The 57,671-nt window shown below is 34.9% G+C and carries 41 protein-coding genes (2 of these 41 running past the window's edge); 34 read left to right on the plus strand and 7 right to left on the minus strand.

What is annotated here, in order from left to right; genetic code table 11:
• Nucleotides 1-186: the 5' end (the start) of a LemA family protein gene (locus ABWH96_RS00530; protein ID WP_375579595.1), read on the minus strand. Its footprint begins 411 nt before the window's first position; the window shows 186 of its 597 coding nt (coding positions 1-186); it begins with the start codon at nt 184-186; its stop codon lies beyond the left edge, outside the window.
• Nucleotides 187-341: 155 nt separating this feature from the next.
• Here ABWH96_RS00530 and ABWH96_RS00535 point away from each other — a divergent pair, with 155 nt between their 5' ends.
• The 28 genes from ABWH96_RS00535 (at nt 342) to ABWH96_RS00670 (ending at nt 41,313) form a co-directional block, all read left to right on the plus strand.
• Complete coding sequence (locus ABWH96_RS00535; protein ID WP_375579596.1) at nt 342-1,472, plus strand: serine hydrolase domain-containing protein; 1,131 nt, start codon at nt 342-344, stop codon at nt 1,470-1,472.
• A 6-nt stretch (nt 1,473-1,478) separates the two neighbouring features.
• Complete coding sequence (locus ABWH96_RS00540) at nt 1,479-1,679, plus strand: hypothetical protein (RefSeq protein WP_375579597.1); 201 nt, start codon at nt 1,479-1,481, stop codon at nt 1,677-1,679.
• A 244-nt stretch (nt 1,680-1,923) separates the two neighbouring features.
• Nucleotides 1,924-5,064 carry a hypothetical protein gene (locus ABWH96_RS00545; RefSeq protein WP_375579598.1) on the plus strand — a complete coding sequence of 1,047 codons (3,141 nt, stop codon included), beginning with the start codon at nt 1,924-1,926 and terminating at the stop codon, nt 5,062-5,064.
• Nucleotides 5,061-6,518: a DUF4062 domain-containing protein gene (locus tag ABWH96_RS00550; RefSeq protein ID WP_375579599.1), complete on the plus strand. Its 1,458-nt coding sequence runs from the start codon at nt 5,061-5,063 to the stop codon at nt 6,516-6,518. Before ABWH96_RS00545 ends, ABWH96_RS00550 begins: the two co-directional genes overlap by 4 nt.
• The gene (locus ABWH96_RS00555; RefSeq protein ID WP_375579600.1) at nt 6,481-9,651 is read left to right on the plus strand and encodes a High-affnity carbon uptake protein Hat/HatR; all 3,171 of its coding nucleotides are present in this window, start codon (nt 6,481-6,483) and stop codon (nt 9,649-9,651) included. The genes ABWH96_RS00550 and ABWH96_RS00555 overlap by 38 nt, the downstream gene beginning before the upstream one ends.
• A complete protein-coding gene (locus ABWH96_RS00560) occupies nt 9,638-10,666 on the plus strand; it encodes a porin family protein (protein WP_375579601.1) in 1,029 nt (342 codons plus the stop codon). Before ABWH96_RS00555 ends, ABWH96_RS00560 begins: the two co-directional genes overlap by 14 nt.
• Nucleotides 10,663-11,826: a hypothetical protein gene (locus tag ABWH96_RS00565; RefSeq protein ID WP_375579602.1), complete on the plus strand. Its 1,164-nt coding sequence runs from the start codon at nt 10,663-10,665 to the stop codon at nt 11,824-11,826. The genes ABWH96_RS00560 and ABWH96_RS00565 overlap by 4 nt, the downstream gene beginning before the upstream one ends.
• A gap of 18 nt (nt 11,827-11,844) precedes the next feature.
• Complete coding sequence (locus ABWH96_RS00570; protein ID WP_375579603.1) at nt 11,845-19,770, plus strand: T9SS type A sorting domain-containing protein; 7,926 nt, start codon at nt 11,845-11,847, stop codon at nt 19,768-19,770.
• Between the two features lie 591 nt (nt 19,771-20,361).
• A complete protein-coding gene (locus tag ABWH96_RS00575) occupies nt 20,362-20,502 on the plus strand; it encodes a hypothetical protein (RefSeq protein ID WP_375579604.1) in 141 nt (46 codons plus the stop codon).
• 358 nt (nt 20,503-20,860) lie between these two features.
• The gene (locus tag ABWH96_RS00580) at nt 20,861-21,688 is read left to right on the plus strand and encodes an ABC transporter permease (protein WP_375579605.1); all 828 of its coding nucleotides are present in this window, start codon (nt 20,861-20,863) and stop codon (nt 21,686-21,688) included.
• A 616-nt stretch (nt 21,689-22,304) separates the two neighbouring features.
• Nucleotides 22,305-22,850 (plus strand): UpxY family transcription antiterminator, encoded by a 546-nt coding sequence (locus ABWH96_RS00585; protein ID WP_375579606.1) that lies wholly within the window; start codon nt 22,305-22,307, stop codon nt 22,848-22,850.
• A gap of 1,063 nt (nt 22,851-23,913) precedes the next feature.
• A complete protein-coding gene (locus ABWH96_RS00590) occupies nt 23,914-24,123 on the plus strand; it encodes a hypothetical protein (RefSeq protein WP_375579607.1) in 210 nt (69 codons plus the stop codon).
• A gap of 38 nt (nt 24,124-24,161) precedes the next feature.
• Nucleotides 24,162-24,659 (plus strand): hypothetical protein, encoded by a 498-nt coding sequence (locus ABWH96_RS00595; protein WP_375579608.1) that lies wholly within the window; start codon nt 24,162-24,164, stop codon nt 24,657-24,659.
• A 6-nt stretch (nt 24,660-24,665) separates the two neighbouring features.
• Entirely contained in the window at nt 24,666-25,025 is a 360-nt protein-coding gene (locus ABWH96_RS00600) for a HEPN domain-containing protein (RefSeq protein WP_375579609.1), read from the plus strand.
• Nucleotides 25,026-25,147: 122 nt separating this feature from the next.
• On the plus strand, nt 25,148-25,312 hold the full coding sequence (locus tag ABWH96_RS00605) for a nucleotidyltransferase family protein (protein ID WP_375579610.1): 165 nt from the start codon (nt 25,148-25,150) through the stop codon (nt 25,310-25,312).
• Nucleotides 25,313-25,399: 87 nt separating this feature from the next.
• Entirely contained in the window at nt 25,400-25,555 is a 156-nt protein-coding gene (locus ABWH96_RS00610) for a nucleotidyltransferase family protein (protein WP_375579611.1), read from the plus strand.
• Between the two features lie 290 nt (nt 25,556-25,845).
• Nucleotides 25,846-26,712: a sulfotransferase gene (locus ABWH96_RS00615; RefSeq protein WP_375579612.1), complete on the plus strand. Its 867-nt coding sequence runs from the start codon at nt 25,846-25,848 to the stop codon at nt 26,710-26,712.
• Nucleotides 26,713-26,771: 59 nt separating this feature from the next.
• Nucleotides 26,772-28,163, plus strand: a complete 1,392-nt coding sequence (locus ABWH96_RS00620; protein ID WP_375579613.1) for an oligosaccharide flippase family protein — start codon at nt 26,772-26,774, stop codon at nt 28,161-28,163.
• Entirely contained in the window at nt 28,160-29,059 is a 900-nt protein-coding gene (locus ABWH96_RS00625) for a sulfotransferase (protein WP_375579614.1), read from the plus strand. Before ABWH96_RS00620 ends, ABWH96_RS00625 begins: the two co-directional genes overlap by 4 nt.
• Complete coding sequence (locus ABWH96_RS00630) at nt 29,056-30,000, plus strand: hypothetical protein (protein ID WP_375579615.1); 945 nt, start codon at nt 29,056-29,058, stop codon at nt 29,998-30,000. Before ABWH96_RS00625 ends, ABWH96_RS00630 begins: the two co-directional genes overlap by 4 nt.
• Nucleotides 30,001-30,355: 355 nt before the next feature.
• On the plus strand, nt 30,356-31,066 hold the full coding sequence (locus ABWH96_RS00635) for a hypothetical protein (RefSeq protein ID WP_375579616.1): 711 nt from the start codon (nt 30,356-30,358) through the stop codon (nt 31,064-31,066).
• Nucleotides 31,056-31,724 carry a class I SAM-dependent methyltransferase gene (locus tag ABWH96_RS00640; protein WP_375579617.1) on the plus strand — a complete coding sequence of 223 codons (669 nt, stop codon included), beginning with the start codon at nt 31,056-31,058 and terminating at the stop codon, nt 31,722-31,724. The genes ABWH96_RS00635 and ABWH96_RS00640 overlap by 11 nt, the downstream gene beginning before the upstream one ends.
• Nucleotides 31,725-32,984: a hypothetical protein gene (locus ABWH96_RS00645; RefSeq protein WP_375579618.1), complete on the plus strand. Its 1,260-nt coding sequence runs from the start codon at nt 31,725-31,727 to the stop codon at nt 32,982-32,984.
• Nucleotides 32,981-33,775 carry a glycosyltransferase family A protein gene (locus ABWH96_RS00650; RefSeq protein ID WP_375579619.1) on the plus strand — a complete coding sequence of 265 codons (795 nt, stop codon included), beginning with the start codon at nt 32,981-32,983 and terminating at the stop codon, nt 33,773-33,775. The genes ABWH96_RS00645 and ABWH96_RS00650 overlap by 4 nt, the downstream gene beginning before the upstream one ends.
• Nucleotides 33,776-33,778: 3 nt before the next feature.
• Entirely contained in the window at nt 33,779-34,969 is a 1,191-nt protein-coding gene (locus ABWH96_RS00655; RefSeq protein WP_375579620.1) for a hypothetical protein, read from the plus strand.
• Nucleotides 34,970-38,581: a PKD domain-containing protein gene (locus tag ABWH96_RS00660; RefSeq protein WP_375579621.1), complete on the plus strand. Its 3,612-nt coding sequence runs from the start codon at nt 34,970-34,972 to the stop codon at nt 38,579-38,581. It abuts the gene before it with no gap.
• A gap of 473 nt (nt 38,582-39,054) precedes the next feature.
• On the plus strand, nt 39,055-39,438 hold the full coding sequence (locus ABWH96_RS00665; RefSeq protein WP_375579622.1) for a GxxExxY protein: 384 nt from the start codon (nt 39,055-39,057) through the stop codon (nt 39,436-39,438).
• 657 nt (nt 39,439-40,095) lie between these two features.
• On the plus strand, nt 40,096-41,313 hold the full coding sequence (locus ABWH96_RS00670; RefSeq protein ID WP_375579623.1) for a pyridoxal phosphate-dependent decarboxylase family protein: 1,218 nt from the start codon (nt 40,096-40,098) through the stop codon (nt 41,311-41,313).
• Nucleotides 41,314-42,397: 1,084 nt separating this feature from the next.
• On the opposite strand, the gene ABWH96_RS00675 is transcribed toward ABWH96_RS00670, so the two are convergent.
• Nucleotides 42,398-42,763: a DUF1987 domain-containing protein gene (locus ABWH96_RS00675; RefSeq protein ID WP_375579624.1), complete on the minus strand. Its 366-nt coding sequence runs from the start codon at nt 42,761-42,763 to the stop codon at nt 42,398-42,400.
• A 235-nt stretch (nt 42,764-42,998) separates the two neighbouring features.
• Here ABWH96_RS00675 and ABWH96_RS00680 point away from each other — a divergent pair, with 235 nt between their 5' ends.
• Nucleotides 42,999-44,882 carry a M1 family metallopeptidase gene (locus ABWH96_RS00680; RefSeq protein ID WP_375579625.1) on the plus strand — a complete coding sequence of 628 codons (1,884 nt, stop codon included), beginning with the start codon at nt 42,999-43,001 and terminating at the stop codon, nt 44,880-44,882.
• A gap of 25 nt (nt 44,883-44,907) precedes the next feature.
• Nucleotides 44,908-45,822: a universal stress protein gene (locus ABWH96_RS00685; RefSeq protein WP_375579626.1), complete on the plus strand. Its 915-nt coding sequence runs from the start codon at nt 44,908-44,910 to the stop codon at nt 45,820-45,822.
• 617 nt (nt 45,823-46,439) lie between these two features.
• Here the strand turns inward: ABWH96_RS00685 and recO are convergent.
• The 5 genes from recO to ABWH96_RS00710 form a co-directional block, all read right to left on the minus strand.
• Entirely contained in the window at nt 46,440-47,129 is a 690-nt protein-coding gene (recO, locus tag ABWH96_RS00690; RefSeq protein ID WP_375579627.1) for a DNA repair protein RecO, read from the minus strand.
• A 317-nt stretch (nt 47,130-47,446) separates the two neighbouring features.
• On the minus strand, nt 47,447-49,609 hold the full coding sequence (locus ABWH96_RS00695) for a hypothetical protein (RefSeq protein WP_375579628.1): 2,163 nt from the start codon (nt 49,607-49,609) through the stop codon (nt 47,447-47,449).
• A gap of 385 nt (nt 49,610-49,994) precedes the next feature.
• Nucleotides 49,995-51,839, minus strand: coding sequence for a cystathionine beta-synthase (locus ABWH96_RS00700; RefSeq protein WP_375579629.1), 1,845 nt, complete (start codon nt 51,837-51,839; stop codon nt 49,995-49,997).
• Between the two features lie 155 nt (nt 51,840-51,994).
• Complete coding sequence (locus tag ABWH96_RS00705) at nt 51,995-52,609, minus strand: transposase (protein ID WP_375579630.1); 615 nt, start codon at nt 52,607-52,609, stop codon at nt 51,995-51,997.
• Between the two features lie 222 nt (nt 52,610-52,831).
• Nucleotides 52,832-54,688, minus strand: coding sequence for a von Willebrand factor type A domain-containing protein (locus ABWH96_RS00710; protein WP_375579631.1), 1,857 nt, complete (start codon nt 54,686-54,688; stop codon nt 52,832-52,834).
• Between the two features lie 262 nt (nt 54,689-54,950).
• Here ABWH96_RS00710 and ABWH96_RS00715 point away from each other — a divergent pair, with 262 nt between their 5' ends.
• The 4 genes from ABWH96_RS00715 to ABWH96_RS00730 form a co-directional block, all read left to right on the plus strand.
• Complete coding sequence (locus tag ABWH96_RS00715) at nt 54,951-55,526, plus strand: RNA polymerase sigma factor (RefSeq protein WP_375579632.1); 576 nt, start codon at nt 54,951-54,953, stop codon at nt 55,524-55,526.
• Nucleotides 55,513-56,877 (plus strand): TonB family protein, encoded by a 1,365-nt coding sequence (locus ABWH96_RS00720; protein ID WP_375579633.1) that lies wholly within the window; start codon nt 55,513-55,515, stop codon nt 56,875-56,877. Before ABWH96_RS00715 ends, ABWH96_RS00720 begins: the two co-directional genes overlap by 14 nt.
• Before the next feature lie 122 nt (nt 56,878-56,999).
• A complete protein-coding gene (locus ABWH96_RS00725) occupies nt 57,000-57,446 on the plus strand; it encodes a hypothetical protein (RefSeq protein WP_375579634.1) in 447 nt (148 codons plus the stop codon).
• Between the two features lie 35 nt (nt 57,447-57,481).
• Nucleotides 57,482-57,671, plus strand: partial view of an ATP-binding cassette domain-containing protein gene (locus ABWH96_RS00730; RefSeq protein ID WP_375581502.1) — the start only. The gene runs 3,818 nt beyond the window's last position; only the first 190 of its 4,008 coding nucleotides appear in the window; the start codon lies at nt 57,482-57,484; the stop codon falls past the right edge of the window.

Below are 57,671 nucleotides of genomic sequence, written 5' to 3' on the forward strand. Positions count from 1 at the left end.
CACTGTATTCACCAAATTAGGAATCAAATCTGCCCTTCTTTGGTACACATTTTCCACTTGAGCCCATGCGCCCGTCACCTGTTCTTCCTTATTGACCATATTGTTGTAGGAACCTGCAAAAAGACGATAAAGTATAAAAACAATAACGACTATTACGCCTATAGTAATTAAAAGTCCTTTTTTCATATTAGTTAAATTAGATTTTTATTTAAATCCTTAGCATATTGATTACGAAGGTAACAGAGAAATGTTGATTTATAAATTCATTTTACTTTAATGCTGATAAATGATTTTTGAAGCCTTATTTTTGTATCTATTCTATTTAACAAATCAAGAATATCATGTTGAAAAAAATTGGTGGCTACAGCATTTTGATAATTATCCTTATAGGAATCATTTATTTCTTTTTACCTAATTATGCACAAAAGGCTTTTCTTCATTTAACCGCTGATATTGACGATTATGAAATATTTGAAAATAGAACAGTTGCAGCCAGCAACCCACAGCCATGGAAAAAGTCCCCACAATACAATCAATACGAAATGGGGCAAACTTATCAAGAAGAGTTAGAAGCCTATGAAACCACTGCCTTTTTGGTAGTGAAAGATACAGCACTATTTTATGAAAAATATTATTTAGGATATGATGAAAATGAAATATCAAATTCATTTTCAGCTGCAAAAAGTATAGTGAGCTTATTAATTGGTATTGCTATTGAAAAGGGAAAAATAGAGAGTGTATTTCAGCCAGTATCAGATTTTTTAGAATCTTTTCAGGAAGGTGATAAATCAAAAATTGTTATTCAAGATATCTTAACTATGAGCTCTGGTATCGATTGGAATGAGGCTTATATGAGTCCTTTTTCTAAAACAACAGACGCATATTATGGGAATAATTTAAAGAAATTAGTTGCTGAATTAGAGGCCTCAGAGGAGCCATCTCAAGGATTTGCCTATAAAAGTATCAATACTCAAATATTAGCGGAAGTACTGGAAACAGCCACTGGGCAATCCATTAGCGACTATGCTACTAACCGCTTGTGGAGAAAAATAGGTGCTGAAAATGATGCATTGTGGAGCTTAGACAGAGAAGGAGGAATGGAAAAAGCTTTCTGCTGTTTTAATAGTACAGCTAGAGATTTTGCGAGAATAGGACAACTGGTTCTAAATAAAGGAAAATGGAATGGAGAACAAGTCATTCCTGCTGATTACATAGAAGTAGCTACTCAGCCTGCCCGATTGATGGGGTCAGAAGAAATTATACCGCATTATGGTTATCAGTGGTGGGTACTAAATTATAATGGAAAGCAAATTCCTTATGCAAGAGGTATATTAGGACAGTATATTTTTGTGTTAAAAGATAAAAATGCTGTAGTAGTAAGATTAGGAAAAAGTAGAAGCAAACTTTATACTGATGAACATCCAAATGATGTTTACATCTATATAGAAGCAGCTTATGAATTATTGAAATAAAAGAAAATGGAGCTCACGAAAATATTAAGGATTATCTATTGGATCTTAGTTGCCATCATGATCATGGTATTTTATTACAGTTTACGTTATGCTGGAGAGCAAGCAATGGAATATACATTTGTTGCACTGGCTTTTTGGACAGCTGCTTTTGTTTTAAATAGATATATCCGAAAGATAAAATCTAAAGAGGATGATGAAATCAATTGAGCTAATCAATTAATTTTATGTAGGGTTTCTATATTTCAACAACTTTAATTTAATTATTATGGATTAAGGCACTAAATCTTACCCAATAAGAGGACAAAAGCTTTAAATGTTGCAACATCTATTCAAAATCGTCTTAGCTATTTTACCGCTCATCGAAATTAAAAGTCCTTTTTTACAGAATAAATATTACAATCCGAATATTTACTTTAATTTCGTCAGTTAACTAAGAAAACTTTATTTCCCCTTGAAAAAGCTGATCCTCAACGTCTTAAATGCTGAAGAGTCGGAATCCAAAAGAGTATTTTTACTACTCCTCATGGGATTCTTTATGGGCTTTTTCGTATCAGGATTATCTGTAGGTGCAGAAGCTTTATTTTTGAATAACTTTAGCGAGCAAACTGATTTGCCTTTGGCCATTGTGGTTTCAGGTATAATAGGTGTTGTAGCTACTTATCTTTTTAATTATTTTCAATCCAAAATAACGTTTGTTCGACTTGCTGGATATACGTTATTGGTTATTTTCATTTTATTAATTGCAGTCGAAATAGCATACTCTTATTTACCTGATGTTTCTCCTCTTTATTTCATCACTTTTACATTTGTTCTTCCATTTACCTATCTAATTCTATTAATATTTTGGGGTGCATTCGGAAGATTGTTTGACTTAAGGCAATCTAAAAGAATTATTGGAGGAATTGACACTGGCCAGTTAACCGCTTCCATTTTAGCCTTATTAATCATCATCCCATACTTATTAAATCGTCCTGATTTTGCAGAAAAAGATTTAATTACCATGAGTGTAATTAGTCTTGGGGGTATGTTTTTATCATTTCTTTGGTTAATGAACAGTTCCAAGAAATACTTGATTAGAGCTGGGAAAAATGAATTAGTATCCTACAGAAAAGTATTGACAGACAAATATATGCTATTAATGGTGGCCTTTGTCCTGGTTAGTGTTGTGGCAGTAACCTTTATAGATTATTCGTTTTTTAGTGTGGCATCAGCCCAGTTCAATGAGAGTAATTTAGCAACATTCTTAGCTTATTTTAATGGTACCATTATCATATTTAGCTTCCTATTTCAAACATTTGCTACCGATAAAATCATTGCGCTATATGGTCTTAAAGTTTCTTTATTGATAAACCCAATCCTTATTATGATTATGGTGGGTGCGGCATGTTTAATTGGCGCAGGTTTAGGTTTTACACCTGATGACCCCAACTTCATTTTTTTCTTTGTAACAATTGCAGTTAGTAAACTATTTGTAACATCCTTAAAGGACGCATTGGATGAACCCGCATTCAAACTTTATTTTCTTCCGCTAGATGTTGAAAGTCGATTTGATATTCAAGTTAAAATTCAAGGAGTAGTAAACGCATTTGCTGGTATTATTGCCGGTGCGATAATTATAGTACTTAATAATGTAGAGGTGTTTAATCTCTTAACAATATCAGTTGCAGTTCTACCACTATTATTTATTTGGTATTTCGTCACCCAAAAATTGCACAAAGGCTACAGGTTAACCTTACAAGGTACTTTAATTAGAAATAAGGAAAGGAATAAGGTAGATGAAAATGAAAACTCCATCAGCAGGTTATTACAAAAACAAGTAAACAGCCCCGAAGAACATAGAAGGCTTTATGGTTTAAAATTGATGGAAAAACTAGAACCTGAAGAATTTTCTTCCTTTAGGGAAAATTTCAAAGGAGATATTTCACCAAAGATGAAGGACTATCTTGGAGACGGGAATACAGCTTTTGGAGCAAATTCTGATCTTACCTTAAAAAAGTTAGCTGAAAAAGCTCTTAAAGAAAATGAATCCAGAGATATAACTCCGGTAAGTTTTGAACAATTAAGCAGTTGGGCACGCTCATTAGAACCTTCAAAAAGAGTATATACTGCAAGAATTTTCAGGCAGCATGCAGATGCAAAAAACATTTTTCTATTGCTTGATTTGCTAAAGGATGCAAATATTGAAGTGCGCATGGAGGCCATAGAAACCGCTCGTTTACTCAAAAGACATGAGACTTGGAATGTTTTAATTGAGATGCTAGATACTGAAAAGTATGGTCATGCAGCTTCGGCTGCCTTAGTTGCTGCAGGAGATGATGTTTTGCATCATTTAGAATCAGCCTTCCATAAATCTGGACAGTCTGATAAAATAAAAATGGCTGTCGTGAGGATCATGAGTAAAATTAGTGGTGATGAGGCGGAAAAGCTTCTCTTGAAAAAGATTGACTACCCAGATAAGAGAATTGTATATGAAATGTTGAATGGCTTTGGCTATGAAGATTTCAATGCAGTTGGAAATCAAGCACAAATAATCATTACGCTAATTGAGGATGAAATTGGAAAGACCATTTGGAATATGGCCGCTCTACAAGAATTGCCTAAAGAAGAACGGTATTTCATTTTGCGACAAGCTTTTAAAGAAGAAATAGGTCATAATTATGAGCAAATATTTTTATTGCTTTCCTTAATCTACGATACCGAATCGGTTTCCTTAGTAAAAGAAAATATTCTATCAGAAACTTCTGAAGGTATTGCTTATGGTATTGAATTGCTGGATATGTTTATTGATTCTGAACTGAAATCCAAACTATTCCCACTTGTAGACGACATTTCGATTAGTGAAAAAATCAAAGCACTGGACAATTTCTTTCCTCGAGAACATTTTGAACCTTTAAGATTACTTAATAATATTTTAAATCGAGATTACAATCAAATTTCAAGATGGCTTAAAGCCTGTGCTTTATATAACCTGGCATTTCAAAAAGAGTACACTCCAAATTATGCAGTAATAGCTCATATTTTTAATTCTGACAGACTATTGCAAGAAGTGGCCGCTTGGTTGCTCTACCACAGAAAACCTGAGCAGTTTGAAAAGGTAATTACAAGAGTAAATCAGGAAGATCAAGATGATTTAGTAAACACCATTGCCCACAACCAACTCGAAGATGGGTTAAATGATGGCTATTTTCTTTTAGTAGAGATCGTGATGTTTCTTAAACAAATCGAAATATTCAAAAAAATAAATGGTGATCAATTATGTGATTTAGCTGATAATACTCAGGTTATCAGAATGAAATCTGGAGATCGTATTGATTTGAAAGACCCTGAAAATAATGCGATTTATGTAGTTGCAGAAGGAGAATTAAAGTTGCAATCTGAATTTGAACAAGACACAAAGCTAGTTCAAGATGATGTCTATGGTGAATTGTTCATCCCTGAGAAACACTTAAAAGCGGATAGCCTAATTGCTGAAGAAGAATCAGTGGTTTTTCAGCTTAATATCAATAATTTTTACACCCTAATGTCTAGAAGTCAAGAATTTACAAATCAACTTTTTACAGCCATTACCCAACATTATCAATCAAAAGTATGAGTGAAAAATTAGAGATAAATATCATATATGCAGAGAGTGATAATAAACCGATCCTTCAAGATAGAGGCTGGGTAAGCTTTTTTGAAAAGTTTCTGTACATGATGCTAAAGCAAACCATGAACAGACAAATTCAAATTAATATGATTTCAGATTCTGAAGAACAAAAAATTGATATGAAAGGATTATATATACCCATTTTATCTCCAGATTTTATATTATCAGGTGCATGTTTAGATAGAGTTGAAAACCTATTTCTTGAAACTAAGTCAGATAAAATTCACGATAAAATATTTCCAGTCTTTAAGTCTCCATTATCCTATGTAGACATACCTGAGAAACTGAAGCCTTTAAGAAGCTTTATTTTCTATTTGAATAATGAAAATCAGGAACAAGAACTGTCCGACTTCTTTTCTAAAGAGGCAGAAAAAGGATATTGGATGAAAATGGTCGATTTGTGTTTTGATATTTACGAAACCATTCTGAATATGAATAACAAAGGTAAGATTGATAAAACACATGGCCGCAAATCCATTTATTTAGCTGAAACAGGTCAGGATCTTTCAGGAGCCAGAAATATAATTAAAAGAGAACTTAGCCGACATGGGTATGAGGTTTACCCTAAAAGCTTATTGCCCCACACTTATTCCGCTGTTAAAAAATCCATTAATGCCGATTTGAAGAACTGTCAGTTTTCAATTCATATGATTGGCTCATCTTACGGAACTATTCCTAATGGAACCGAAAGTTCGGTTATGGACATTCAAAACATGCTGGCCTCTGAACATGCTAAGGCAAATCCTCAATCTTTCAATAGATTAATATGGATTAGTCCAACACTGAAATATGCTAGTGAAAAGCAAAAGTCTTTTATTCATAATATAAAAAGAGACGACAAGGCATCTTATGGAGCAGAGGTTTTGCAAACTTCATTGGAAGATTTCAAAAATACACTTTGGGAAGAATTATTAGATAAGGGATTGAATAGGAAGTTAAGATCCTCTTTTTCATCTACCCCACAGGATAAGCCTATCTTCTATTTGATTTTTGATGAAATAGATGCTAAGGCAGTAGAAACGGTTAAAAAAGAAGTTTTAAAGCATGATATTGAATTAATAACCTTAGATAATAAAGGTGAATTAATGGATTTAAGAAATAAGCATATTGATGCTTTAAAGCAAATGGATGCAGCCATAGTTTTTCAAGAAAATGTGAATAACCAGTGGGTATACATGAAACTATTGGATTTATTAAAAGCACCTGGCTTTGGCCGTTCAAAGCCGATTTTGGGTAAATTATTAAAGTCTGAAAAAGCAAAAGGATCTGAGGATGAATATATTAGCAGATATGAAGCAGAAATAGACACAAGTACAGATTCCAAAAAATTAAGTAAATTTATTAGTGAAATAATATTGGCTTTTGAAAAGGGCCAAGCAAAAATGGCAGAAGAAAGCTAAAATGAAAGAGGAAAAAATAACCATAACGAAACCTACCCAATCGCAATATGGAAAGAAAAACAATCCATTTCCTGGATTGCGCCCTTTCAAAATTGAGGAAAGCCATTTATTTTTTGGAAGAGAAGGACAAAGCGATGAAGTACTATTAAAACTTTCAAAACATAGATTTGTGGGAGTTATCGGCCCATCTGGAAGTGGTAAATCTTCATTTATATACTGTGGAGTTCTGCCTATACTTTATGGAGGTTTTCTTACGGGAAGATCAACCGATTGGGAGGTTGTGGTTTCAAGACCAGGAGCTGCTCCTATTGATAATTTAGCCCAATCATTACTGAAAGCGGATTTAGTTGACAAAGATTTATCTGAAGAAGACAAACAGATCAAACAAACCATAATATCTTCTTTGCTTAAAAGTTCATCTGCTGGGCTGGTTGAAACCATCATGCAGTTCAAAGGTGATAAGAAAAAAAACTATCTCATTTTAATCGATCAATTTGAGGAATTATTTCGATTCAAAGATTCTTCAAATATTCAATCCGTAAATGAAACTTTGGCCTTTATCAATCTACTGATGGAGGCGGTAAATCATGCAGATGTCCCAATCTATGTGGCCATTACCATGCGTTCTGATTTTATTGGCGAATGCTCACAATTCCCAGAATTAACGCGTCAAATTAACGATAGCCAATATTTAATCCCTCAGATGACGAGGGAACAAAAGCGAAGAGCAATTACTGGCCCTGTAGCCGTTGGAAATGCCGAAATTGCACCAAGGCTAACACAGCAATTATTAAACGATCTTGGTGATAATCCAGACCAACTTCCCATTTTGCAACATGCCTTAATGCGAACCTGGAATTATTGGAGTCATTTTAGAGATTATGAAAATGAACCATTAGACATTAAGCATTATGAAGCCATCGGGACAATGTCCGAGGCCTTGTCAATGCATGCCAATGAAGCTTTCGAAGACCTTAATGAAGAGCAACAAAGAAATTGTGAGTTCCTATTTAAAGCCATAACCGAAAAAAGGGGAGGTGGTAGTTATGGTATCAGAAGACCAACCCAACTGAATGAAATAGCGGCTATTGCGAATACTTCTGAAGAAAAGATTATTCAGGTAGTTGAAAAATTCCGCGATCCGAGCAGATCATTACTGACCCCTCAATATGGAATTCCATTAACAGGAAATTCCATCATTGATATTTCACATGAAAGTATCATGAGAATCTGGAACAGATTGAAAAACTGGGTGAATGATGAAGCTGATGCGGTGGCAATGTACAAAAGGCTAGCTGAGGCTGCGGATATGTTTCAGCAAGGCAAAACCAGTTTGTGGCGTCCACCTGATTTGCAATTGGCAATGAATTGGCAGGAAAAGCATAATCCAACCTTGATTTGGGGACAACGCTATCATCCAGCTTATGAAAGAACGATGTCCTTTTTGGAGCATTCTGAGGAGGAATATGAAATAGAGCAAAGGGCAAAAGAACTGCAGCAAAAAAGAAGGCTTAGGACGGCTAGAGTAACTGCTCTAATAATGGCAGGAGCTACTGTAATTTGTTTTTTATTCTTGATTTATGCTTTCTATCAACAAACACAAGCTGAAAGAAATGCAGATTTAGCCGATGAACAAAGAGAGGCAGCACTTAAACAAACTGAAATTGCAGAGACTCAGCGAGAAAGAGCTGAAGAGCAAGAACTGAAAGCCATTGAAGCACAGAAAGATGCAGAGAAAAATGCAGATTTAGCTGAGGAAAGGAGAGTGGAGGCAACACAATCCGCAGCATTGGCAGAGCAAAGAAGAATTGCGGCAGTAAAAGCTGAAGGTGCGGCAAGTGAAGCAGCTGTAGCGGCTAATAAAGCAAAAGAACAAGCAGAATTAGAAAAGGAAAGAGCTGAGCAAGAAAAAGCAAGAGCCGATCAATTACGTTACTTAGCCATTGCCAATGCTATAGCCGTAAAAGCTCCGCAATTAAATGACCCTCAATTGAAAGGCTTATTAGCACAGCAAGCCTATATTTTTGATGAGCGATATAACGATTATGAGTATGATCCTGAAATTTATGACGGTTTATATTATGCGCTAAAAGAATTCAATCATCCATTTACTCAAAAAATTGATGGGCATCAGAAATCTGCTAAGGTTGTGATTGGAGGCATTTCAGATCAAGAGTTTTTCTCTGCTGGTGCGCAAGGAAGTATCCTCAAATGGGAAAATATTGATAATAAATGGTTAGCAGACACTATTACACCCGTCAGAAAAAGAAGAGTAGTGAAATCCATGATCTTTGATCAAGAGCGGAACCAAATTTATGCTGCTGGCCAGTTTATAACGGAAAATGGAGAATCTATAATTGAAAAATATGACTTAAATGGAGGTGAAGCCCAATTGGAGCAGATTAGTGGAGTAAAGGGAACCTTTGTGAAAATGAGGTTTGCTGATGACAAACTTTGGATTTTAGACGAGGACGGTAAATCCATTAAATATTTAGAAAACGGAAGCAGTCAAAAAATTTATCAATCAGAAGTAAAAATAAATGATTTTGTGGTAGATGAAAACAAGCCTTATTTATGGTTAGCCACGGAATCAGGAGAATTAACTCGCTTGGACAAATCAGGAGAAAATGATACCATTTTATTTAAATCCAAAGCTCCATTAAGTGCCGTAACATCAAAATACAATTTTATAGTTACCGGGGATATTAACGGAATTGTAAATTTATTCTCTGACCATAATTATTCTACACCTAATGCTTTAACCGGCCATATTGGAGGGATAGATGAACTGAAAATCAGCAAAAATGGATCCGCTCTACTAACTGCAGGAAAGGATAGGACAGTAAGGGTTTGGAATTTATCTGAAATTACTCAGCCACCTATTATTTTATCTGATCATAATGATTGGGTTTGGTCAGCAGATTTTAGTGCCAATAATAATTGGATATTCTCCGCCTCGGAGGACGGGAAGTTACATGTTTGGCCTTTTTCAATTGATCGGATGGGAGACAAATTGTGTAATGAATTAGAGAGAAACATGACGCATACAGAATGGGCGACCTATGTAGGTAGTGACTTACCTTACGAAGAAACTTGTGAAAATTTAGATGAATTAACAGATGCAAGCCAATAAAAATCTACTATTACTATTTTTCTTCTTTGCAATTTCATTTAGTGGAATAGCCCAGAGTTCTTGTGTGCAAAACTTAAGAGACGCAAGAAATGCTTATGATGAAGGAAAATTAAAAGAATTACCTGAATTATTATTAGGCTGTATTGAAAATGGCTTTTCGAAAGAAGAAAAGGTAGAAGCTTTAAGACTGGTTACTTTATCTTATTTATTTAATGAAGAACAAGAGAAAGCAGAAAATTCTTATCTGAGACTTTTAAAGATTGATCCTGAATTTGAAGCTAATGAAGAATCAGATCCCACAGAATTATTAATATTGGCAGATAAATTCGATACGGATCCGAAATTTTCATATGGCGTAAAAGCCAGCCAAAACATCAATTTTATTGACTTAGAGTCCTCTGAAATTGTTCTGTCAACTGCTATGCCTGGCGGCTATGAAGCTAGTTTGAATATAAGTTTTGGTTTATTCTTCCAATATCCCTTCAACAATAAATTAGCAATGAATATCGAGTTGCATTATGTAGGCCGCTTCACATCTTTGGAACGGGATATAGTCAATGAATCTAATGAGGATTTAAAGCAAATTATCAACGAAACACAGCAAACTTTTGAAATTCCTCTACTACTCAATTATAAACTACCTACTAGAAAATTTCCTTTAGAATTAACAGGGGGAACAAATGTTCATTTATTGCAATCTGCTTCACTTACTTTAGAAGGTGCTGGGATAAATAGAAATGGTCAAAACATCTTACCCTATAGAAACAGAGTAAATATGAGTGCTGTACTAGGTCTAAGATCAGAATTCAAAATTATCGGTAGAAATTATTTATCTGCGGAAATACTTTATCAACATAGGTTAAGGACAGAAGTAAAATTACCCAGTCAAATGGATCAACTTCAGCTCGACATGCAATTGCAAAATGCACATCGCGAATTTTATTACAGAGGACACGCAGTTGTGATTCGTGTGGGCATTAGGTTCCCTTACTTTAAACCTGAACTAATCAAATGAAAGTAAATTTACATCATATAATATTTCTAAGCTGCATTTTTCTCCTATTTGGATGCGATAGCGAGGACGACCTAAGCCCCGCCTCTCCTAGTTACATCAAAATAATCGAAGGAAATGGAGCAGATGATCCTATTGCAATTAGAACACTGTCAGATGGAACTCTTTTAATCGTATCCAACTCCGTTTCCTTCGAACAAGGAGACCAAATTAGGAAAATCAGAATTCTAAAATTAAATCTGAATGGGAACATCATCAATGAGCAGTTTTTGCCAGAAAGTAATCAAAATTGGGCTGCTCGAGACGTTTTGGTTATGCAAAGTGGAGATATCCTGTTAGCATCAACCATTCAAAATAGCATTGGAGCAGATACTAGTCTTCTGTTTTATAAAATCAATAACAATTTAGATTCCATAGGCACAAGCACTTATAATAATGAAGCCGCCTACACTTTATTTGGAATTGAAGAAGATGATGACGGATTATTGTTCATTGCGCAAGAGTCTAAGGGTTCAGATTCATATCCAATTATAGGCGAATTGAATTCAGACAATTTAGCATTGAAGCGTGATGTTAAAGAAGCTAAAAAATATGATGAATCACCCTCTACAAAAGTGTACCGAAACGAAGCGGGAGAATACGTTTGGGCTTACAATCGAACAAGATCGTATTTGACACGAGTGCAACCCAATTTATTGTTGGTAAATGATCAGGAAATTAATTTAGGAAATTCAGGAGATACTAAAGCGGAAAAATTATTGATGCGTGAAGGAAATCCTATTGTATTTGGAGAAGTAAAGATTAACCAAAGAGATCAGATCTTTTACTATAACCAAAATTCTGGTAATTCCTTTGTTTTTGGATCATCTGCTAATACGCTGCTAAACAATGTGCAGATGACTCCTGATGGTTTTTTGGTGACTGGTTATCAGGATTTACAAATTGAAGGTTCTGAAAACAGGCAAAGGAATTTTTTCCTCTCCAGAAGGAATGAAAATGGGGGAGAAATCTTTTCCAAAACCTTTGGAACGGACGATAATCAGGAATTAACGGACGCAGTCTTCCACAATGGAAGTATTATTTCCATTGGAAAGACTGTTTTTGACGGAGAAAACACTCTTGTTTTGATAAAGACGGACGCCTTTGGGCAATTAAAAAATTAGCATATAAAGCGAGAGCTTATGAAGAAATTATTTTACCAACTTGTATTATTTTCCTGTTTGTCTTTCACCTTAATTGGTAAAGAAACTATGCTGCTAGGAGAAGGAATAACGCCTGTTGAAAGCGGAATTTCCAAAACTGGAGAAACGCTTTTTTCTAAATTAGAAAAAGAGAAAACAAACCGAGTTAAAAGAGAACTTTATTTTGCTGCAACCAATACTTTATCCTTAAATGCACCTGGGACTCCTGTAACCATCAGTTCGGTTAATAATGATGAAAACGGAAGTTATATCACCGTTATGGATTTTGATATGAGCGATGTAGGGGGAGATGGCGAAGACACCCAACTGACTGGTTTTACCATAACAGCTGGAGCAGGTAATACTGTTACAAATTGGAGTGAGATAATCGCAGATGCCAGGGTAGTAAATATCACAAATAATAATGCTGAAGAGTATAGTGATGCGATTTCTGGAATGGCAAATGAACTTGTTTTTAGTGGTTTTTCCAATAGTAATGCCAACCAATTCGGTTTCATACCTGAGGGTGATCCCGATGATGCTTCGGTCAATGTGCAACTACAAATAAGATTAAAAGAAAATATTAGTGCCGCTAATCAAAAGATTATTGATGGTGAAAAATTTGTTTTTCAATTAGAGGCTGCTGAAATAACCGCTGAGACTAGTTCAAGTACCTTTGCACCTGCCGAGTCTATTACGTCAGGGGAAAATACTATAGCAGTAGAAGTCTCTGCATTTAATTTTATAGAGCCTGCAAGTCCTATCAATTTAGATGCTACTGAAACTTTTGCGAATGCCCCTCAAGCAGAGGCAGTTGATGCAAATGGTAATCGGGATTTAGATTATATCGGAACATTTTCAGTTTCCAATGCCGAAGACCCCGATATACCAATGGATAATGTTGCCGAAAGCTCTGATTTAAGTGCTGGCTTGATTACTTTTCCTACTAATTTTAATTATCAAGGAAGTGGAGATGGAACATTAACGATAACGGATGGTGGAATAAGCGGAAGCTCTCCAACAATAACTGTAAATCCAACTGTTTCCTTAACGGAGTTAAATGATGGCGTAACTAGTGGATCATTAGAGAGTGAGTCTACGGATCAAGCAATCCTAGGCTTTTCCATTAGCGTGGTAGGTACAACTGAGGCAACATCCATACAATTCACCTCTAATATTGATTTATCGGGTAAATTAAGTGAATTAAGACTGGTGCGCTCTGATGATGATGTCTATGATAATTTAGGTAATGATGATGTTGAAATAACCTCTGCAAATGTCAACATTGATGGAGCTGGGACCACAATTACTATATCTGGCCTTTCAGAGCAATTTAATTTAGCAAACCCTGCTAAAAACTACTTTTTAATTGCAGATGTCAATTCTTCAGTCAACGGAAATATGCCTGATTTGACCATAAGTTTAAATATCGCAGACATAAATTTTGATAACCCTTCAACAGTTAATAAAGTAGCCAATGATTTTTCCAACAATTACCCTTTTCTGGATGTAACCGCACCAGTGGTTAATAATTTAACAGTTGACAAAAGTTCAATCTCAGAAGCTGATGCTGGGGACAATTTCATCATCACGATCGAGTATAGTGAAAATATGGATTCTTCTACTGAGCCCACTATCACATTTTCTCCTGACGTATCAAGTAGTTTAAGTCCTGCAAGTAGTAGTTGGACTGGAAATACATATGAAGGGGTTTTTACCATTTCAGACCAAAATATTACGGTTAATGATATAGATATCAATGTGACAGGAGCAATAGATGCCTCACCTAATGCTAATACTCAGACAGCTTTTAACCAGACAAATGTATTCTCAATTGATACTGAAAAGCCTAATGCAACACTTACTTTAGAAACAGAGCCTGTAGATACAAGTCCATTAATTATAACTCAAAGCAATAAGACTATCACTTTGACGGCTAATTTCGATGAGGACATGGATCAAACGGAGGCAAATAAACCTACCGTAACTATTTCCTCTCCTGCTGACGCTAATTTTAATTTTGAAAACGAAGGCTGGGATAATAGTCAACAATACACCTATTCTTTTACTCATAACGGGAATCAAGAGGAAATTAGTGGTGCCACTATTACCATATCAGGTGCACAGGATGATGTGGGGAACATAATGGCATCTACTGAGTCTGGTACTTTTGATATTAATACCAATATTCCAGAAATTGAAAGCATTACCTCCACCACTCTGGCAGGTACTTATAGAGAAGGTGATATTGACATAATCGTGAAGTTTGACGAAGAAGTTGTGATAGTTGGTGCACCAAGTCTTGAATTGGCTTTAGATGGTGGAAGTACTAGCAATGCTACTTATGTTATTGGTTCAGAGGATGCCAGTGGTAATGTTACATTTACCTATACTATAGCTCCAGGAGATAATGCCAACCCATTGGAAGTGCAGGCACTGGATTTGAATGGCGGTACGATTAGCAATTCAGAAGGAAACCAAGCTAATACGGATTTGCAAGGAAATGATTTGACTAGTGCAAATATTGTGATAGACACTAAAGCTCCGGAAATCATCAGCATTTCTACAAGCAAAACCGATGGGATTTATGGAATAGGAGAGGAAATAATTATTGCCGTTGAATTTAATGAGGATATTGATATTGATGCAGCTGATCTTCCTAGTCTTGTGCTCAATTCTGGCGCCACTGTCTCCACCGTTTCTGCAAGTGGAGATATTTTAAACTTCACCTACACAGTTGCCGCAGGGGAAAATGCAAACGAATTGGATGTTAGTTCGATTTTATCTCCATCTAAAATATTGGATCTAGTAGGCAATGAGGCGGATCTCTCTTTACCAACAGGTAATAATTTAGCTGATAATAATAATATAGAAATTGACACCCAAGCTCCTGAGCTTGCCGCTGCTAATCCTTTCTCACCAGCGCATGAAAGTTTTAATGTATTATTAAATTCTAACTTTACGATCTCCTTTGATGAACCTGTAATAGGTGCAGGAACTGATAATATTAGGTTATATGATGCAGACGATAATCTTATAACAACTTTTAGCGGGTCTACTGCTTTTACAAATCTTACTGCTCAGAATACTAAAACTTTCAACTCATTTGAGGCTGATCTTGTAGAATCGACTGAATATTATTTTGAATTTGATGAAGGTGCTATTGTTGATCAAGTTGCTAATGAATTTGCAGGCTTTTCAACAGCAGCGACCTGGTCATTTACCACTTTTGGTCCTCCACGTATTGATAATTTTACTCCCACTGCAATTTGTGTAGGTGATCTATTAACCCTAAACGGTCAATTTTTCACGGGTGTGAGTGAAATTTTTATTGATGAAGGAGGGGATTCCTTTGAAATCAACTCTTTTACGATAGCAAATGACAATGAAATCACTTTTACTATGCCAGACGGTGCCTTTGGAGGTAATATCAGATTAGTGAAAAATATAGGTGGGGGAAATGTAGAAAGCGCAACTACTGCTCAGTTAATCAAAGTTGGCCCCAGTGGTGGAGCTATCGAGTTGGTGTCAGGAGAACCCACTTTCTTATGCGACAACGGACCTGCTCCTGTTGATACTAGAATTCTTTTTAATATCGTAGGGGGTTCGGGTACTTATGATATTATTTACAAAGTAGAAGATCAGGCTGGAGGTGACTTATTATCAGAGACTACTATCACAAATTATACTAGCGGTCAAGAAATACTGGTAAATCCTCCTGCAACAGGTGATAATATTTATAAAATTGTTTCTATTGAAGACAAGGATTCGGAATTGAGCTCTTGTGCTGCAGTAACAGATCCGAATAATTTTACTGACTTAACGATTGAAGAGTTCGAACAATCAGTAGTAGAAGCGGGTGGTACCTTCAATAATGATCTCGGCAAGTCAAGTATAGATATATGTTTAGCAGATGTCACCGATGGGATTGACTTATCTATCCTTAATCCTTCAATTGATGGTAGTGTCACTACAGGACAATGGACGATAGTAGGTGAAACATCAAGCAGTGGTGGTTTTACTTCTAATCAAGAATCAAATTCGAATAATCTTGAACCAACTTATTACCCATCATTAACGGATGCTAACAATGGCAGTGTAACCTTACGTTTAACCTCAGATCCACCCACTGGAAACAACCCATGCTCTGGAGATGCCGATGAGGTAACCTTGATCTTTGTAGGGGCGGTTTCTGTCAATGCGGGTCCAGATTTGAATGCATGTATTGGAACTGATGGTAGTGGGAATGAAGTAGTGTTACAACAGCTAAATGCTAATTTTGGTGGTGGCGCTAGTACTTTAGAATGGTCGAGAAATTCTAATAGTCCAAGTTCAACATTTGACGGGACCTGGGGTTTTGCTGATTCCCCTAATGCAACTGTCTTTACAGAAACTACCACTACTCAAAACCCTTATTATAAAGCGAGTCCGGAAGAAATTGATAATGAAAATGCCATTCTGGAGGTTATCCCAACTAGTGGAGGTTGCGGTAGTGGAAGCATTTCTCCCGATATTTTAACCATCAATATCAATGATCTTCCTAGTCCTACCTTGCCCTTCACCGAAGATGTTGTTTGTACAGGAGAACAAGGCGTACGATACGCTGTGCAAACTACTACTAGTACCCTTAATACTTTTGAATGGAATATAGTAGATGCAGACGGGGTGACACGAAATAATCAATTTGAGGGAGCTACAAATTCTAATGTAGTAACCATAAATTTCAGAGACATAGGTGAGGATGAAACAATCGACAAATTAATTGTAAAAGAAATCAACCCTTCTACCGGTTGTGAAAGTATTGCAGATACAATATTGATCACTATTAAGCCTTTGCCAGTAGCCAATATCACTTATGCTGAAAACACAACTGTTTCTCAAGGTGACGACAAAATACTATTAACGGGTGAAGGTGGGCAGCCCGGTGATATTCAAGCAGGAGGCGTATTTTCAGGTTCAGGCATAGTGCAGGATCAATCAGGGAAATACTATTTAGACCCTAGTATTCTAGAAGTAACCGATTTATCTGATCCTTCAGATGATATTATTATTGAGTTTACCTATACTGATGACTTTTCTTGTGAAGCTAAGGATTTTCTTCGTTTTAATATTTACGCAGCAAATTCAAGTTTTCAAAATTTGCAGGACGAATATTGTGTAACGGATGAATCTGATACTATCTATGTTACACCAAGTATCACAGGAGATGATTTTGAAGTGATTGGCATAGTGGGGCCGGGAATTACGGAAATAGGTCTTCAAAATGAAGTAATTGAAGGGTCTACAATCCAAGTATTCAAGGCAATCTTCAATCCCGCTGAAGCATATGAGCAAAACCAGTCCGCAATTGAGCCTTCAGAAGTTACCCTTGGTTTCTCTACTAGGCAAATTAGCAATCCATCAAATATAAGTACCGCAAGTAATGCTCAAACAGTAATGGCTAATCCACTACCTCAATTGGAATTTGAAGGTCCAGAGTATAACTTTTGTACTTATGATGAGGCGGTTGAATTAACTGCTACCGGCACAAATAACCTAAACACCTATTCATTTACATTACTAACCGATAGCTTACCTTCTGGCTTACTTTCAGGTAATGGAAACAGTGGCTATGAATTTGATCCTGCATCCTTAGATCAATACCTTGATAGTATTGGAGAAGAATCCATCGAAATATTTATGGAATATAGCTATACGAATGCTAGTGGCTGTTCAGCTTCAGATTCTTTGTCCTTCTTTGTTTATAAACAACCAGCCCAACCGGAAGTGGAAAATGTGAATCTCTGTAATATTAATGGAAATATTGAAACAGCTGTTATTACCAATTATGAAGGAGATGATGCTAATAGAGAAATAGAGTGGTATAATAATGAAAGCTTATCTGGAGATGAAATAGCAACAGGAAGTAGCTTCACTCCTTCAGCTAACTTTTTTGCTGGTGACAATAAAGAAGTATCTTTTTATGTGACAATAAAAAATATTAACAGCTCAGGTGAAGACGATGAACTTTGCAGAAGTATTCCAACTAAAGTAACATACAGGCTTATTGGATCACCTACGCTTTCATGGAACAAGTCTAGTTTTGGTACAAAACCCGTTGTTTTTTCTATTAGTCATGAAGAAACATATGTTGAAAACTACTTTTGGGAGATTTCCAGAATTACTGCAGATGGATTGGAATCAGAATTGACAGAAACTATAACTGATTTAGACAATAAACAACTAGCAGTTGATTTTGGAAATTATGGTGCTGGCCAATATCAAGTCGATTTCACCATTAACACAAAATTTAGATGCGCTACTTCCATTAGCGAACGGATAGTCATCGTACCAGAAGATATTTCAAGCGACAACTATACCTACAATTTTGAAGCGTCAAACCAAGGATGGGTAGCTTCTATTGACCCTAATAATTCATGGGAATGGAATACTCCAGCTAATGATTCCAATATTCAAACAGAAGGTTCATTTTGGATAACCAATGCAAGCGGATCCTATAATCCTGCGGAGCAATCCTATTTATATTCACCCGTTATGGATTTAAGTCAAATAGATAAACCTGTGGTAAATTTTGATCTGTGGGTTGATGTCATCGATGATATAGATGGCTTGATTCTAGAATATTCAACAGATAGTTTGACTATAGAAGACCCTAATAAACAATGGCAATTATTAGGGAATTTTGATGATGGAATCTCTTCTGGCTTGAATTGGTATGAAAGTACAGGAATAAGATCTAGACCGGGTACAGACAATATTACTGCTGATGGAATCGTAAACAACAACATTTTTAACCAAGGTTGGTCAACGGAAGCAGGGGAAAGTGTAGAAAAATGGGAGGCAAAACATGCGCTAAGTAGCATAGCACAATCAGAGCGCTCCAATGTGATTTTCCGTTTTCAATTCAAATCAAATACCACGGCTTTTCTGCCAGATGGTGTAGCCTTTGATAATTTTAGCATAGAAAGCCTTAACCGTAATGTATTGGTTGAGTATTTCGGGGATGAGGCTCTCACAAGCGATACACAAGAAATGGATTCTTTAGCATCAGTATTTAATGGACCCTCTAGCATGTCATGGATTAATTATAGGATAAATGAGACGGATACTCTTTTTGAACAAAATGCTACGGCCATGCTTTCAAGAATTTATCAATATGATGCATATGAAGCTAGCAATAGGTTTGCAATTGATGGTACACTAAAACAAGAATATTCCTTTAGCACCAATGCGGGAAGAAATGATCTGACGAATAGTGAGCTAAAGCCTAGTGTTGTGGAATTGGAAATGGAAGTAAACAAAAATGGGGATGATCAATTAAGTATAAAAGTTGACTACAACAGTAGTGTGGAATTTTCGGAAAATACCCGACTGTTCACAGCAGTTTTGCATAAAGAGATATCAGATGGTGAATTAGGAAGTAATTCGGCTAAAGTTTATTATAATGTTTTAAGAAAACTATTACCAGATGTAGAAGGAACAAATCTATCGGGCACTAGCACTGGTGAAATTGAAACTACTTTTACGGCTAGCAGAGAATCTGATAATGATGATTTAATCCTGGTTACTTTCATACAAGATGTTGAAACTGGCGAAATTTATCAGTCAGCAAACGTTATAGAAGTACCTAATCTAAGCTATTCAACCGTTACTGCTAATGATAAAACATTGCAGGAAATGGGCGTTCAGCTGTATCCTAATCCTGCTAAAGAACAGTTAAATTTATCATTTGGAAATAAGCTTTCAGAGGGAGTAGAATTAAAAGTATTTGATTTAACTGGAAAATTAATTGAAGAACTGAAATTAGATCAAGGCATTTTTCAATATGAGTTGAACACCCAAAGATTCAAAACTGGGATGTATAATTTATTGATAACAAATGATAAAGGCGAGCATAAAATGCTAAAATTTGCCATCACGAACTAAAGTTAATTACGAATTATGAATTGGCAGAAGTCTAGATTCTAGGGTCTATTTCCTAGAATCTAGACTTTTCTAGTCCTCCATAATCAGTTATTTCTAAGAAGCACTGACCTATCAATCTTTAAACAATAGACAGTTAACAAAACACAATTGACAAATTGCTCTGAACAATTTATTTCAATTTTATTCTCCTCCTATTTCAACCTATCTCAACTGTATTTCCTACAATCCATCAAACTCCGGTCTGACCTTCGGTACTGACCTATTCATAATCATCGTTAAATATCAAGTTCTCATAATTTCCTTTGCGAAAACTTTGCGCCCCTGTCTGCCGATCAGGCAGGATTACGGCTCCCGATTAAAAATACGGGACAAGTATTGCGAGACATTTTTTGCGTCAAAGACGCCAGCGGACGTTTTTCATATAGTAGTATTTGGAATAACAGCCTAAAATTTCCTGTTTTCCTCGGTAAGATTAAAACAAATTAAGACACTTTTTCACTGTTTTCAGATGTCCCAGAGAGCCTAATTATGCATTATATAGCCAATTTTTGCATTTTAAAACTCCCTTATTCATTCATACTTTTTCCATTGATGAAAAAGTATGCAAAAAATCTAGGTAAAATGATGCTACTACCCGCTATTGCCAACGCCTGCCCGCCATTTTACCCTCCAGCCCGCTTTTTCGCTAAGGCGAAATTTGGGGAGTTAGCTATTAATGAATCCATCAAATAAATTCGGTCATATTATACCCTTATTTAACTTCGTTTAACTTGTTTCTGAATATTTTTAGAATATTTGATTAAAAAATTTATACTTTGAATAACTTTGGTGTCCCAACGAGGAAAACAGGAAACAATTGACAGTTTACAAAACACAATTGACAAATTGCTCTGAACAATTTATTTCCCATCCTATTTCAACCTATCTCAACTGTATTTCCTGCTTCCTTCACACCCATCATCCCTAAACTGTCATCTTCCTACTCCCCACTTCTAACTTCGATCTCTTATCACTATATTTGCACTTATAAAAGTAGCTTGTATAGAAATGGTAACTTTCAGCTCTCTATCAAAGCTTCAATACCAATATTATGGAAAAACTAGTTGTAGACGCATCCAAACCAAAATGGCACATCAATTTTAAAGAATTATGGGCTTATAGGGATTTATTCTACATATTAGCTTATCGTGATTTGAGAGTGCGTTATGCACAAACATTTTTGGGCTTAGCATGGGCATTTATCCAACCATTAGCCACTCTTGTGATCTTTACGGTAGTTTTTGGAAGGGTAGCACAAGTGGAAACAAGTGGGGTTCCTTATCCGCTTTTCGCTGTATGCGGAATGGCTGCCTGGTCTTATTTTTCTTTTGTGTTAAACCAATCTGGAAATTCTATTATTGGAGCACAGGAAATGGTGAAAAAAATCTACTTTCCTCGATTAGTTATTCCCTTATCTAAAGCGTTAGTAGGTTTTGTTGATTTTGCTATCGCTTTACTCTTTGTAGTCATTTTGATGGTCTATTATGGTTATATCCCCTCTGCTAATATCATATACTTGCCAATATTCATTATTCTAACTATCATTTCTGCTTTGGCAGTTGGGATTTGGCTAAGTGCTTTGACCATCAGATATCGTGATTTCCAACATGTAGTGCCCTTTTTAGTGCAGTTTGGCCTATACGCTACACCAGTGGGTTACCAAGCAAAAGATGTTATCAAAAGATTACCAGAATGGGCATCTTTCCTTTATTATGCAAACCCTATGGCGGGCATAGTGGAAGGCTTTAGATGGAGCTTATTGGGAGGAGACCCTCCAAGCATTTTCGCTTATTTTTCCTTTAGCATAGTGATTTTATTATTTATCACAGGCTTGCTTTACTTTAAAAGAGTGGAAAAAGTAATGGCGGATATTGTTTAATGATGGCTCATGTCAGATATTTTATTGTCGGACATTAAGCCATTTATTTCAATTTTATTTTCACTCTATTTCAACCTACCTCAACTGTATTTTATATTTACTTTGTACTTTTGTCTCATCCATCACCCTTCATCCCTCACCCATAATCTCCATATCCCCACAAAACAATTTCCCCTAGCAATCAAACTCCGGTCTGACCTTCGGTACTGACCTTTTCATAACCTTCGTTCAACATCAAGTTCACATAATTTCCTTTGCGAAAACTTTGCGCCCCTGTCTGCCGATCAGGCAGGATTACGGCTCCCGATTAAAAATACGGGACAAGTATTGCGAGACATTCTTGCGTCAAAGACGCCAGCGGACGTTTTTCATATAGTAGTATTTGGAATAACAGCCCAATCTTTTTCAAGCTTCCCAAATTATTTCCATTCTTTCTCCACCCTATTTCAACTTTATTTCCACCTTATCTCTACACATCTCAACCATATTTCCTTAAAGTACTAATCAATTTTCCTTTTGAGGATTAGGGGGCAGAAACATCCAACTTGTATGCCTTTCGTCCTAATCCATCGAAATCAATAAAATTCCTTTTTATAAACTCCAAGAAGCATTAATTTTGGATATTATAGTAAGATTTATGGAATATTGGTTTGCTATTTACACGAAGTCCAGAATGGAGAAGAAGGTTGCAGATAGGCTTGCCGATCAGCAGATAGAAGTCTATTGCCCAACCCAAACGGTGCTTCGCCAGTGGTCCGACAGGAAAAAGAAAGTGAAAGTGGCCGTCTTCCCTTCCTATGTTTTTGTGAAATTTCAAGATGACCATGAACGAATTAAAATATTGCAAACTCCCGGAGTGGTCAATTTCGTACGTCATTTAGGCACTGATGCTAAAATTCGACCAAAGGAAATTGAGGCCATACAAAATTTGTTAGGTGAATATGAGGAGGTAAGCGTAGAGCCTATAGAAAAAGGTGATAAAGTGCAAATACAGCACGGGGGTATGAAAGGGCAAGAAGGAAAAGTAATATTAGAGCAGAAAGACAAAGTAATTGTATATATTGAAAGTCTAGGCTTAAGCTTGAAAGCAGAAATAAGCAAGGCCAAAGTGAAAAAGGTGGGGAAGGTAGAGGAAAATAAAAGTGGGAAATATCATCTTTAAAGAAGATGATCGCGGTTAGAATCAAAAAATCAAGATTGCTGAGAGTGCGATTTGATATTTAAGATTATCTATTCGCAATACAGATTGATTAGATCGTCATTGCGAGGAACGAAGCAATCTCTCAGAAATATGGGAGTGAGTCTCTTGAAACTATGAAAAGAAAATCATAGTGTTGCGGTTTGACGGTTAAAACCGTCTAATCGCTAATTAGAAAAATGTTGAGTATAGAATTAGCGGTTTTACTTTATCGATCAGACGGTGTTGATAGGGTGATGGCTATTAATTGCTTTGATAAAGGGTTTATTGCATAATAAATGCTTTGTAATAACCGGCAGATCGAAAGCAATCAGCGGTTTGACGGTTGGAACCGTCTAATCGCTAAAGTAGAAAATAGTGATATATTTATTATTTTCTGCTTAATTAAATCCATGAGGCTGTCCCCTTGAGGGGACTACAGGGGTGTTGCTTTAGGAATTTTGAATGCTAAGTTGAAAACCTGAATAATGAGTAAAGGTTGCAACCGTCTAATCGCTGAACCGATAGCTAAGATCGTCATTGCGAGGTACGAAGCAATCTCTGGCTTGCGTTTCAAACGCATGTCTATTTGCCCAGCTAAGTTCCAAATTGGGACTGAAAGGGCGGAGCCGTGGATAATTAATAATTAGTGATTAAAATAGACTGAAGCGGAAATCCCGAGACGAAGGAATCAGTATTCTGAAATATTAATGAAGTAGGGTAATAGTTCCCAGCGGATTTTTGAACCATTAGAGAGTTGGAAAAGTAGTTTAAGTAGAAATCCAAGTCCCAGAGGGAAGACCTTATGGTAACAAAGTCAATTGCAATCCGCAACAAGTTCCGTAGGAACGACCTTACGAGAATGAGCGATAAAAGGGGGCAGAACCATCATAACCTGAATATTGTTAATATAGATTATGACTATAAAAGAAAAACTAATAGAAAAGATTAATGCGCTTGAAATCGACATTAAAAATTCAATTTCGAATTTCACACCAACCGAAATTGAATTTTTAATCAAAGATTCCATGTGACAATAAAAAATCAAATGAATTCACATGAAAAGCAAGAAAATTTGCTAAATGAAGCTTATAATTATCTTTCTTATTTGGAATCACAAGAGGAAGGTAATGTATTTAGAAAAGCTTCAGAGAAGAGTTTAAAAAAAGTCTGGGATAATAAAGAAGATGACATCTATAATACCTTTGCTGCTAATGCTTCAAATAATTTTACTTTGAAAAGTTATTTGAAGCAATAAATGGTTGTTATATTTAGAAATAATTAGAATTTTTCATCATGAGCGATTCCGTTTTAGACATAAAGAAAGATAATAAATTAGGGCAATTAAAAGCTATTCTTTATTTGTTACAAACAAATTTAGAAGACTTTAAAGATGAGGTAGATTCCAGTTATGAACTTCTTAAAGTTGGAGAAAGGACTGCCTTATCTAAAAAAATTGAACAAAAAATTGAAAATCCTATTCAAGATATTTTTGAATTTTCTTCAAAAATTGATCTTCAAGTAAATGCTATAATTGATAAAGTTATAAAAAGCTTTTTTAAGAAAAATGCTAAGATCATAGATAGCGCTTTTAAAACTAAGGAGAGCTTAAAGGATTTACATTACTCAATTGTTTTAAAAGAGGATAATATAGATAACAGAACAAAATTGTTTTCTTTTCTTGATAATTTTGATTTGATGGATATTTCTCAAAAGCACCCTGTATATTTTCAATTTATCCCCAAAAAGCTGATTGATAAAATTAATTATAAGGAAGAAATAAAACTTGACTAAATAATCATGGAGAAATACCTCAGTCAGGCCTCTCATAATGAAGAATTTCATAAATGTATTTGCGAGAATTTTACTGATAAATTCTATGACTGGAAGATAACTACTCTTTTCTATATTGCTATCCATTATTTAAAGGCGCTTGCTGCCAAAAGAGGAATTAACATTGGGCAAACTCATTATGAGATTGAGCAAAATGTAAACCCCTATAAAGATAATGCTGCTATGAGAGTTAAAAAAGGGGCTTGGAGAGAATATAAAAGCCTATTGAAATACTCTAGGACATCAAGATATGATGGGATAACTTCAGATTTTGAGACTTTTGAGACTTTAATGGAGAATGATTACCAATTTGCATTAAAAAATTAAGAGAACTTTAAAAAGTATATTGAAAGTCAAGGGCTTAAAACTTAAATTAAGCCTAAATGAATATTAGTAAACTTCACAAAGTTGAATTTATTCATTAATCATTTAGTGGAGAAACTTATAAAATGACTTCCGAACAATTATATTCAAAGCTTACTTCCTTAAAAACTGAGTTAAAAGAGAAATATTCAGTTGAGCAATTAGCCATTTTTGGCTCTTATGCTAAGGGTATGCAAAAACCGGAATCGGATATTGATATATTAGTTTCATGTGTATGTGATAGATTTTAAGTTGCCACAACTTGTCCCGTATTCATCGGGATGGAATTCGATAAATTTTATTAATCCTCAGTTGGTATATTAAGGATTTTAAAATTTATGCTCATTTCATTTCAAAAACCAATTGGTTGGTCTTTTTTTGATTTGCAAGATTATTTAGAGAGTCAACTAGGCAAAAAAGTAGATTTAGTGACCCCCAATGCTTTGAAAGAATTTATAAAGCAAAATATTCTTGATGAGGCTCATTACTTATGAAAGCTAAAACAAGCCAAAGGCTTGAGGCGACTCTCGCAGAGGCGCAAACCTGCCTGTCGGCAGACAGGGACGCAGAGGCCTCGCAGAGAATTGAAAAATAGACATAGATCTACAGGAAAGAGCGATTAAAAGCATTATTTAATTCTAAACTTTATTATTTTTAACATTGCGTAAAACTCTGCGTCTCCGCGACTCAGCGAGAAAATAAAAAAATCAGCCGGAGGCTGACCAACCTCTGGCTGGCATGACAGAACCACCATCAGCCTCCAAAGCTTAGGCAAGCATTATAAATGAACAAATTAAAAGTAGATATAGCCATAGTAGGATTTCAGAAAGCGGGAACTACCTCCATCCTTAAATATTTGGCACAACAAGAGGAGATATACTCACACCCTCAAAAAGAAATGACCTATTTTTCGGTTAAGGAAGAATACGAAAAAGGATGGGAAGAGGCTATAAAGCGATACTTCTCAAATTATACTGCTGGCAAAAAACTTTTAATAAAACATGCCACTTTAATTAGGCACGAAGCAAGTATAAAGCGGCTACATGAGCATAATCCTGATGCCAAAATCATTATTTGTTTGAGAGACCCAGTACAAAGAGCCTATTCTAGCTATTTGATGGAAAAAGCGAATGGAAATCAAACACAAAGTTTTAAGGAAGTGATAGCAGAAGCTTTTGAAAATAATCAAAAAGGCATATCAGATTGGAGATATAATGTATTTGTGAAATTGGGGGAATATGTAAATTATATTGACATGCTTCACCAGTATTTTCCTAAAGAGTCAATGTATGTGCTCAAAATAGAAGACTTTCATCAAGATAAGTTGAATCAATTTACTCAACTTTGTAATTGGTTAGGAATTGAAAAGCCAAGTATAACAGTAGTGGAAAATCAGCACAATACATATAAAGTAGCCAAATCAGGTATGCTTTCTAAGATGTTAACTAATAGTTTGTCTGAAAAGAGTTTGGTAAAAAAGACTTTTAGAAAAATTATACCCCTTGAAAAGCAGGCAATATTTGGAGATAAAATAAGAGAATTAACTAAGAAAAAGGCCATAAAAGAACCTTTGGATAGTAAGACAAAAGAATTTTTAGAAAAGCATTACGAGCCTTTTCAAAAAGGATTAACTGATAAGTATTTACTATAGAATTAAAATTCGTTTTGAAAACAAAACTATATTAATTCTAAAATGGGTTCAATTTAAATATGATTAAAAAAGGGCTAAAAAAAGTCCATCAAGAAGGATTAGATATATTATCTAGTTTTAAAACGAAAGACTCTTTTACACGAAATTTCTCTTATCTATTTAGTGGAAGAGTTATTACTACTTTATTAAGTTTCGCAGTAACCCCAGTTCTTACTAGAATATATTCACCAGAAGCATATGGTTATTTCGCTTTTTTCAATGCGTTTGTGATGAATTTTACAGTAGTAAGTTCTTTGTCCTATGATAGTGCATTAGTAATTGTAGATAAAGAAAGGAAATTCTATAATCTTTTTTTTGCATGCATATTATTAAGCTTTCTCACTTCATTTTTATTGCTAGGCGGATTATTAATTCTTTATTTTTCCCCCACATTAAGAAACTTTATTAATCTTGATAATGATTTGCCTCTCTCCTTAATATTTTTGATATCATTTGGAGGAATTTTATATTCTTTAACTCAATTGCAACCAAAATGGAACATTAGAAGAAAGCAATTTAAACATGCAGCAAGGGTAGGTGTAATCAATCAAATAATAAGTAGATCAACTGCAATTATTCTAGGGTTTTTCTATGGAGCTCCAATATATGGATTAGTATTTAGTGAACTAGCATCTAAAATTAATGCAATTACAATTAATACTTACAAAAATCTAATAAAAGAATGGTCATTGTTTACTAAAGCTATATCCTTTAAAGTTGTCATTGAAGTTTTAAAAGAGCAACTTTCTTACCCTAAATATATTCTATCCGGGAAATACATTGGCCTAATTAGTAAACAGATCCCGATTTTTGTTGGAGCATTTTTTTTTAATAGTGAAATAATTGGGAATTACGGATTAGCAATAAGTATGTTAATATTGCCTATGAATATCTTAAGTAATACGATTCAACCTGTCATTTTAAAGAAAGTAAATGATAGTAAAAAAAATAATGAAGACATTAGAAGTTTCGTAATTAAAATTTTAAATATCATTTTGATATTAGCTACTCCATTTTTTACGTTATTGTTCATATTTTCCGAGTGGGTTTTTCCTGTGATTTTTGGAGAACAGTGGATTCTGGCTGGACAGTTTGCAAAAATCATTTCTGTTTATTTGATTGTTGACATTATTCAAGTTTTTTCAGGATCATTATATTTAGTCTATGAAAAACAACGACAGTTGTTTAATACGCATTTGAGTAAGTTCCTTTTAAGTGTCATTTTCATTCTTCCAGGAATATTTTATGAAAATTTCAATTATGTTTTAATTGGGTTTGGGTTCATATATTATATCATGGGTTGGTACGAGGTAAATAAAGTATTAAAATATATAGGTCTTAGGGCAGGATATTATTTTTCAATATTAACGGTTTATATAGGTTTGATGCTAGCTATATATTTTGTTACATGAGTATAAAGAATTATTTTTTAAGATTATATATTAAATTTTTCCACTACTATTTTGTGTGTGAGGAAGAAGATTTACTATTTATTTTAAGTGCTGGCCGAAGTGGAAGTACACTACTACAACTCAAATTAGAACAAACTGGAGAAGTAACTATAATGCCAGAAACTGATTCTTCTTTTGAAAACGCATTTTTTCATTATTGTAAATATTTTTTATTTCGTAGTAAATATCAATTACTAAAAGAAGTACTACTAATATTCTCAAAGGGTAAAAATTGGGATGCAATGCAAATTGATAGCAATAAATTTATCGAATCATATTGGCTAAAACATGATAAATTAAATTTTGGAAATATTCTTTATCACCTATATTCAACTTATAAAGAGTATTTAAATCCAGAAGCTAAATACATAGGTGAAAAAAACCCTTTCCTTACTTTTTACCTACCTTATTTAATATTGATTTTTCCTCAAGCAAGATTTATTCATATAATTAGGGATGGTAGAGATGTTGCTTGTTCTTGGAATACTTCTTTTAAAAAATATAAAAATATTGATAATGCGGCTAAAAGATGGGCTTTTGTTACTAATCTAATTCAAAATTTAAAACCAAGCTTCAAAAATAGACTTTTAGAGATAAAATACGAAGAGTTTGTAATAAATGAGCAAAACACAAAATCAAACCTTGGAAATTTCTTAGATATCAGTTTTGACAGGAAAATAAATTTAAAAAACCTTAAATCCAGTAAAAAGGACTTGCTGCATAAACATCACCATGGAGTATTTGAGCCTAACCATACATCTTCAATAGAGAAATGGAGAAAGCTTAACAAAGTAGATTTACTTAAACTCAATAAGTTACTTCAACCCCAATTAAAACGATATAAATATATCGAATGAGGCACCTTAGAAGTAAGTTTTTCACACTTTACATTTTCTTATTAAATCCAAAAGTCAAATCAAAATATAGATGGTTTTTGAGATTTTATTATATATCTAAATGGGTTCAATACAAATATGTTGTTAAAGATTACCTGCTAAAAAAGCGATATAAAGAGATAGAGTTTAATGGAGAATTTCAACAAGAATTAATTAATGTAATTCCATTTGCTTATTGGCATTATAAAAACGGAACTCTAAAAAGGACTATTTCATCAAGATTAACAAAATCTTTATATTATTTTTCTAATGATCACCTTGAGAAATATGAGAACCGAAACTGGGAAAGTAATATCAATATTGATATTCCAAATTCACCACATAATATTAAATTAAATAAGTCTAAATGGATACCCCCGCCCTATAAAGAAGTATTTAAAAATGATTTTTTTTCTTATGGAAAACCAATATTAATAATTGCTAATAGATATAATACTGAATGGGGTTCAAAAGAACCTATCTCATTCTTAAGCATTAGTACTATTGAATGGATTATTGATAAATTGCAGAATAAATATCAAATAATTTATAATAGACCATATCAACAACATATTATTGATGATAACAGCAAAATTCTTGATTTAGATGATATTAATTTAATCAATAAAAAATACCCTGAAGTTGAAATTCTAACTCAATTATTTGAAAAACAAAGTAAGGTCAAAGTTTACAACGAATTTCAATTGAGAGCTTATGCTAATACAAACCATTTTATTTCTGTTCATGGGGGTACTGCCACATTAGCAAGTTATTTTGGTGGTGTGAACACTATTTTTTCTAAAAAAGGACTTGAACATGAAATAAATGAATTTACGAATGTCTTCCCCCAACTTTCAGGCGCAAAAATTTTGCACGCTAAAACAGACAAGGAATTAAAAACATTTATCACTGAAAATTACTAATAAAAACATTCTAATTATTTCTCCTGAGCCATGGAGTCATATTTTTGTTTCAAAACATCATTATGCAACTCATCTCTCAAAAAGAGGAAATAAAGTATTTTTCTTAAACCCACCATCCAATTTAAATGAGTGTGTTTTAACAGATTTTGGGAACCTATATACTGTAAATTATACAGGCTTTATAAAAGGGCTAAGGGTTCTCCCAAATTTTATTCAAAAGAGATTAATAGCAAGAAAATTTAATGAAATTCAAAAGCTTTGTCAAGCTCAATTTGATATAGTATGGTCATTCGATAATTCAGTGTTTTTTGATTTTTCTCTTCTGCCAAAATATGTTTATCGAATTTCTCATATAGTGGATTGGAATCAAGATTTCGAATTTCAAAACGCTTCTAAAACAGCAGATTTATGTTTGGCATCTTCAGCCAATATAGTTAAAAAGCAGAAGAAATATAATCGTAATAGTCACAATATAGGCCATGGTTATAATAATGTAGTTAATAAGGTAAAACCATTTAAATTAAAAGGCAATAGTATAATTAACTATGGCTACGCAGGTAATCTAGACATTCAGTATATTGATTGGGAATTACTTGAAAAATTAATCATGTTTTTTCCTACTGTAGATTTTCATTTTGCTGGGCAATGGAAGTCAAAAGCCAACTTTCCAAATATTTATAAAAATCAAAACTTTTATTATTATGGTAAATTACCAGCTAATGATTTACCGTCCTTTTACGAAAGTATGGATTTATTGATGATAGTTTATCAATATGAAAAATTTCCTGAACAATTAGCTAATCCACATAAAATGATGGAGTATCTGGGTTCGGGAAAAATGATAGTGTCAAGCTGGACAGAAGAATATTCCAAATTATCCGCAAAAGGTTTGATTAAAATGATTCAAAGTAAAAAAGAGTTTATATCAGAATTAGATGAAGTCCAAAACAACTTAGAATATTGGAATAAGAATGATTTAAGAAATTCGAGAATTGACTTTGCCAATCAAAACACATATAACAAACTAATAAATAAAATTGAAAAACTATTAAAAAATGGGGGTTGAAAAAAGCGAGACTTTCTATGATCAGAAGTTCGGTTCTGAATTAGATTATCAAAATCATTACAAAAATTCATGGTATTATGTTCATTGGACACAAATTATTAAATATCTAAAAAAGTTTGATAAACCAAAAATTCTTGAAGTTGGCTGTGGTACTGGGCAATTAGCTGAATATCTTTCTGATGAAGGATATAAATACTATTGTGGCTTTGATTTCAGTGCAAAAGCAATAGAAATCGCAAAGAACAGAATAAATCTCGATTTTTTTGTTGGAAATGCACTTGATAAGAAATCTTTTGAAAAGGACTATAATTTTATTATTTGTACTGAGGTTTTAGAACATATTAAAGATGATTATAAAGTCTTAAATAATATTGAAGTTGGATCAAATATTATTTTTAGCGTTCCAAATTTTGATGAAGAAAGTCACGTCAGATGGTTTTTATCGGAAAGGCAAATTAAAAGAAGATATTTCCGTCATATTGAAATAAAAGATATTACAAGGATAGGAAATATATATATTGTTTTAGGTATTAGGTCTAACTTTAATCCAAATATACTACAGACTTTCTTTGCTACAAGAGAAAATATTTCGATAAATAGTTTTACAATAAGACTTAAACATAGGATTAAAAATTTTTTAAAAATAAAAAGAATATAGTTGGCTAAGAAGAAAGTACTACTCATTTCCTATCATGCACTTCCTATGGATGTGGTAGCTTCTTATCGTGCAAAAGCTTATTGTGATTATTTTTACGAAAGTGATATCTACCCAACTTTAATTACGCACAGATGGGAACTGGATAATGAAGAAAGATGGATTTATCATAATGTCGATGAAGAAGTATTAACTGAAGATTATAAAAACTACCAAGTTATTCGTTTACCAAGACCTCAAGAAAAAAATTCTCCCTCTACACTTACCACATTTTCTCATTGGTTATCTGGTGATTTTGAAATGCATTTATTAAATAGTTATAAAATGTTTAGGACATTTCTTTTAAGTCACTTAAAATCTAACACTTATGATTGCATTTTGGCTATTTTTAACCCTCATTATCACATTAAACTAGCATATGAATTAAATAAAAAGTTTGATATTCCTTATATATTAGACTTTAGAGATTTATGGGATAATCAAATGATAACAACCTCTTATAAACCAAGTTTTAAGAAAATATTTCAAGATAATCTTATTAAATTTTATTGGAAAAAATGGTTGAAACCTTGTCTTTTCTTTTCTACAACTAGTAATGTGTGGATAAATTATTTGTCTAAACTATCAGGTAAAAATGGTTTAAAAGTAACTAATGGTCATGAAATAGATAGTGTTTTTGAGCCAATATCAACAAAGAAATTTACTTTAGCATATTTTGGTAGAATGTACCCTTATCAAAATTTTGAAGTAATTTTAAAAGGGATACAAGGTTTTCTAAAATGCCATAAAGGGATAAAAGATTTTGAGTTACTTTTGATAGGGATTAAAAAAGTAAATGACTTTAATGGAATTGACATATTTCAGTCAAATCTAGACAACCGTTATATCAAAGTTATAAACTACCTGCCTAAGAAAAAGCTTATTCAGTATGTTCATAAAAATGCAAGTTTATTTATACTGCCAAATTTGATTGAGGATAATGGTAGTTTTTTTGTAAAACTTTATGATTATATAGCTCTAAATAAACCAATTATTTTAGCCCCAAGTAATAATTCGGAAAATGATGAAGTAACTAAAAGGTTAAATGCTGGGTTAGTAACAGCATCTTCCGCTGATGTAACAGATTTTCTAAATAAATCGTATGCTGAATTTGTTAAAACTGGAAAGGTTAAAAATGGTATAAAAAAGAATCAGGTTAATTATTTTCATCGCTCTAATCAAGTGGCAATTTTGGCAAATGCAATAAATAATCATATAAATTGATATCTATAATTACTCCTTTTTTTCAATCAGAGAAATATATTGAGGCTTCTATTAACTCAGTTTTGAAACAAAGTTTTGATGATTGGGAGTTACTTTTAATCAACGATGGAAGTTACGATCAAACAAAAGATATTGCTCTAAGTTTTAAGGACCCCCGTATACGCTATTTTGAACAAAATAATAAAGGTGTAAGTACAGCAAGAAATTTAGGATTATCCAAAATGAAAGGACAATTTTTCTGTTTTCTTGATTCAGACGATATGTTAACGCCAAATAGTCTAAAAAGCAGGTTAGATATATTCAATAATAACCCAAACATTCATTTTGTGGATGGAAAAGTAATTAAAATGAATGAAAGCCTCAATACTATTAATCAAGAATGGTCGCCTAATTTTAATGGGAATCCTATTAGTGATTTAGTAAGTTTGAGTGGTAATAGCTTTTTAGGATTGACATGGATGGTAAAAAGAATAACTGGAAAAAACTATCAGTTTGAAACCCAATTAACACACAGCGAAGATTTATATTTTTATTTACAATTAGCTAGGGAAGGTGGCGAATATTCTTATACAGAGGATTCTGTATTGTATTATAGAGACACTCCTAATTCTGCAATGAGTAAATTAAAAGGATTAGAAAACGGTTATCGATTTATAGAAAAAAAAATTAAGAATTGGGATGAAATTGACAATGAACTAATTAATACCTACCAATACCGATATAAAAGAGCAATGTTTTTAGCTTATTTAAGGGATTTACAGCCAATTAATGCCATTAAAAGCATTTTCTGAATTTTGAAAAGTACAATATTTGTTTTTGCTTATTATAGTTTTAAAGATCCTGTTTTTCAATCAGCTGTATTACCTTACCTAAAGGCAGTTCAAGATGAAAACCTTAAGTATGTATTGCTTACCTGGGAACAAAAGCAATTTTCTCTTTCAAAAAATGAGATTAAAAAAATAGAAGTTGATTTAGTAAATTATAATATTAGCTGGAAAAGGACTACTTGGCACTCGGGTTCTTTTAAACCGATTAAGAAAATTTTTGATTTTACTTTTGGCTTAATATATTGCTTAAATCTAATTAGGAAATATAAAGCAACTAAAATTTTTTCCGAAGGATTTCCCGGAGCAGTAATTGGCCACTATTTAAGCAAATTATCAGGTAAGCCTCACATCATCCATACTTTTGAGCCTCATGCAGATTATATGTTTGAATCAGGTGTTTGGCAAAAATCAAGTTGGGAATATCGGTTTTTAAAAAAGATGGAGCTACCAATTGCAAAACATGCTGAACATATTATTACTGCTACTTCAGCTTATAAAAATTTATTGGGTCAAAATGGTATAGAAAATCATATTCATACAATTCCCTCATGTATAAATATGGATGAGTACTATTTTGACGAAGAATCACGAACTCAAATAAGGTCAGAATTAGAAATAAAGAATGACCAAATTGTTATTGTTTATTTAGGTAAAATTGGAGGGATGTATATGGAAGATGAACTTTTTAATTTTTTCAAACATTGCCTAATGCTTGATTCAAATAAATTTCATTTTTTCTTATTTACTAATCATCCTCAAGAGTTGATTAAACAAAAGCTAAATCAATTTAATATCTCTCAGCAAAAAGTATATTCTAACTACTTAGAAAAAGAAGAAGTAAGTAAATATTTATCTGCAGCTGATATTGGTTTTTGCGGCATAAGACCAATTCCAAGTAGAAGGTTCTCATCCCCAATCAAAAATGGAGAATATTGGGCTTGTGGATTACCAACTTTGATTCCTATTGGGATATCAGATGATTATATTTTAACTGAGCAAGAAAATATTGGTGGTGTTTTTAATACCATTGAGGAGATTACATTGGGTAAAATTGAGAATCTTTCAACTATTTCAAGAACCAAAATAAGGACAATTGGATTAAGAGAAAGAAATTTCAATAGTTATATTAATAAATGGATTAGAATTTTTAAAAGTTAAATGCGCTATCTCTTAGTATTTTTATTTTTTATACTAGTCAATAAATTAACTGCTCAAGTTAATGCTGATTTTAATATGCCTGCCGAAGTCTGTTTAGAGGAGCAATTTTTATTAGAAAATACTTCAACAAATGCCGTAAGCTACAAATGGGATTTTTGTTCTTATGATAATTTAGAATTCATTCCACAGACTCAAGCTTTAGGATCTAATAATTATGGTGCTCCATTTCATCTAAAAATAATTGAAAACAATGGTAATTTTCATGGATTTATTGCTGGTCGTACAACCAATAAAATATATAGATTAGATTTTGGAAATAATCCTAAAAACACTCCTGTTTACAATGACTTAGGTGGGACATCAATTTTAAATAATCCTTCTGGTATCGATATAAAAAAAATCGGAGAGAATTGGTACGGATTGGTGACAGGTTATGCCAGTAATAAACTATATCTATTAGAATTTGGCAATTCATTGGAGGCTACTCCTATCATATCAGACATCTCTAATTCTATGAATCTTAATTTACCTATGGATGTTAAAATTATGATTGATTCAGGTAATATTTTTGCTTTTATTGTAAATAATGTGAGTGGTGAATATCCGTATTTAAGATTAAATTTTGGTTCTGATATAACAACTACTCCAATAGAAGATGAATTCACAGTCTCAGGTGCTAATGCCTTAACATCCATAGATATTAAAAAAGAAAATAGCAATTGGTTTGGTTTCTTAGTATCAAGAAATAATCAAAGATTATATCGAATTAATTTTGGTTCAAGTATTTCAAATTCACCCACGTATTCCGATGTAAGTACACCAATTGGTGTAAATATGGATAACCCTGGAGGATTAAAAATGGTGAAAGAAATAGATAGTGCTTATGTATTTGTACAATCAAGAAATGGGCCATTATATAAATTTCATTTTGGTGATGATTTTAGCAATACTGCTTCTGCAGTAGATTTCGGTAATATTTATTCTGATAATAGAAATTGGGGCATAGATTTTATTAAAGTTAATTCTCAATGGGTTGGTTATAATGCGAATTTTGGAGATAAAATTTACAGAATTGATTTCCCTAGTAATTGCAGTTTAGATAATCCTATATCTTGGAGTAAGAACCCAGTACTATCATTTAGTCAACCAGGGCAGACTCTTATATCACTAAAAGCTAACGATTCAAATGGTTTTTATTCAAATCTCACCAAAGAAATAACCGTCACCAACAACCAAGCACCCGATATCAGCTTTTCAATAGGTGATAATTTGTGCATAGCCAATCCTATTCAATTTGAAAGTCAGGGTAGTGCTACAATAAGTAGCTATGATTGGGATTTTGGGGATAGTAATTCGGCTACTACTGCAAACCCAAGTCATACTTATGCTAGTGCGGGTACTTATGCCGTAAAATTAAGCGTTACTGATGCCAATGGCTGTAATAACTTGTTTATAGATACTGTAAGCGTATTTGAAGAACCAACCCCAGATTTTCAGGCCACAGCCCAAGGCAGTATATGTTCCCAGAAACCCATAGTTTTCGATAATTTAACTACTCTACCAACCGAAGCCACTTTCTCTTGGGATTTGGGAGATGGCAGTACTAGCACTGAAGAAAATCCAGAGCATGTTTATGCAGAGGCAGGAGATTATACGGTAATTCAAAGCATCAATATGGCAGGTTGTACGGTAGAAAAAACCAAGATCATTACAGTTAACCCAGGGCCAGCAGTAGCATTTCAAACATCAAATAATTGTTTGGGAGAAATCCTGCAGTTTGAAAATACCAGTCAGGGGGATTTTTTAGATAGCTACCAATGGGATTTTGGGGATGGAACTCAGTCTACTCAAGCCAACCCAAGTCATCTTTATGATACTGCTGGTGTTTATGAGGTGCAATTATCGGCTTTCACTACCAATGGATGTGATTTCACGATTACGCAGCAGATAGAAATTCAGCCACTGGCTGAAATTGACTTCCTTTCGGATGTGGCCTGTGCGGGTCAACCCTCTCAATTTTCCGAGCAAGTCACAGTGGATCAATCTAATATCACCGATTATCTCTGGAATTTTGGAGTTGCAGGAACACAATCTGATGTTTCCACAGAAGCTAATCCGCAATTTGCTTATCCAGCTGCAGGTACTTACAATGTTAGCTTACAAGTCACTACTTCCGATGGTTGCACCAGCAGTGGTTCACAACAGATTACCGTAAATACAGCCCCAGAAGCTGCTTTTGAATTTGATGAAACCTGCTTAGATCAAGCAAGGCTTTTTACTCCACTTGACACTACTAGCATCATTTCTCATTTCTGGGAATTACAAAATAGCCATGGCGAGATAGTAGAAAGTAGTCAGTCAACCCATTTTTCTTATTTATTTGCTGAGGCTGGTACCTACCAATTAACTTACCGACAAGAGAATGAAAACCTTTGCAGTCAGTCGACTACTCAAACCTTAAGCATTAAAGAGCAACCCATTCCAGATTTCGGGTGGAGCACTGCATGCGCAGGAGAGGTGCTTCAGCTAAATAACTTAACCGATTTAAATGGGAATACTTTAAAAAATTATAAATGGAGTATAGAAGAAGAAGTCATTTCTACAGATACCCGTCCTCAATATACTTTTGAGGAAAGTGGGGAATATACCGTAAGTCTTGAAGTAAAAACCATTGGAGGTTGTGTACAAAAGATCAGCAAAACAATTTTAGTAAGCCCAGCGCCAACTGCCTCTTTTGAATTAGAACAAAATGTGGGAGCCTATCCCTTTGAGCTCAGCCTCAATGCTGATCAGTATCAAGTAGCAAGTAGCGAGTATCTAGAAAATAGTACAGAGACAGCAGATACTACCAACTTGTCAACCCGCCAACTTGGCAACCTGGCAACGTATTTCTGGACCCTAAACGGAGACACTATCTCCACCACTTCAGAGCTCAACTACGTCATCGAAGAAGCAGGAACCTACTTGCTTGGTTTTTTACTTACCAATGATGCTGGGTGCACGGATGAATACTATGAGCAAATCAAAGTGAAAGAGCCCAGTTTAGATGTGTCTTTGAGCAATTTGCGTGTAAATAAAGATGATGAGTTTACTTCCTTTATTTTAAATATTAACAATAGAGGCTCTTTAGTGCCTGAAAGAATAGATTTAGCTATTGATTTGGGTTCTTATTCCGTAACAGAAAGCTTGGAAACTCCGCTTTATCCTGAGCAAAACAGAAATTTCTCTTTAAGTTTAAAATTAACAGAAGATCAATTAAAGGGCTTATCCAAAATTTGTATAAATGCGAGTCCGAAGGTAGGGGAATATACCGATAGTAATATTCAAAATAATAGGGTCTGCATCAATTTAGAAAGCGGCTTTAAAGTGATGGAAATTTTCCCTAATCCTGCTGTTAATCAATTTACCATACCGGTAATTACCCCAGAGCAAGATAAGCTCACCATCAGCATGGAGGATAGCAACGGCCGACAAGTGAAAGTATTCAATTACGATTTGGAGGCTGGCTATAATGAGCTCCGAATCCAACGAGAGCGTCTAAGTCCTGGTATTTATTTCCTCCGTTTCCGCTACCAAGGCCAGGAAAAAGTCAAAAAGATTATTTTTCAATAGACATTCACGCTCAGGCAAGCCAAAGGCTTGAGGTTACTCTCGCTAAGGCGCAGAGGCGCAACGACCTCGCAAAGGAATTGAGGGTTTAAACAATATCCTTGAGAATGATAGATTTCATAGCTTAATTATTTTCCTGAAAATAATATTATAATTAACGTTGCGTAAAACTTTGCGCCATTGCGTCTTGGCGAGATAATAAAAAAAGCCTTAGGCTTTAGTCCTTTTCAGCTAAGAAGAAAAAAATCAAGCCAAAGGCTTGGCTGCGGGTCTCGCTAAGCCGCAAAGGCCACGCAAAGAAATGAAAAAATCGGCCTATCTATAGGAGAAGAATTTAGATTGAATGATTCAATTATTTTTTAGAAATTACTCTTAAACGTTCCGTATAACTTAGCGCCATTGTGCCTTGGCGAGAAATTTAAAGAGCGTAAGGGATCTCATCGAGAGAATAAAATAAATCTAAAACAACCAAAACCATGAACCTAAGCGAAAACGAAATTAGTCAAACAATACTTGATTGCAGTTTTAAAATCCATAAGCAATTAGGTCCAGGAATATTCGAATCCGTTTACGAAGAAGTATTAAGCTATGAAATCCAAAAAGAAGGGTTAGCAGTTAAGCGACAAGTTCCAATTGCAGTGAATTGGGATAATCTTACTTTGGAAATGGGCTTTAAGGCTGATTTAATAGTTGAAGACCAAGTTATAGTAGAACTTAAATCAGTTGAAAAATTGAAAGATGTTCATAAGAAGCAATTATTAACATATTTAAAATTAAGTGACCTTAAGCTAGGCTTACTTATAAATTTCAATGAAAACTTGCTTAAAAATGGTATCAAAAGAATAGTCAATGGCTTATAATTTTTCACAAAGTATTCTTTCGTCTAAAGCCAAAAAACTAAAACAAGCCAAAGGCTTGAAGTGATTCTCGCTAAGGCGCAACGACCTCGCAAAGGAATTAGGAATTGAGGGTTTGAACAATATTCTTGAGAATGATAAGTTGAACAGATTAATTATTTTCAGAAAAATAATATTAACGATTAACGTTGCGTAAAACTTTGCGCCATTGCGTCTTGGCGAGATAATAAAAAAAGCCTTAGGCTTTATGCGAGTCTCGCTAAGGCGCTAAGCCGCAAAGGCCACTCAAAGAAATAAAAAAATCGTCCTATCTATTTGAGAAGAATTTAGATTGGATGATTCAATTACTTTTTGAAAATAACCATTTAACGTTGCGTATAACTTAGCGCCTCTGCGCCTTTGCGAGAGATATTTGGAGCGCAAGCGACCTTAGCTTTCGGCTAAAGCCGAAAAAGTCACTCACGCTAAGCCGCAACGACCTCGCAAAGAATTTTCATTTTATCGTTGCGTAAACTCTGCGCCACCGCGTCTCTGCGGGAAATTCAAAAAGCCTTAGGCTTTCTATGCATTCCCACCTTATTTCCCTATTTTTGTATCACCTTTCCAAGATCTCCGCACGAGGAATCTGACCAATTTCAAAAACATTAAAATTTCTTATTCATGCAAAAATGGAAAAAACTATCTCAGCAAGAGATTAGAAAAAGGATATTTTCTGCCCTGTCAGAAAATGTAGATTATTATACTGAAAACATTATTGGATTACCGGCTTCTCATTTGGACGATAAGGTATTCTACCAAAACGCCCCATTTTTGGAGGATGCGCCCTATTTATCCACCTTAATTCATAACCCCAACCATATCGGATGCCATACCCTTGGGGAATCAGAAAGCTTTTTTAAGGGTACTCAAGAGCTGGAAAAAGAAGTGATTAAAATCTGTGCAGAAGATATTTTATACTGCGAAAGTGATTATGATGGTTATGTGGCATCGGGTGGAACGGAAGCCAACATGCAAGCAGTTTGGATCTATCGAAACTACTATAAACAAGAGCATCAAGCAAAACTCAGTGAAATCGCCTTAATCAGTTCATCAGATGCACATTATTCCTCTGCAAAAGCCTCCAATGTATTGCAGATAGATTTCTATAAAGTAGCTGTGGACGAGCATGATAGATCCATTAGTAAAAATGAGCTGAAAAAAACTATTGCACAAGCTGAAGCTGATGGCAAAAAATATTTCATCATTATGGCCAATATGATGACTACCATGTTTGGTTCAGTTGATGATGTTAGTATTTATACGGATACTTTTACGGAAATGGACTTGCCTTTTAAACTTCATGTTGATGGTGCTTATGGAGGTTTTTTCTATCCTTTTGCTAAGCCTGAAAATGATTTGAATTTTAGCAATCCACACGTAACTTCCATAACATTAGATGCTCATAAAATGCTTCAAGCACCTTACGGCACAGGAATTTTCTTAATCCGTAAAAACTGGATGCATTATGCGAATACACAAGAGGCCAGCTATGTGGAAGGACAAGATTTCACCCTAATTGGATCGCGATCCGGTGCCAACGCTATTGCCATTTGGATGATCCTGATGACCTATGGGCCAAATGGATGGTTTGAGAAAACCTTGGTATTAAATCACAGGACAGAATGGTTATGTAAGGCCTTAGCTAATAAAAATATAGAATATTTCAGATATCCTGATGCGAATATTGTCACCATTAAAGCGCAATATTTAAAACCCGCCATTTGTAAAAAATATGGATTGATTCCTGATAACCATCAAAACCCAAAGTGGTATAAAATAGTGGTAATGGATCATGTTACCATTGAAAAGTTGGAGTTGTTTTTAGGGGAAGCCCCCTAACCCCCAAAGGGGGAAAATTGCTACAAAGCAACCTCGCTTTTTAACTTGAAGGATTAGTATCACATTGCTCACTTTTTTAGAGCTAATAGAAGAGAGAAGGGTTTTTCTAATTTGTATTTTATTTAATCTTTATGGCTAAATCCTGTAGTTGATAACAAGGTGTTATTCGACTGCTGATGGGGGAATTTCGAGCGGTTTGAGGGTTTTCCTCCGTCTAACCGCTATAAAGTGCTTTCCGAGATTATCGGTCAGACGGATTGTGGGCACAAAATTTAGTCAGTTGACGGGTTTGGATGAGGGATTGCAAGTAATTCATTCCTCTATTATGGAATCCGTCAGACCGAGAGTAATTACGTGCTTATGTCAGACTTTTTTCTTTAGGAAGCCTTATCAAATAGCTTTGACAGATAGTTGGTGAGCAATCTCGTTAATTTAAGAAATAATCCCAGCACATTTAAAATATATATTAAGGATTAAATCCTCCAATCAGATAGGTTAATATTTCATTTTAGGCCCGAAGGGCTGACATATTATAAAGTAGGGTGAAGCCCTACATATTTGAAACCACGCTACAAAAGCCCTGAAAGGGTGCAATATTACGCCCTTTCAGGGCTTTGGAGTTGTTTGTTTGTAACACAGGGCTTTACCCTGTGTTATGATATGACGTCCTTTCAGGACTAAAAAAAGGATTCAATGTTATACAAGGTTAACTTAACAACATTGAGGTAAAGGGATAAAGGCTAAGTCCAATTTTCAAGCGGTTTGACGGTTTTCCTCCGTCTAACCGCTATAAAGTGCTTTCCGAGATTATCGGTCAGACGGATTGTGGGCATAAATTTTAGTAAGTTGACGGGTTTGGATGAGGGATTGCAAGTAATTAGTTGCTCTGTTATGGAATCCGTCAGACCGAGAGTGATTCTGTGCATTTCCCCTCTTTGAGCATTATAGGGTGTTTTTTCATAGCCACCAAATGTCCGACATTAAAATGTCTGACATATCTGGAATTAGACTTCTTTTAACTAAGACCTAAATTCCGTGCGTCTTTCCCCTTGGGGGGAATTAAAGGGGGCTTGGACCATGGGCTTTAACTATAAGGAATAATCTCAATAGGCAATCTGCAAAGGTTCGCAAAGTCTTCTCCTATTTCCATCATATCATCATCTGCTTCTCGGTAGAACCACTTAATTTTCACTTCCTTACCATCCTCATCCGTTAATGACTCCATTTTATGGATCATATCAAGCATTAGTTTAGAAGTACTTGTATTAAAGTAATCTAAACGAAAATGAAGTTCTGTTACAGGCAATGGATTTTCCATATATCGATTCAAATGATCGAAAATTGGAGAAAATACATCCATTGGATTCTCTGGGATAGAGGAACCTGAAATTTCAAAAAAACCCTTTTCAATATCTATTACAACAGTGGGTCGCTGATGTGTGCCTGACATTCTAAACATATACCGCCAAATATGATAACAAATTACGTTAACTTCAAAATCTTGTTCTAGATTTCGACAGTTATCAGTTTTTTTACTTTAAATAATAATATTTAAAGTGTTAATTAAAGTTAATGATTTAGTTATAAGGTAACCTAATTTCGATTCACTAATTTAGTCTTCACTTTAATTTTTTTATAAAATTAAGTGATCTTAAAGGATTTGTCCTAAAAATTAATCCGTAAAAATGAAAAAAACAGCTTTATTATTTCTTATAATATTGGGCTTCTTTTCTTGTAATGAAAAAAATGAAATGGAAAGCAACAGAATTACCACCGAAAATCTTAAAAAAGAAGACCCACATTCTTTTGCTAAACCTCATGAGGCTATCATTACGCACCTCAAGTGGGAGGCAACTATAGATTTTGAGACTAAAACTATCCAAGCAATAGCGCATTACGATATCCGAAAATATCCCAACGCCAAAGAAATTATTTTGGACACTAAAGAATTGGAAATTGAAAAGGTATGGGAAAATGAAAATGATGCTGTAGATTTTAAGATAAAAGACAAAGTTGAGAATTTAGGTCAAGCACTGCATATTCCTATTTCTAAGGAGGCCAAATCCATTAGCATTCAATATAAAACATCTCCAGAGGCGGAAGCTTTGCAATGGTTAAGTGCTCAGCAAACAAAAGGAGAATCGCCATTTTTGTTTACCCAGTCTCAGGCCATTCTTTGCCGCTCTTGGATTCCGATACAGGATTCTCCTGGCATTCGATTTACCTATGAAGCCAAGCTGACAGTACCACAAGGAAATTTGGCTTTAATGAGTGCTGAGAATCCACAAGAGATTGATTCAACAGGGAATTATAGTTTTAAAATGAACAATCCTATACCTGCCTATTTGATGGCTTTGGCTGTAGGTAATTTAGAATATCATAAAACGGGAGCCGAAACAGGCATCTATGCCGAACCTGCCACTTTAGAAAAAGCAGTTACTGATTTAGAGGATCTACAGTCCTTTTTGGAGACAGCAGAAAATCTATACGGGAAATACCGTTGGGAGCAGTTTGATGTTTTGGTTTTACCTCCAAGCTTTCCTTTTGGCGGTATGGAAAACCCGCGTTTAACTTTTGCAACACCCACTATTTTATCAGGTGACAAATCCTTAGTTTCTTTAATTGCACATGAATTGGCTCATAGTTGGTCCGGTAATTTGGTTACGAATGCCACTTGGAATGATTTCTGGTTAAATGAAGGCTTCACTGTCTATTTTGAATACCGCATAATGGAAGAACTCTATGGTAAGGATTATTCAGAAATGCTGGCCTCAATTTCTTATAAAGAACTAAAGGAAGAAGCTAAAGAATTGGTCGACAATGGAAATGCAAAAGATACCCATTTGAAATTAGATTTGGCTGACAGGAATCCCGATGCAGGAATGACTTCCATTGCTTATGATAAGGGCTATTTCTTCTTAAGAAATATTGAAGAGCTAGTAGGTCGGGAAAAATTTGATGCTTTTCTAAAGCAATATTTTAATGAACATGCTTTTAAAAGTATTAATACTGAGCAGTTCCTGTTGTATATAGAGCAATATTTATTTGCCAAAAATGAAATTGAATTGCCAAAAGGTTTATTTGCCAATTGGGTTTATGGCTCAGGTTTACCTGATAACTTACCAAAACCGAATTCTGATCGGTTTAAAAATGTGTCACAATCCATTGAAAAATGGTTGAATTCTGGAAATATTGACACTTTAAAAACTCAAAATTGGAGTACGCACGAATATCTGCATTTCTTCCATCAATTACCTGATTCTATTGGGTATGATCAAGTACAGGAATTGGATAATAAATTTAATTTCTCGGAAAGTGGTAATTCTGAAATACTAACAGAATGGTTCTTATTAGCAATTAAAAAAGAGTATCGCTATGCTTACGGGGCTATGGAAAACTTCTTAGTTAATACCGGAAGGAAAAAGTTTTTAATGCCGCTATACGGTGAACTGATTAAAACAGAAAGCGGTAAAAGGCTTGCTTTGAATATTTATAAAAAAGCTAGACAAAATTACCACTATGTCAGCTATAATTCGTTAGATAAATTATTAAATTACCAAACCGATTGATTTTTTTAAAAAAACTGAATTGAAAATGTATAAAATAGAAAGACTTTTAATTGCTCTTGACTTAACTGAAATGGATGAGCTCTTAGTAAAATACTCATCCCATTTAGCTGAATTTTTGAAAAGTGAGAAAGTGTATTTTATTCATGTCGCTAAAAATTTAGAACTGCCAGAAGACTTAAGAAAAAACTATCCTGATTTGATGGCTCCAAGTGATGAGTCTATTGCGGATTCCATCGGAAAAGTAGTTGCATCCTCTTGGGAATCAGGTTACGAATGTGAAAAAGTTATTGAGATTAAGGAGGGCGATCCATCAGAAGAAATATTAAAATGGGTCAATATTAAAGATATTGATATGATGGTGATGGGCCGCAAGCGGAAATTGAAAGGCGGGGGCATAGTGCCGCAGAAAATTGCTAAAGTAGCTCAAACTTCCTTAATGATGGTTCCAGAGGGCTATAATTTCAAGTTGAATAAGATAGTGGTATCCGTAGATTTTTCAAAACATTCAAAATTAGCGGTAGAGGAAGCTTTAGCCATCTCAAAGGATAATAATATTACACTATCTCTTGTTAATGTATTTAGAGTGCCTTCAGGCTACCATAAGACAGGAAAAAGTTATGATGAGTTTGCCACCATTATGAAAGGGCATGCAAGAACTGATTTTAATGACTTTATTAAGAGAAATGACTTCCCAGAAGATTTAGATTGTCAATATGTGTTGGATGATGATGATTCGCCAGCAGATAAAATCTTCGACTTTGCATCAGATCAAAAGGCGGATATGATTGTAATGGGCTCAAAAGGAAGGACAGGCCTTGCCTCTATCTTACTAGGGAGCGTAGCCGAAAAAGTAGTGATTTATGATAGTGAAATTCCTTTAATGATCGTAAAAGAAAAAGGTGAGAATATGGGCTTTTTGAAAGCCTTGCTTAAACTTTAATTTCCTGAAGTTAACTTTTCCAAAGTTGAGCGCTTTGGAAAAGTTTCGGCTCTAAAAAACAATAGTGATTTTAATCCAGAGGAGTGTAAATAACCACAAGTTTTTAACTTAAAACCTCATGCAAAATCCTCAAGGATTTTTCATTTTCTGATTTCCTTGCTGGGACACCTTAGTTATTTAAAATATAAATATTTTAGTCAAATATTCTAAAAATATCCATAAACAAGGTTAAAATTAGGGTATAATAAGATCGAGTTTATTTGATGACTTCATTAATAGCTAACTCCCCAACTTTCGCCTCAAGCGAAAAAGCGGGCAGGAGGGTTCCCGAAAGCTTTCGGGAGGCGGGTCTGCGTTGGCATTTGCGGGAAGTAGCATCATTTTACCTAGTCCCGATAACTATCGGGATTGCCAGCCAATAGCTGGTCAGCCTCTGGCCGACTTACTTTTTCATCAATGGAAAAAGTATGAAGCATAAAGCTTGTATTAAAAACAAAAACTGGAGAATTAAAGCTTATTTTTATTCTATGGGACAACATGAATCAATAAAAATGTGCCTTTAAACTAATAAAATGCAGTAATATAGTTCTACCGATTTACCATGAAACTAGGATTTTTTAACTCAAAACCTCATGTAAAATCCTCAAGGATTTTATTTCTTTGAAAGAATGGCTGTGGATTTGGTAAAAATGAATTAAAACTTTTAGCAATTGCTGCCTTTGTTCTCCATTGATTTTCAAATCATAAGTTAAATCATTGGCTAATAACTCTTCCAATTTCACCAATTCATCTGGCCTTAATTTAATTGGATGATAATGTGAAACCTCATCCATAATTTCAACAGCTCCTGAAGGCTTGAAGCCCAAATAAGTAGAAAGTTGGGCTAAAAACTGTAAATGAAAGTTAATATAACCTTCCTCTTTTTGGTCGAAATAAGTAAGACTATCATGAATAAACCCAAACATCATAGGGTTTTCGTCTTCTTCTCCTCGGAGAATATGATTCAGAAACTCTGCTAAAAATATACCGATAGAAGATTTAATAATTTCATAAGGAATACTGCGGTAAGGAGGATTCACTTTGATTTCCGACATGCGGTTAATGCTGCTATTGGCTTTTTTATAAACCACCAAATCGAGCAAAGTTAAAGGCTGGAAAATCGCCATTTTATGCTTGGCTTTTGCCTTGCGGACACCATTTTCTATGTAGGATTGTATACCAAATTTTTCAGTATAAACCTGAATGATGAGTGAACTTTCACCATATTTTACATGTCCGAGTACTATGCCTTTGGTTTTGTGGAGCATTTAGTTTCTTTAATACTATTGCAAATTAAGATGCGTTTTTGAATAAAAAGTGATGGTGTAAATATATGATGATTTATTCAGCGAAACTCCTAACTCACCTCAAATCAGGGAGAGACAATGATTTTTTTCGCTTTAGCGAAAAAGCTTTTGTTTTCTTTGTTCCTTTTGTGGTTAAAAATTAAGATTGTTAATGTCTACTAGTGGCAGTAAATTTCCACCACGACTTGTCCCGTATTCATTGGGAAGGAATCAAAAGAACACAAAAGAAAATAACCTTGGTTATTTTTCGGCATTCAATGTAAACACATAGATTTAATTCAAGGAAGCACAGCAAATTTGGTTTGGTAAGTTTCAGATCCATCTGCATTGATGGAAAAAACCAAATAAACTCCGCTTTTGGCTCTAAAACCTGAATAGTTACCCAAGTCCCAAGAAAATATTCCCCCATTGGCCTTTCCTTTATGGATTAGATTCCCTGCTATGTCCGTAATCATCACTTCATTATTATAAGCCAAGCCTCTTATCGTTACCGTATTATCAGCTGATAGCCTGACAGGATTTGGAAATATTTCCACATCTGTATGCACTGCGCCTGAGCGAGTAGCATCTGTTCTGTAAGAAAGAAATTGAGATGATGAACTCAGGAAAAGCTCTCCATTTAATGGATTGACTACCATTTGCTGGATATCATTATTCACAATCGGGCTGTTTGACCTTCTCAAATGCAAAATATTTCGTTCAATATTTTCATCAAAAAGCCACAAGCCATCTCGGGTGCTCATCCATTTTCTATTGCCACCATCTACAGTAATATGGTTTACTGGAATTCCATCGAAAAGGAAAAAGCCTTCAAATATCGGTTGAGAGGCATCCACATTTTCTTCTTCCAATACCCCTTGAAAGCGATTGAAAAAAGCAACTCCACTTTCAGTAGCTATCCATAATTGCCCACTTAAATCAATGGCCAAGTCCTTAATTTGATTATTGGGAAGATTACCATTACCTAAAATGGTGTTCAGCCTTCTTTCTTCACCGATTTCAGGATTAAAAACAAATATACCTGAATTGGTGGCCAGATAATGGTCGCCATTTGGGACTATCAAATAATCATTTACTATACTATTGGCTGCTAAATTCATTACCTCCACATCTTCCGTTTCAGGATTGAAAAGTGCGTATAAATTATTCTCTGTTTTTATCAAAGCCCAATAGCCCCCTTGCGGACTTTCAGCTAAACTAACCCATTCGCTTATGATGGAATCCCCTAAATTTAAAGGGCTAATATTTTCCGTATCCCAACTAAACAATCCATCTGTTTCGCTAAGGAAAATTCCGTTTCCTGAAATAAGATCTAAGGCCACATCTTTGAAAAGAGGTAAATCTTGCCCATCTGAATCTTTAGCTGTATAGCTCCATCTACCATTTTCAAAATAAGAAAAGCCTCCAAGGTTTTCCGCCAAATAAAAAGTGAACTGCTCAATCTGATGAAGACTTTGAGTTTTGCCTTTTGGTCCTTGGGGTGTTAAAGTCTCAGTTGCTCCTTCCTGAAAGCGGATTAATCCTGAAGTTGCTTCTGCAAGAAAAAACTGGTTTTCAATAAAATTAAAATCATTGATTTGATTTTCACCTTCCACTGTGAATGCTAATTCAAAAGTGTTTTCATTCAACTGAAATAGCTGATTGGAAGATGAAAGATATAATTGATTATTAACTGCTTTAAATTGTTGAATAGGCTCGTTTGTTCCAAAAATTCTTAGCCACTCATTATTTTGAAACTGATAAATACTGTCATTATTTGCCAAGCCATAAAGAATCCCCTCATGAAAAAATGTTTTCAAAAGTGCTGTTCCTTCCCCCTCAATAGAATCTCTATCCCAATTTTGAAAATCTTTAAGATTTATATTCCCTGATAAATTTCCTGTCAATAATCCTTCAGCTGTACTCAGGTACAGTTTTTCATTATCAGAGCTAATTCCATTAATCGCAATTCTTTCACCATCTTCTCCCAAATCAAGAAAAGCGTCTATGAGTTCATTTTCATCTGCATTGTATAAAACAACACCAAAATCTGTAGCCAAGTAGATGACATCCTCCACAATTACCACCTCATTTATTTTCTTATCGCCTCTTAATTCAGATTGGAAAACATCCTCAAAAGTGGTGATGTTAAGTTCTTCATCCATTACATCCATCAAGCCATCTTCATAGCCAATTAACAATATGTCGTTAACTGTTTCTAACATGCTGATCTTGATGCTGCTTAACCCATCAGTTGTGCTCAAAGTATTAAGACTTCCATCTTCTGTATCAAAATAAAAAAGCCCGTTATTAGTGGCGCAAAACACTTTATTGTCAAAAACTACAGTTTTCTGGGCAGTGGAATAATCTGCATGATTTCTCCAGCTTCCCATAGGGATATCCTGAGCAGAGAGACCCCATGAAAACAAAATAAATAAAATTACAGAGACTGATTTGAGCATGATCCTTTTAATCCATTGAATTATGTTTTCAAATATAAGAACTGATAATTAAGATGTTCTGGTATTTGATGAGTTAAAAATTCAGGCTTCTTAGCCAACGACTCAATTGTATTAACTTAAGCTTTGATGTCACATCGTTCATTGTAATCCTAAAAAATAACCTTGGTTATTTTTCTTTGTGTTCTATTGTTACTTTTGTGGTAGTAATATGCAACTGTTAATAAGAAAAGCAAAATCTACTCTTTACCACGACTTGTCCCGTATTCATCGGGACAAGAGGCAAAAGTAAACAAAAGTTTTTTCGCAAATGCGAAATAATCTTGAAGGGAATTTACTTCAACTAATAAATTTGAGTCTAGGCGGAGTGTTGCAATCACACTCGATATTAAATACTTTCCACAAAATCCGAAAACACTTTCTTATGGTGCTCCAAATCCAAATCAGGAGATACGGATACCCTTGCAATATAATCCTTATCAGATTCTTTGGTAGTTCCTTGTGTGGAAGTTGCAGGAATCGTCCAGTAACATCCTTTTAGCTGACCATAACTCACACAGTATTTACTTTCCTCAGGAATTTCCGTGATCATCATATTAATCAACTTGAGATTTAAAGCTCTTTTATAGTTTTCTCTTTCTTCATCTGTATTTCCTTTGGTAGGAAGATCCAATGAAAAGACTGAAGGCGTAAAATCTTGCTCTGCTAATTCTTCTGAAACGAAATTGATTTTGGCTGTAGGCAAAACCTCTTTGATATGATTTACAAATTCCCTTGTGTTTTTATAAGCATCCGCAATTCTTTGGTTCATAGAAGGCAGTTGCTCAGCTAATATTTCAGTTTGCAGATCGGTAGCTTCATTATCGCAAAGGATTAAATGCTTTTCTATATTTCTCATCAAATCAGATGCTTTTTGATTTGATGAAACATAACCTGCCGTGCATTTTCCACCACTTGGAAACTTAGATCCGCTTACATAAGAAATCACACGGATGTCCGAAAGAATCCCATCTTCGCTTAAAAATTGAATGTTCGGACAAAAGGTTTGATCTAAAATGAATACCGGATCAATTGCCTTTTCACCAGATGGAGTTTTTCGCTCTTTACTAAGTGCGGCTCTTAATTGCTCCATATCTGGAACTTCCACTCTTGGGTTTGTTGGAATTTCCGCAATGATATAAGGAACTGCATTTTCTTGCGCTACACGATCTAAGACTTTATCCGTGCTTTGCACCATATCATTATCGCCATCTACTGGAAGGTCCAAGATTTCCACATTAGGAATACATGCCGCTACTCTTCTAGCTTGGTCATTTGTTCCACCATAGCAATTAGGAGGAACTATAATTTTGATTCCTTTTCCTGGATGATTTTGCAATGCTTCCTCAACCAAACCCATCATGATGGCATATTGAATAGAGAGCCCACAATTACCCAATAAAGCTTTTGTATCCGCAGCAGTGATTTTTTTAATGGAGTCTAAAACGGAAGCTTTATCTGAATCGAACTTAGCCTTATCATGCATAGGCGGTGTTTGACCTTGCAATAATTGCAAAGCAGCATAACAGTTTTGAGGAGTCATGCTAATTGTTTCTCTTCTTCGCACATGCTGGATAGCAGAAATGTAAGCTTCATTTTGTTCTCCATTCACCAATAAAATACTTCCTAGTTCGCTATGGATACTGAGATAAAAATTAATGTTTTCGTTGAGCGTTACTTTCCCTATTTCATCATTTTGTGAAATAAAAATAGTGCTACCGTCAAATGCAGAAATATCTTCTATATTTTCAACTTGCTTTAATTCAAAATTGTAGTTATAAACAGATTTTACCGTTTCCAAATCAAAATAAGAAGGTAATTCACCTGTATAAGCAATTAGTGTTTTCTTTTTATCGAAAAGATTTTTTCTTAGTACCGCCAAAATGGGAACTGTTCTGGAAGAAAAACTGATGACCTGATCAGCTTTTAGGTTGTTAAGTTTTGCAATTCCCCATTCCAATACGGAAGATAAAGGATGACCTAATCGAATATAATCATAAGCTGTTGGCAGCTCACTTAGTTTGGAAGTATCTGCATCCTCCTGAACATATAGCTTTTCAAAACATTCCAAGAATTCTGTTTTGGCTAAATCTTCCTTATAAATATCCAATCTGTGGGTGGTTAATTTCAACCAATCTGATGGAACATTCTTTACTACATTATCTATATAATTCAGGGCTTTGCTATCGTTCATTATCTTCTTTTGCTATTAGATGTTTCCGTATAATACTCGTGTTATAAATAGATGTTGTCCTAATTTGTTTTTAGGTGCACAAAAGTAAAACAATAAGGGGGAATGCAAAAATTGGTAAAGACGCGATGCATCGCGTCTCCACATGCATTGCGTCTCTACAAATCATTAAATGTATCCCCCCGCCAATTCCTTGGATTATTTTTTATGTATTCTGAAATGCGAATAAATGATTGACGATCACGGATTATATGATCATGAAAACGCCCCTGCCATCCAAAATCAGGATTAATTAATCGTGCCCCAACGGTTACGGCCGATTTAAAACCCCGCATAATGGATCCCAAATTTTTTGATTGTGGTCCGAATTGGTTTTTTGGTGGGGTGGTGCGTGGATTATTATCGGTGGTGGTTGTGGTTACCGTAGAGACGCGATGCATCGCGTCTCTACCACGGATCGTACCACGATCCGTCCCTACCGTATTATATTCATTATCCCCAATCCCAATAATACCATGAAAATGATTGGGCATCACCACATATTCGCCCATAAACAAATTCATATCAGGTCGCAATTCAAATGTTTTTTCCCATTCTGATTCAACAATTTTTCCTAAATCATTTAAAAACATTTCCCCGTTTCTAATTTTACCGAAAAAACATTCTCTATTTTTTGTACAAATGGTTACAAAATATTTTGCATTGCTGCCGTAATCCCAATTTTGTAATCGCGCAGATTCTATGCGGTATTTGTCTTTGAATTTGTCGGGCATGGTTGAATCGTTTGTTACATCTATAAATTAAATTGTAATTTTGAGGCAGAGACGCCATGCATGGCGTCTCCACAATGCATGGCGTCTCTACGATCATACATTGAATATATATTAATAATTACAATTTTTAAAATTATCACAACATAGAATCGAATCTAATACACATCACAAACGCCCACCAATACAACCTAAAAAACATTGATTTAACTATTCCTTTAACAACTAATTCTTAGCCATCATACTGCTGGACTCTACCAGCTTGATGAATTCTATTCTATAACCATTTTCATCTTGTCCTTTTGCACTTTTGGCTAAATCTGTCACTAGCTTATAATCCCCTTTTTCAAGATAATCAGAATCCTTTAAAAGCATCCCATAAGTAGCCACAGCGGCCGACCATCGAAAGTTATCAGAAGTTTTATCAAGTGCTTTAATGGAATTTTCTACCGTTTTTACAATTAACTGGCTCACCTCCTCATCCGGAGCTTTGTATCTGAATTTTACGGTAAGTAGCTCATCACCATAAGTCAGCTTTTCTGTCTTTGGCTCATTTTTCTGATACTTTAAATCATCAATAGGTTTGAAATAACTATCCACACCTTTAGGGATAATTTCATATAAAGCGGTAACCGTATGACCGGAGCCTAGCTCCCCTGCATCTTTTTTATCATTATTAAAATCCTCATTATTGAGCTTTCTATTCTCGTAGCCAATTAATCGATAGGCTGTAACGTTGGCCGGGTTGAACTCTACTTGTATTTTAACATCTTTGGCAATGGTAAAAAGTGTACCGCCAAATTCGTTTACCAACACTTTTTTCGCTTCTAAAATATTGTCGATATAAGCATAATTGCCATTTCCTTTATCAGCTAATATTTCCATTTTTGAATCCTTGTAGTTACCCACTCCAAAGCCTAAAACTGTAAGAAAGACACCTTCTTTTCTTTTCTTCTCAATCAAATCTTCCATGGCTTCATTTGAACTTGGCCCCACATTAAAGTCACCATCAGTGGCTAAAATGATGCGGTTGTTGCCTTCTTTCATGAAATTTTCTTTGGCGATTTTATAGGCTAGTTCTATGCCCGCTCCACCGGCAGTAGAACCCCCTGCCTGTAGGTTTTGTAGCGCTTCAATGATTTTGTCTTTTTCTTTGCCTGAAGTAGGGGGAAGCACACATCCTGCGGCACCGGCATACACCACAATAGAAACCTTATCCTCATCTCGTAGCTGATCCACCAACATTTTCAGGCCTGATTTCAGTAAGGGCAGTTTATTTTGTGCAAACATAGAACCTGACACATCTAAGAGAAAGACCAGATTGGAAGCAGGCAAATTTTCTGTGGGGATAACCTTGCCTTGCAAGCCAATATGTACGAGTTGATGTTTTTCATTCCAAGGGGCTGGAGCTATTTCGGTGTTGATCGAAAAAGGATCTTGACCAGTTGGTTGCTTGTAGTCATAATTGAAGTAATTAATCATTTCCTCTATCCTCACTGCATCTATAGGAGGGTTTTGGCCATTGTTGATAAATCTTCTCATGTTAGAGTAAGAAGCAGCATCTACATCTATGGAAAAAGTGGACAGTGGATTTTGGGTAGCTTCCTGAAAAGTATTTTCATCAAGACCTTCGTAATCCTCGGTGTTAGGCTGATGATAGGATGATTCAGCATCTTCCATGAAATAAACTTGATCAACCTCATAGCTTGCCGCTTTTCTTTGTGAGAAAAAATTCCGAACAGGACTACCAGTGACTACCACTTCTGATAATTGGGCAACATCAGCTTTCAATTGCACATCAATTACACTTCGTCCTTTTATAGGCACTTCCTTTTTCTCCATTCCAATGTAGCTAAAAACTAAAACACCCTTTAGAGAAGGCACTTCGATTGAATATTCTCCATTTAAATCAGTAGTTACCCCAGTGGAAGTACCTTTCAATAATACATTTACACCTGGTAAATCCTCGCCACTATCGAAATCGGTGACTTTCCCACTGATAGTGATTGATTGTGCGGCTAACATAGCAGAGCTGATCAAAATCAGACTACTTATTCTTATTGCATCCATTAACTTTTTCATAATCGATAATTTTATGTGAAACATTTTTATAGACAGGATGCAGCCACTCCATAAATTCCATAAAATTATTTTCAGTTTTTTATTTTTTGAAAAGAAACTAGAGGCAATGTGCAATCAAATAGTCATATATAACACTATAAATCAAGTGGATATGAATAATTTAAACTTTGCAAGTTGCTATTGAATTAAACTCAGAATTTCAGTTTTCTGTATTTTATTGACGTATAAAAAATTAACTTAGCAACTTCCACAGAAGCATTGAGTGACAGATAAAAACGACATACAAGAAGAAAAACTATTGCTTGAACAATTCCGAGAAACTCAGGATCTTGATCTGTTGGGCAAGTTATATCAACCTTATATGCATCTGGTTTATGGAGTTTGTCTAAAATATTTGAAAGACAAGGATTTAGCCCAGGATGCTGTGATGGCTATTTTTGAAGAATTAGTGATAAAACTTCCCAAGCATGAAGTAGAGAACTTTAAAAGTTGGCTTTACGTCCTATCCAAAAATCATTGTTTAATGGAATTGAGAAAGCAAAAACGTCAAAAAACGGATAATTTTGATTTTTCAGACCTTGAGCTTATGGAAAATGGGCAATGGAAGCATCATGAAGAAGACTATGCTGTTCAGGAAGATAATCTGGAAAGATTGACTGCATGTATCGCGCAATTAAAAAAAGAACAAAAGCGATGTGTGGAATTGTTTTACTTGGACAAAAAGAGTTATCAGGAGATTACGGATAGTACCTCTTACGAATTAAAGAAAGTGAAAAGCTACATACAAAATGCGAAACGAAATTTAAAACAGTGCATGGAACAAGGTGAAGAAAGATAAAAACCATAGTGACCCTATTCGAGACCTCAGGATAGAAAAAATGCAAGCCTATCTTGATGGCACTTTAAGCCCTGAAGAGCAGCATCAAGTTGAAAAATATTTGCTGAATCATCCTTTTGAGGCAGAGGCCATGGAAGGGTATTTGGAAAATCCAGATGCGCTACATGATTTGCCAAACCTTAAGGCCAAGTTGCAGGCTAGAACTAATCCTAAGCAAGAACAAAAAATAATTCCTTTGTGGAGAAAGGCATTGCCTTATGCTGCCGTCTTCTTATTGCTTATTATTTCTAGCGTACTCATTATCAATTTTTTTCAGCAAGATACATCATTTACTCCCTTAGCTATTAAATCTGAAGAGGCCATAAAATTTGAAAAGAATGAAAGCCCTACAAACCCGCCCACCGCTTTACAAGCTGAGAAAATAGAAGAGGAAACGGAGAATCTTCCAATTGCCCAAAGCAACGATTCTGAAAGTAAGAAACAAATAGAAGTGCCTATCAAAATAGTCGAAGATGCTGAACGCATTGCTCAAAATGAACCGATCAGTATTGAAGAGGATTTAATTGTTTCAGAGAATACTGTTCCTTATGAAGACAGCTTTCAAGAGTTAAGTAAGGACTCGATTGTGGAAAAAGTAGCAGGAATTGAGGCCGATCAAAACAAGTCTTCCGTAGCAAGAAGTAAAAAGGCCAATGAATTGGCATCTTCTATTGCTCCCACTAATGAGCAAACGGATCAAGCAGATAAGAGAAAAGTTGCTGTCTCCCAAAGGATTTCAGGAGAAGTGCTAGATGCTGAAACGGGAGAGGCTATTCCAGGAGCTAATGTAATAGTCAAGGGTACTTCCATAGCCACTAGTACCGATCTTGATGGTTCCTTTGAGATTGCAGCAAATTTAAACGATGTACTCATCGTGAATTTTATAGGCATGGAACAGCAAGAGTTTGTTGTAAGTGAAGAGAAGGATAATAAAATATTTCTAAACTCTGATGTTGCTCAACTAAGCGAAGTCGTAGTTACAAGTGTCGGCCAAGAAAAAGAAGAAGACAATACCTATAGTGCAGCAAGACCCAGCATCGGTTTTTCTTCTTACCGTGATTATCTCACAGATAATTTAAGATATCCTCTAAAAGCACTAGAGGCAGGAACGGAAGGAAGAGTCAGATTAAAATTAAGTATTAATGCCACTGGTAATATTACGGAGGTAGAGGTACTAAAAGAACTAGGAGATGGCTGTGATGAAGAGGCAATCCGTTTAATCATGGAAGGCCCAAAATGGGAACCTGCTAAAAAGGGAGATACCCCCGTGGCTTCAAGCAAGAAAATTTCCGTTCGATTTAAAATTGAATAAAACACCTTCTTTTGTTGAAAGACTCTTAAATTGTAATTTCGTAAAAATTTGTGGAGACACAATGCCTGTAAAGACGCAATGCATCTCGTCTCTGCCACATGATCTTTACCAAATTAAATCAAATGCGCATCAAAAACGCCCACCAAAACAATCTCAAAAACATTTCTTTAACAATACCCGAAAACCAATTGATTGTGGTGACTGGTTTGTCGGGATCAGGAAAATCCTCTTTGGCAATGGGCGTGATTGCAAATGAAGGATACCGCTATTTTTTGGAAAGCCTGCCTGCTTATGGACAACAAAATGCGCAATTAATACCCACTGCGGAGGTGGATGACATACAGGACTTACCTCCCGTAGTCAAGGTGGAACAATCAAAACGATTTCAGTCTATTAATGCTACTTTTGGTACGCTCTCCGAACTGGCGGCTATCTTCAGAATTCTATTTGCTCGCTATTCTGCTAAAGAAACCATGAGCAAATCCCTCTTTTCTTTCAACCACCCAAAAGGGCCTGCGAGCGATGTCACGGAATTGGTCAAGCGGAATATATTGACCTTAATAAACTGATTGCAGATGAAAACAAAACCTTAAGGGAAGGCGCGATTGTCACAACCTTGCCCACTGGCTACATTGTTTATTCTCAAGTCACAGTGGAAGAGCTCAATAAAGTATGTAAAGCGCACGGATTTAGTGTGGACATTCCCTGGAAAGATCTCACAGATGAGCAAAAAAATGTGATTTTAAATGGAAGTGATCGCATTAAAGTGTTTTACGGAAAACATGATTTAGAGT

The organism is Marivirga tractuosa (genome assembly GCF_042140215.1).
GTDB lineage: Bacteria > Bacteroidota > Bacteroidia > Cytophagales > Cyclobacteriaceae > Marivirga > Marivirga tractuosa_A.

What these genes read in the sequence shown, in the direction of transcription:
- ABWH96_RS00535 (WP_375579596.1), top strand. Translation starts at nt 342, where the DNA reads ATGTTGAAAAAAATTGGTGGCTACAGCATTTTGATAATTATCCTTATA.
- ABWH96_RS00540 (WP_375579597.1), top strand. Translation starts at nt 1,479, where the DNA reads ATGGAGCTCACGAAAATATTAAGGATTATCTATTGGATCTTAGTTGCC.
- ABWH96_RS00550 (WP_375579599.1), top strand. Translation starts at nt 5,061, where the DNA reads ATGAGTGAAAAATTAGAGATAAATATCATATATGCAGAGAGTGATAAT.
- ABWH96_RS00560 (WP_375579601.1), top strand. Translation starts at nt 9,638, where the DNA reads ATGCAAGCCAATAAAAATCTACTATTACTATTTTTCTTCTTTGCAATT.
- ABWH96_RS00565 (WP_375579602.1), top strand. Translation starts at nt 10,663, where the DNA reads ATGAAAGTAAATTTACATCATATAATATTTCTAAGCTGCATTTTTCTC.
- ABWH96_RS00570 (WP_375579603.1), top strand. Translation starts at nt 11,845, where the DNA reads ATGAAGAAATTATTTTACCAACTTGTATTATTTTCCTGTTTGTCTTTC.
- ABWH96_RS00575 (WP_375579604.1), top strand. Translation starts at nt 20,362, where the DNA reads ATGAAAAAGTATGCAAAAAATCTAGGTAAAATGATGCTACTACCCGCT.
- ABWH96_RS00580 (WP_375579605.1), top strand. Translation starts at nt 20,861, where the DNA reads ATGGAAAAACTAGTTGTAGACGCATCCAAACCAAAATGGCACATCAAT.
- ABWH96_RS00590 (WP_375579607.1), top strand. Translation starts at nt 23,914, where the DNA reads ATGAATTCACATGAAAAGCAAGAAAATTTGCTAAATGAAGCTTATAAT.
- ABWH96_RS00595 (WP_375579608.1), top strand. Translation starts at nt 24,162, where the DNA reads ATGAGCGATTCCGTTTTAGACATAAAGAAAGATAATAAATTAGGGCAA.
- ABWH96_RS00600 (WP_375579609.1), top strand. Translation starts at nt 24,666, where the DNA reads ATGGAGAAATACCTCAGTCAGGCCTCTCATAATGAAGAATTTCATAAA.
- ABWH96_RS00605 (WP_375579610.1), top strand. Translation starts at nt 25,148, where the DNA reads ATGACTTCCGAACAATTATATTCAAAGCTTACTTCCTTAAAAACTGAG.
- ABWH96_RS00610 (WP_375579611.1), top strand. Translation starts at nt 25,400, where the DNA reads ATGCTCATTTCATTTCAAAAACCAATTGGTTGGTCTTTTTTTGATTTG.
- ABWH96_RS00615 (WP_375579612.1), top strand. Translation starts at nt 25,846, where the DNA reads ATGAACAAATTAAAAGTAGATATAGCCATAGTAGGATTTCAGAAAGCG.
- ABWH96_RS00620 (WP_375579613.1), top strand. Translation starts at nt 26,772, where the DNA reads ATGATTAAAAAAGGGCTAAAAAAAGTCCATCAAGAAGGATTAGATATA.
- ABWH96_RS00625 (WP_375579614.1), top strand. Translation starts at nt 28,160, where the DNA reads ATGAGTATAAAGAATTATTTTTTAAGATTATATATTAAATTTTTCCAC.
- ABWH96_RS00630 (WP_375579615.1), top strand. Translation starts at nt 29,056, where the DNA reads ATGAGGCACCTTAGAAGTAAGTTTTTCACACTTTACATTTTCTTATTA.
- ABWH96_RS00640 (WP_375579617.1), top strand. Translation starts at nt 31,056, where the DNA reads ATGGGGGTTGAAAAAAGCGAGACTTTCTATGATCAGAAGTTCGGTTCT.
- ABWH96_RS00660 (WP_375579621.1), top strand. Translation starts at nt 34,970, where the DNA reads ATGCGCTATCTCTTAGTATTTTTATTTTTTATACTAGTCAATAAATTA.
- ABWH96_RS00665 (WP_375579622.1), top strand. Translation starts at nt 39,055, where the DNA reads ATGAACCTAAGCGAAAACGAAATTAGTCAAACAATACTTGATTGCAGT.
- ABWH96_RS00670 (WP_375579623.1), top strand. Translation starts at nt 40,096, where the DNA reads ATGCAAAAATGGAAAAAACTATCTCAGCAAGAGATTAGAAAAAGGATA.
- ABWH96_RS00675 (WP_375579624.1), bottom strand. Translation starts at nt 42,763, where the DNA reads ATGTCAGGCACACATCAGCGACCCACTGTTGTAATAGATATTGAAAAG.
- ABWH96_RS00680 (WP_375579625.1), top strand. Translation starts at nt 42,999, where the DNA reads ATGAAAAAAACAGCTTTATTATTTCTTATAATATTGGGCTTCTTTTCT.
- ABWH96_RS00685 (WP_375579626.1), top strand. Translation starts at nt 44,908, where the DNA reads ATGTATAAAATAGAAAGACTTTTAATTGCTCTTGACTTAACTGAAATG.
- recO (WP_375579627.1), bottom strand. Translation starts at nt 47,129, where the DNA reads ATGCTCCACAAAACCAAAGGCATAGTACTCGGACATGTAAAATATGGT.
- ABWH96_RS00695 (WP_375579628.1), bottom strand. Translation starts at nt 49,609, where the DNA reads ATGCTCAAATCAGTCTCTGTAATTTTATTTATTTTGTTTTCATGGGGT.
- ABWH96_RS00700 (WP_375579629.1), bottom strand. Translation starts at nt 51,839, where the DNA reads ATGAACGATAGCAAAGCCCTGAATTATATAGATAATGTAGTAAAGAAT.
- ABWH96_RS00705 (WP_375579630.1), bottom strand. Translation starts at nt 52,609, where the DNA reads ATGCCCGACAAATTCAAAGACAAATACCGCATAGAATCTGCGCGATTA.
- ABWH96_RS00710 (WP_375579631.1), bottom strand. Translation starts at nt 54,688, where the DNA reads ATGAAAAAGTTAATGGATGCAATAAGAATAAGTAGTCTGATTTTGATC.
- ABWH96_RS00725 (WP_375579634.1), top strand. Translation starts at nt 57,000, where the DNA reads ATGCGCATCAAAAACGCCCACCAAAACAATCTCAAAAACATTTCTTTA.